Here is a 57,458-nt window from a genome sequence, read left to right as displayed (position 1 = left end):
GACGACGCCCCGGGAGGTCGTCGCGGAGCTGAACCCGCGCTGGGCCGACGAGGACGTGGACGTGGAGGTGGCGACCCTCGCGCTCTGGGACGAGGCCAGCGCGCACGGCCTGGCCGGCCTCGGGGGCCGCGACCTGCTGCCCGTGAAGCCGGTCGTGCCGTCGCTGGTGCAGCTCGCCGACCCGAGCATGATCATCGACGCGGCGCGGGCCGCGCTGCTGCGCGAGCGCGGCTTCGAGGTGCGCGTCGTGCCGGGCGCGGGTCACACCATTCAGCGCGACGACTTCGACGGCTTCATGGCCTCGCTGGATGGCTGGATCTAGTCCGTCGTCGCACCGGTGAACCGGACCGCGCTCCGGTCCGCTCGCGGCGGCCGGTTCCCCGCGACGGGGACCGGCCGCCGCGCCGTGCGGGCCTTCGCCGTGCGCACCGCGCTCACGGCCGCCCGCCCGCCAGCACCTTCCACACCCCGGGGTCCTCGAACCCCAGCGCCCACAGCCCCGTCCGGGTGATCCCGTGCTTGCGCAGCACCGGCAGGTGGGCGGCGACCCCGCGCGCGTCCTGGTACCAGACGGTGCGCCTGCGGCCCTGTTCCTCGTAGCTGAAGTGGGGCGACCCCGCGTCCGGGTCGAGGCGGTACGGCGCGCCGGTCCGTTCGCGCAGCGCCTCGGCCTCCTTCCAGGTCACGTGCCGGGTGGGGCCGCCGGGGGTCCAGTCCCAGCCGTAGGCGGGCAGCGCCGTCTCGATCTTGGCGCGGGGGATCACGGCGGTGGCGTGGGCGAGGATGCGGTCGTACCACCGCGGGGTCGACAGCGGGCCCGGCTTCCCGCCCTCCCAGTGCAGGTTGTACGCCATGATGCGCACCCGGTCGGCGGCCCTGCCGAGTGCGGGGTAGTCCCAGATGCGGCCGCTGCCCCCGGTCTGCGGGGTGACCGCGACGGCGCACGTCTTCCGCTTCGTGTGCAGCGCCGCACACAGGTCGGTGACCAGGGCCGCGTAGCCGGCGCGGACTTCCCGGTAGGCGGGGTCGGGGGTCGGCGCGATGGTCTCGTAGTCGAGTTCGAGCCCGTCGTAGTCACCGCGTTCCGCGACGGCGAGGAGGGTGCGCAGGTGGGTGGCGCGGCGCTTCGGGTCGGTGAGGATCGCGGCGAGGACGCCGGCCGGGAGGGTCTCCATCACCGTCGGCACGACCTTGATCCCCGCCTTGTGGAGTCCGTCGACGATGCGGGGGTCCTCGGCGCCGTCGTGCGGGTCGACGCGGTCGGCGGCCCTGACCCGGTACCAGAACGGGCTGACGGTGTGCAGTTGGTCCGCGTGCGCGAGGGCGTCCCGGTAGCCCGTCTCCTGGTCCCAGTACGGCAGCCAGGCGGAGGAGGTGCGCGCGGTCGGCGCCGCTTCGGGCGCGGCGGGCACCGCGCCGGGCGCGGGCGGCACGGCCGCGACCGCCCCGAGGGCGAGGAGCAGGGCGGGCAGGGTGGTGTTCATGGGAGGAGCCTGGGGGCGCCGCGCCCGGCACGCGCCGTGTGCTGGGCCGGTCGGCCGCATCCGCCGTCCGGGCCCGCTCACCCCCTACGCTGCACGCGTGACGACTTCACTGGACGACGAGACCGCGCACGGCGACCCGGAGCGGCGCACCGACCTTCCCGGCAGTCGCGGGCCGACCGCGACGGTGGAGGTCGAGCCGTACGACATCGGGCCGGTGCGCATGGAGTACGCGCCCGAGCCCGACGGGGACCCCGATCCCGGCGAAATCGTCTGGACGTTCGTGCCGTACGAGGAGAACGACGGGCGGGGCAAGGACCGGCCGGTGCTGGTGGTGGCCCGGGAGGACGCGGGCACCCTGCTGGCGGTGCGGCTCTCCAGCAAGCGGCACGACCACGACCGGGAGTGGCTGCCCATCGGTTCGGGGCCGTGGGACAGCGCGGGGCGCGCGTCGTGGGTGGACCTGGACCGGGTGCTGCGGGTGCACGAGGAGGGCATGCGGCGCGAGGCGTGCGCCCTGGACCGCGCGTCCTTCGACCGGGTGGCGGGGCGGCTGGGCGAGCGCTACGGCTGGAGCGGCTGAGGCCGCCGCGTCTCAGGCCGCGAAGGCGGCACGGAACGCGGTGAGTGCGGGGCCCCTGCCGGTGCGGTCGAGCACGGCGAGGGTCACCCGCTCGAAGTGGGCGGCGAACCGGCCCTCCCCCGTGAGGAGTTTGCGGAAGACTCCGGCGACGGCGGCGGGGTCGTTCTGGAAGACGCCGCAGCCCCAGGCGCCGAGCACGATCCGCCGGTAGCCGTGCGCGACGGCGACCTCCAGGACGCGTTCGGCCCGCCGGGCGAGCGCCCATGGGACGCGGTGCTCGCGGGCGGGGTCGGTGCGCCGGATCACCCCGGCGTTGGGGGCGGGCGAGGTGAGGAAGCCGACGCGGTACGGGTCGGACAGCAGCGTGCCGCGGTCGTCGCGGAAGACGGGGACGCCCGGGGCGTAGATCACGCGGTCGGTGTAGAACACGTCGCGTTCGGCGCGGTGGTGGGCGTAGAACTCCGGGGCGCGCAGCAGGCAGGTGTAGAGGGCGGAGGACCGGCAGAGCGCCTCTTCCTGGGCCTGCGCCCCGTTGAGGTAGCCGCCGCCGGGGTTGCGGGCGGAGGCGAAGCAGAGCACGGCGACCGGGTCGGCGGCCTCGCCGGTCAGGCGGCGGGCCGCCTCGGTGCTGCTCTCGGCGGTGACCTCGAAGGCGGTGGCGCGGTCGGCGGCGGGCTCGGCGGGCACCGGTCCGGGTCCGTGCACACGGGTGCCGGCGACGGCCTCGGCCACGTCGGCGGCGATGGATACCTCGCGGCCCCGGGGGCAGGTGTACCGACCGGCGGCGACGATGTCCTCGGTTTCTCGCGCGACTTGGCGCAGGCGTGCACTCACGCCGGTGATCGTGCGGGACGGCGGGCCGGCGGCGCAACGGGATTTGCCGGGTTGGGACGAGGCGGAGGGGGGTCGGAGGGGTGCCACGCGGTGGTGCGCGCGGCCAAAAGGTGCCTCTTGTGCGGGGCCCGGACAGTGGGTTGGGTGGACTGCTGCGTCCCGGCCCGGGGAACCGTGGCGGGCGGGGCCGTTGAGCGAACCGGAGGAGAACACGGGTGCCACGAAGGAGGAACTGTCCATGCTGACAGCCCAGTTGACCGGCGAGGGGCCGCCCATCACGGAGACGGAGGCGGCCGACCTGCTGCGCTGCATCTGCTTCAAGACGGGGCCGCCCCGGATGCTCGGCGCGGAACTCGAATGGCTCGTCCACGACGCCGGCGCACCGCAGCGGCCCGTCACGGGCGAGCGTCTCGCCGCCGCCCACGAAGCGGCCCGCAGACTGCCGTTGCGGTCGGGACTCACCGTCGAACCCGGCGGCCAGCTCGAGCTCAGCTCGCTGCCCGCCGTCTCCCTCACCGAATTGCTGGACTCCGTGTCCGCCGATCTGACCGCCGTGCGCGCCGCGCTGGGGGAGCTGGGGCTGGCGCTGGCCGGGTTCGGCCAGGACCCGTGGCAGCCGCCGCGCCGCTTCCTGCGGGAACCCCGGTACGACGCGATGGAGACCGCCCTGGACCGTGCGGGGCCGGCGGGCCGCACGATGATGTGCTCCTCGGCGTCGATCCAGGTGTGCGTGGACGCCGGGCACGAGGGCCCCGGCCCTCGGGGCCTGGCCCGGCGGTGGGAGCTGGCTCACCTGCTGGGGGCGGTCCTGGCCGCCTCCTTCGCCAACTCGCCCTACGCGCAGGGGAGCCGTACGGGCTGGCGGTCGCACCGGCAGGCCCTGTGGGGCGACATCGAGGCGGGCCGCTCACTGGCCCCGCCCGCCGGGTCCGAGCCCCGCGCGGCCTGGGCCCAACGCGCCCTGGACGCGCCGGTGTTGTGCGTACGCGCCGAGGAGGGCGAGCCCTGGGACGTTCCGGAGGGGCTGACGTTCCGCGAGTGGACCCGCAGCCGGGCCCCGCGCGCACCCGACCGGGCCGACCTGGAGTACCACCTGACGACGCTGTTCCCGCCGGTGCGTCCGCAGGGGCACCTGGAGCTGCGGATGATCGACGCGCAGCCCGGCGAGGACGGCTGGGTGGTGCCGCTGGCGGTGACGGCCGCGCTCTTCGACGACCCGCGGGCCGCGGAGCACGCCTGGCAGGCCGTCCGTCCGCTGGCGAAGCGCGCCGGTCCCGGTCCCGCGCCGCGCAATCCGCTCTGGGAGGCGGCCGCCCGCGACGGGCTGGCCGACCCCGAGCTGCGCGCCGCCGCCGTCACCTGCTTCGCCGCGGCCCGGGACGCCCTGCCCCGGCTGGGCGCGTCGGCGGCCGTGCTGGACGCGGTGGACGCGTACACCGGGCGCTACGTGGCCCGGGGCCGCTGTCCCGCCGACGACCTGCTGGACGCCGGGCTGTGCCCGGCCGACGGTGCGTCCGACAGCACGGCCGGCGGCCCGGACACTCCTTCCTGCCCCGACTCCGGTGAGGATTCCCCGCGATGACCGACACAGCCCAGCCCCTGGAGGCCGACTCCGAGGGGCTTCGCAGCCGCGCCCTTCAGGCGCTCGCCGACGCGCGCCGCCGCACCGAACTGCTCACCTCCTGCGTCGACGACGGCGAACTGACCGCCCAGCACTCGCCGTTGATGTCGCCGCTGGTGTGGGACCTGGCGCACATCGGCAACCAGGAGGAACAGTGGCTGCTGCGCACCGTCGGCGGCCGCGAGGCGCTGCGCCCGGAGATCGACTCGGTGTACGACGCCTTCGAGCACCCGCGGTCGGCCCGGCCCGCCCTGCCGCTGCTCCCGCCCGCCGAGGCCCGCGCCTACGCGGCCGAGGTGCGCGGCCGGGCCCTGGACGTACTGGAACGCAGCCCGCTGCGGGGTGCGCCCCTGGAGGACGCGGGGTTCGCGTTCGGGATGGTCGCCCAGCACGAACAGCAGCACGACGAAACCATGCTGATCACCCATCAACTGCGCCGGGGGCCGGCCGCCCTGACCGCTCCCCCGCCGCCCGCACCGGACACGGCCGAGCGGATCAGGAGCGAAGTACTGGTCCCCGGCGGTCCGTTCACCATGGGAACGTCCGTCGAGCCGTGGGCGCTGGACAACGAGCGCCCCGCCCACGCCACGTTCGTCCCGTCCTTCTTCCTTGACACGACCCCGGTGTCGTGCGGGGCGTACCTGGAGTTCATGACGGACGGCGGATACGCCGACGCCCGCTGGTGGCGGCCCGAGGGCTGGGCCGCGGTCCGCGAACACGGCCTGCGGGCACCGCTGTTCTGGCGGCGGGAAGGCGGCCAGTGGCTGCGCCGGCACTTCGGGGTGGTGGAACCCGTGCCGCTGGACGAGCCGGTCCTGCACGTGAGCTGGTACGAGGCCGACGCGTACGCGCGCTGGGCGGGGCGGCGGCTGCCGACGGAGGCGGAGTGGGAGAAGGCCGCCCGGCACGACCCGGCGACGGGCCGCTCCCTGCGCTATCCGTGGGGCGACGCCGACCCGACCCCCGAGCGCGCCAACCTGGGGCAGCGCCATCTGCGACCGGCACCGGTGGGCGGCTATCCGGCCGGTGCGTCGCCACTCGGGGTACGGCAGTTGATCGGCGACGTGTGGGAGTGGACGGCGAGCGACTTCCTGCCCTATCCGGGGTTCGCGGCCTTCCCGTACCGCGAGTACTCGGAGGTCTTCTTCGGACCCGGGCACAAGGTGCTGCGCGGGGGTTCCTTCGCGGTGGACCCGGTGGCCTGCCGGGGGACGTTCCGCAACTGGGACCTGCCGGTGCGGCGGCAGATCTTCGCCGGGTTCCGCACGGCGCGCGACGCCGGGGAGGGCCAGCTCTGATGTGCCGTCACCTCGCTTACCTGGGGCCGGACGTGCCCCTGGCCGAACTGATCACGAGCCCGAAACTGGGGCTGTACCGGCAGGCGTGGGCGCCGCTGCACCAGAAGCACGGCACGGTCAACGCGGACGGCTTCGGCGTCGGCTGGTACGCCGGGGACGACCCCGCCCCGGCCCGTTACCGGCGTACGGGCCCCCTGTGGGCCGACGCCAACTTCCCCGACCTCGCCCGCGTCATCCGCTCCGGGGCAGTGCTGGCCGCCGTGCGGGACGCCACCGAGGCGGGTGCCGACGGGGAGGCGGCCGCGGCGCCCTTCGCGGCCGGGCCGTGGCTGTTCAGCCACAACGGGGCGGTGCGCGGCTGGCCCGCCTCGCTGAGCGGACCGGCCGCCGGGCTGCCTCCCGAGGCGCTGCTCACCCTGGCGGCCCGCAGCGACTCGGCCCTGGTGTGGGCGCTCGCCCTGCACCGCCTGCGCGCGGGCGCCGAGCCGGGGCGGGCGCTCGCCGAAACGGTCCTGGAGGTGGCGGCCGCGGCCCCCGGATCCCGGCTGAACCTCCTGCTCACCGACGGCACGACCGTCACCGCGACCGCCTGGGGCGACACCCTCTGGTACCTGGCCGAGCCCGGCCGGTACACCGTCGTCGCCTCCGAGCCGTACGACGACGACCCGCACTGGACCGAGGTCCCCGACCGCACGCTGCTCGCCGCCACCCGCACGGACGTCCTGCTGACCCCGCTCAAGGAGCCCACCGCGTGAGCCCGTACTCCGTCACCCGTACCCTGCCCGTGCACGCCACCGCGGCCGACCTGCGCACCGACGTCCTCCAGGGGCTGGGCCGCTCCCCCAAGTCGCTGCCGCCGAAATGGTTCTACGACGCCCGCGGCAGCGAGCTCTTCGAGCAGATCACCGCGCTGCCCGAGTACTACCCCACCCGCGCCGAGCGGGAGATCCTGCGCGAGCGCGCCCGGGAGATCGCGTCCGTCACCGGGGCCCGGACGCTCGTCGAGCTGGGCTCGGGGTCCTCGGAGAAGACCCGTGTCCTCCTCGACGCCCTGCCCGGGTTGCACACCTACCTGCCGGTCGACGTGAGCGAGAGCGCGCTGACCGCCGCCGCCGAAGCGCTGCTCACCGAGCGCCCCGGGCTGTCCGTGCACGCGCTGATCGCCGACTTCACGCGCGGGCTGACCCTGCCGGGGACGCCCGGGCCCCGGCTGGTGGCGTTCCTGGGCGGCACGCTCGGCAATCTGCTCCCCGACGAGCGGGCGGTGTTCCTGAAGTCGCTGCGGGCGCTGCTGCGACCGGGGGACGCGCTGCTGCTCGGCACGGACCTGGTCAAGGACGAGCAGACCCTCGTGGCCGCGTACGACGACGCGGCGGGCGTGACCGCCGCGTTCAACAAGAACGTCCTGTCCGTCCTCAACCGGGAGCTGGACGCCGACTTCGACCCGGACGACTTCGCCCACGTGGCGCGCTGGAACACCGAGCACGAGTGGATCGAGATGCGGCTGCGGGCCAGGTCCGCGCTGACGGTCAAGATCCGCGAGCTGGGGACGGTGGTCGCCTTCGACAAGGGTGAGGAACTGCGGACGGAGGTCTCCGCGAAGTTCCGCGAGGAGGGCGTACGGGAGGAGCTGGCGGCGGCCGGTCTGGCACTGCGGCACTGGTGGACGGACCGCGAGGGCCGCTTCGCGCTGTCGCTGGCCGCACCGGAGTAGGACCTTGCGACTCGGCTGCGGCGGCCGGGGAGGGGTGTGCGGCTCCCCTTCCCCGGCCGCCGCGCCGCGCAGCGCACTCGTGCCCTACTCGCTGTACTTCTGCAGTGTCCTCGTGATGCTCTGCGAGGCCTGCCGCGCGGCGGTCTTCGGGTCGGCGCCGCGCAGCACCTTCGTCATGTACGGCTTGATCGGGTTCTCCGCCTCGACCTCGCCCCACTTGGGCGACGAGGGGGTGGCGCGGCCGTACTTGGCGCCCTCGGCCATGGTCCGCACGCCCTCCTCCGTGCCGACCGCGGACGCCAGCCTGGACTTGTTGGGCACGTAGTTCATGGCGCGCGCGAGCTCCACCTGCCACTTGTCGCCGGCCAGCGCCGACACCACCTTGATGGCGGACCTCCGCTGGTCGGTGGCGCGGGGGACCACCAGGTCCGAGCCGCCGGTGAACACCGTGCCCGGCCGCTTCGAGGTCTTGCCGGGTACGGGGAAGAAGCCGATCTTTCCGCGCAGTGCGGGGTTCTTGGCCTCGATGAGCTTGGCGGTGCCGGGGGTGGCGACGATCTGCGCGATGTTCCCCCGGGCGAACAGGTCGCGCTGCGGCGGGTGCTCCTCGTCGGCGTCCTCGGGACCCCGTCCCAGGGCCTGGAGCTTCTTGTAGAAGGCCATGCCGGCGAGCGCGGCCCTGCTGTCGAGGGCTCCGCTCCACTGCCCGCCGGTCTCGACGGCGAGTTCGCCGCCCTCGTCCCAGACGAACCCGGAGAGCGTGTACCAGTCCTGGCCCGCCAGGTAGATGCCCTGGTTCGGGCCGGTGTTGAGCGTGCGGGTGTCGCGTATCCACTCCTCGCGGTCGGCGGGCGGCTTCGTGATGCCCGCTGCCGCGAAGAGGTCCTTGTGGTAGACGACCACGCGGTTGGCCGCGTACCAGGGGATGCCGTACTGGGCCTCGCCGACGCTGCCCGGCTCGGCGAGTCCCGGGAGCCAGTCCTCGGAGCCGAGGTCGCGCACCGCCTCCAGGGTCAGGTTCTCCAGGCCGCCGCCGACGGCGTACTGGGCCACCTGGGTGTTGCCGACCTCGATGACGTCCGGCGGGTCGGTGCCCCGCAACGCCTTGGTGATCCTGGGGCCGATGCCGGCCCAGGCCTGGATCCGGATGTCCAGCTCGATGCCGGGGTTGTCCTTCTCGAAGCCCGCCGTGAACCGTTCGAGGAAGTCCGGGGACGCGCTGTTCTCCATCAGCCAGACCGTGACGGTGCGGGTCCCGCCGTCGGCGGACGAGGAGCTGCCGAGGACGCCGCAGCCGGTGAGCAGGGCGGCGGACAGGGCGGTGGCGAGACAGGCGGAGGTGACGCGCTGTGGCACAAGGTTCACGATTCAAGAAATTGGCATGGACCAATCGCCGGGTCAAGGGGTTGCCGATCACATCTTGTACTTCGGCCGCCCGGGTCCCGGCCGCCGTCCGTTCACCTCAGGTACGTCCCCGACGCTCCTGGGCGTCCTTCATGGCGGGCGAGGACGCCGCCCACTGGGCGCGTACGACGGTGAAACCCGCCCGCTCGGCCGCCTCGCACACCAGCAGGTCGTCGTCGACGAGGGCCCTCACCCCGCGCGTCCGGGCCGGCTTCTTGAGCAGTTCCAGCTCGGTCAGCCGCGCGGGGCGGCGGTCGCGGTCGGCTCGCGTCCGGAGCCGTCCCTCGGGCAGCCCGTGGGCGGCGAGCCAGGCGACGGTGTCGGCGCGGCACCTCTCGGGGCGGCCGGTGAGGCAGCCGACCTCGCTTTCCCGCGCGTGGCGCAGCGCGAGGGCGACGCCTTCGGCGAACGGCGGGTCGGCGGGGGCGGCGGCGAAGAAGGCGTCCCAGTCGCGGGGTCGGCGCTCCAGGAAGCGCTGCCGGTGGGAGCCGTCGGCGAGGGTGCCGTCGAGGTCGAAGACGGCGAGGGGGAGGCGGTGGTCGTTCATCGCTCCACCCTGGGCAGCGGCTCGCGCGTCCGTTCGGGAATCTTCCCGGCGTCCGTGTGTTGTCCCTGGTGTGAGCACAGTGATCTCCCGGACCCGCTTCTCCGTACTCGACCGTTCCCGCGTGCGCGAGGGCCACGACGGCCCCGGGGCGCTGCGTGACACGGTACGGCTCGCGCAGCAGCTCGAACCCCTCGGCTACCACCGCTTCTGGGTCTCCGAGCACCACAGCGTGCCGGGGGTGGCCGGTTCGGCGCCGACCGTGCTGGCGGCGGCGGTCGCGGCGGCCACGTCCACGATCCGGGTGGGCACGGGCGGCGTCATGCTTCCCAACCACCAACCCCTGGTCGTGGCAGAGCAGTTCGGCGTCCTGGAGTCGCTGTTCCCGGGGCGGATCGACATGGGTCTGGGCCGGTCGGTGGGCTTCACGGACGGCGTACGCAGGGCACTTGGCCGGGACAAGGGCGACGCGGAGGGTTTCGCGGGCCAACTCGACGCGCTGCTGGGCTGGTTCACCGGGTCGGGGCCGGTGCACGCCTATCCGGCGGAGGGGCTGCGGGTGCCGCCCTTCGTGCTGGCCCTCGGCGAGGGGGCGTCGATCGCGGCGGCGGCGGGACTGCCGGTGGTGGTCGGCGACCTGCGGGGCCGGGACGAACTCCGGGCGGCGGTGGACCGCTACCGCGCGGAGTTCCGCCCGTCGGTGTGGTCCGACCGCCCCTACGTGACGATCGCGGGGACGGTCGCGGTGGCGGACACCGAGGAGGAGGCCCGCCGTCTGCTGGTGCCGGAGGCGTGGTCGATGGCGCACTCCCGTACGCACGGGACGTTCCCGCCGCTGCCGCCGGCCGAACGCGTGGAGGCGCTGGTGCGGGCGGGGGGCCTGGGGCCGAAGGAACGCGGCTTCTACGAGGACGGCCTGCGCGGCCATGTGCACGGTACGCCTTCCCAGGTCGCGGCGGCGCTGGAGGAGGTCATCGCGTCGACCGGCGCGGACGAGGTCCTGGTCACCACGAGCACGCACGACCGGGCAGCGCTCCTCGCCTCCTACCACCACCTCTCCCGCCTCTTCACCGCCCCCTGAAGCCCCCTCCCCTCCCGCACGGCTCCACCCGGAGTGACGCCCCTCCAGGGGCGCGGGGAACTGCGCGACCAGCCACGACGCACCCGCAGTGAACCGGAGGCAGCCGCGCGGCGAGCGCTTTAGGGAAAGGATGGGGTCTCCCCTGCTCGAACGGAGTTGAGAGCTTGGGGAAGGGTCCGGGGCCTCTCCTGCCCGAGCCGGGCGGGGCTGAGCGTCCGGTACCGGGGCTGAGCTCACGGCCTTGGCGGGGTCGCGCGTCCGGTGCAGGCGCTTGCGCAGGGGGCGGCACCCGGATGGGCCGGGAGCGGGAGGGGCCGCCCCCTTGCCCGCCCGTCCCGCCCCCTTGGGGCGGCCCCGTCGCCCAAGGGAGCGGGGCGGAAGGAGGGGCTGCGAAGCCCAAGGGAGCGGGGGCGAAGGCAGGCTGCGGAGCCCAAGGAGGCGGAGGCGGCGGGAGGCCGCGGCGGTCAAGAGGGTGGGGTGGGGAGGGAGGGAGCGCCGGGGGTGCAGGGGGGAAGGGAGGTCTAGGATGGGGGCGTTTGCCCCAGTTCCCCCCCCCGCCCCCCGGAGCCCCCATGCACGACCCCCTCATCCACGTGCGCGGCGCCCGCGAGCACAACCTCCGCGACGTCGACGTCGACCTCCCCCGCGACTCCCTCGTCGTCTTCACCGGCGTCTCCGGCTCCGGCAAGTCCTCCCTCGCCTTCGGCACCCTGTACGCCGAGTCCCAGCGCCGCTACTTCGAGTCCGTGGCCCCCTACGCCCGCCGCCTCATCCACCAGGTCGGCGCGCCCCGGGTCGACGAGATCACCGGGCTGCCCCCGGCCGTCTCCCTGGAGCAGCGCCGCTCCGCCCCCTCCTCCCGCTCCTCGGTCGGCACCGTCACCACCCTCTCGAACTCGCTGCGCATGCTCTTCTCCCGCGCGGGCGACTACCCCGAGGGCGCCGAGCGCCTCGACTCCGACGCGTTCTCGCCGAACACCGCCGCCGGCGCCTGCCCCGAGTGCCACGGCCTGGGCCTGGTCCACCGCACCACCGAGGCCCTCCTGGTGCCCGACCCCTCCCTCTCCGTCCGCGAGGGCGCGATCGCCGCCTGGCCCGGCGCCTGGCAGGGCAAGAACCTCCGCGACGTCCTGGACACCCTCGGGTACGACGTCGACAAGCCGTGGCGCGACCTCCCCCAGCAGGACCGCGACTGGATCCTCTTCACCGACGAGCAGCCCGTCGTCACCGTGCACCCGGTCCGCGACGCGGGCCGCATCCAACGCCCTTACCAGGGCACGTACATGAGCGCCCGGCGCTACGTGCTGCACACGTTCGCCGACACCAAGAGCTCGTCGCTGCGCGCGAAGGCCGAACGCTTCCTCACCAGCGACCCGTGCCCGGCCTGCGCCGGCCGCCGGCTGCGCCCGGAGTCCCTGGCCGTCACCTTCGCGAGCCGTACGATCGCCGAGCTGGCCGCACTCCCCCTGTCCGAGCTGGACCGCGTCCTGCGAGCGGGGGTCACCGGCGAGACCGCCCGGGTCCTCACCGAGGACCTGCGCGCCCGCATCGCCGTCGTCACGGAGCTGGGCCTCGGCTACCTCGGCCTGGACCGCACCACCCCCACCCTCTCCGGCGGCGAGCTGCAACGGCTGCGGCTGGCGACGCAGTTGCGGTCCGGCCTGTTCGGCGTCGTGTACGTCCTGGACGAGCCGTCCGCCGGTCTGCACCCCGCCGACGCGGAGGCGCTCCTCGTCGTGCTCGACCGGCTGAAGGCCGCGGGCAACTCCGTCTTCGTCGTCGAGCACCACCTCGACGTCGTGCGGCGCGCGGACTGGCTGGTGGACGTGGGTCCGGCGGCGGGCGTGCACGGCGGCCGCGTCCTGTACAGCGGCCCGCCCGCCGGTCTCGCCGACGTGCCGGAGTCCGCGACCCGCCCCCATCTGTTCGCCCACGAGCCCCTGCCGGTACGGGAGGTCCGCACGCCGTCCGGCCTGCTCGGGCTGGGTCCGGTCACCCGGCACAACCTGCACGCCCTGGAGGCCGAACTCCCGCTGGGCGTCCTCACCGCCGTCACCGGCGTCTCGGGGTCCGGCAAGTCCACCCTCGCCGCCGCGATCACCGAGGAACTGCCCGGCGTGCAGCGGCTGGTGACGGTGGATCAGAAGCCGATCGGCCGGACACCGCGCTCCAACCTGGCGACGTACACCGGTCTCTTCGACGTGGTGCGCAAGCTGTTCACGGAGACGGAGGAGGCCAGGGCGCGCGGTTACCGGGCGGGCCGGTTCTCCTTCAACGTGGCAGGCGGGCGCTGCGAGACCTGCCAGGGCGAGGGCTTCGTCTCGGTGGAGCTGCTCTTCCTGCCCAGTACGTACTCGCCCTGCCCGGACTGCCACGGCGCGCGCTACAACCCGGAAACCCTCCAGGTCACCCACCGGGGCCTGAACATCGCCGAGGTGCTCGACCTCACCGTGGAGCGGGCGGCGGAGTTCTTCGCCGGCGCCCCCGCCGCCGCCCGCAGCCTGCGCGCCCTGCTGGAGGTCGGCCTCGGGTACCTGACGCTGGGCCGGCCGGCGACCGAGCTGTCCGGCGGCGAGGCGCAACGCATCAAGCTGGCCAGTGAGCTGCAGCGCGCCACCACCCGGCGAGGTCACACCGTGTACGTTCTGGACGAGCCGACGACGGGTCTGCACCCGGCGGACGTCGAGGTCCTGATGCGCCAGTTGCACGGGCTGGCCGACGCGGGCCACACGGTGGTCGTCGTCGAGCACGACATGTCCGTGGTCGCAGGCGCCGACTGGGTGATCGACCTGGGGCCCGGCGGCGGCGACGCGGGCGGCCGTGTCGTGGCGGCCGGCCCGCCGCGCGAGGTGGCCCAGGCGCCGGACAGCCGGACCGCCCCCTACCTGGCCAGGGAGTTCGCGGGCGGGGCGTAGCCGGCGGTGTGCCCGTCCGCGGGCCGGCGCGGGCTCACCGCTTCGCCTTCCGGTTGGCCCGCAGCCATTCCTTGTTCATGGCCGCGATCGACGGCAGCGGAATCCCCTTCGGGCAGGCGGTGGCGCACTCCCCGGCGAGGGTGCAGCCGCCGAAGCCCTCGGCGTCCATCTGCGCGACCATGTCGAGCACGCGGGTCTCGCGCTCGGGGGCGCCCTGCGGCAGGACGTTCAGGTGGTTGACCTTCGCCGAGGTGAAGAGCATCGCCGAGCCGTTGGGGCAGGCGGCGACGCAGGCCCCGCAGCCGATGCACTCGGCGTGTTCGAAGGCGAAGTCGGCGTCGGCCCTGGGCACCGGGGTGGCGTGCGCCTCGGGGGCGGCGCCGGTCGGCACGCTGACGTAACCGCCGGCCTGGATGATCCGGTCGAACGCCGACCGGTCCACGACGAGGTCCTTGACGACCGGGAAGGCGGCGGCCCGCCACGGTTCGACGTCGATGGTGTCGCCGTCGGAGAAGGACCGCATGTGGAGCTGGCAGGCGGTGGTGCGCTCGGGGCCGTGGGCGTCGCCGTTGATGACGAGCGAGCAGGCCCCGCAGATGCCCTCGCGGCAGTCGTGGTCGAAGGCGACGGGGTCCTCGCCGCGCAGGATGAGCTCTTCGTTGAGGGTGTCGAGCATCTCCAGGAAGGACATGTCGGCGGAGATGCCGTCGACGTCGTAGCGCGCCATCTCCCCGGGGGTGTCGGGGTTCTTCTGGCGCCAGACGCGCAGGGTGAGCCTCATGCGTAGCTCCGCTGGGTGGGGTGGACGTACTCGAAGACGAGGTCTTCCTTGTGCAGGACGGGGGCGTCGCCGGTGTGCTCCCAGGCGGCGGCGTACGCGAAGCGTCCGTCGTCGCGGGCGGCCTCGCCGTCCGGGGTCTGGGACTCCTCGCGGAAGTGGCCGCCGCAGGACTCCTCGCGGTGCAGGGCGTCGAGGCACATCAGCTCGGCCAGCTCCAGGTAGTCGACGATCCGGTTCGCCTTCTCCAGGGACTGGTTGAACTCCTCGCCCGTGCCCGGGACCTTGATCCGCCGCCAGAACTCCGCGCGGATCTGCGGGATGCGGCCGAGGGCCTTGCGCAGCCCTTCCTCGGTGCGGGCCATGCCGCAGAACTCCCACATCAGCTCGCCCAGTTCGCGGTGGAAGGAGTCGGGTGTGCGGTCGCCGTCGACGGCCAGGAGCCGCGCGATGCGCTCCTCGGTCTCGCGCACGGCCTCCGCGGCGGCCGGATGCGTGGCGTCGACCGGGTCCGGTGCGGCGTGCCGGGCGAGGTAGTCGTTGATGGTGGCCGGGAGGACGAAGTACCCGTCGGCCAGGCCCTGCATCAGCGCGGACGCGCCGAGGCGGTTGGCGCCGTGGTCGGAGAAGTTGGCCTCGCCGATGGCGAAGAGGCCGGGGACGGTGGTCTGGAGGTCGTAGTCGACCCACAGGCCGCCCATCGTGTAGTGCACGGCGGGGTAGATCCGCATCGGGGTCTCGTACGGGTCCTCGGCGGTGATCCGCGCGTACATGTCGAAGAGGTTGCCGTACTTGTCCTCGACGGCCTTGCGGCCCATCCGGGCGACGGCGTCCGCGAAGTCGAGGTAGACGCCCTGCCCGCCGGGGCCCACCCCCCTGCCCTCGTCGCAGACGTTCTTCGCGGCGCGGGACGCGATGTCGCGGGGGACGAGGTTGCCGAAGGAGGGGTAGATCCGCTCCAGGTAGTAGTCGCGCTCCTCCTCGGGGATCTCGCGGGCGGGGCGGGTGTCGCCCTTGGCCTTCGGCACCCAGATGCGGCCGTCGTTGCGCAGCGACTCGCTCATCAGCGTCAGCTTGGACTGGTGGTCGCCGGTGCGCGGGATGCAGGTGGGGTGGATCTGGGTGAAGCAGGGGTTGGCGAAGTAGGCCCCGCGCCGGTGGGCCCGCCAGATCGCGGTGGCGTTGGAGTTCATGGCGTTCGTCGACAGGTAGAAGACGTTGCCGTAGCCGCCCGACGCGAGGACGACGGCGTCCGCGAAGTGGCTGGAGATCTCCCCGGTGACCAGGTCGCGCGCCACGATGCCGCGCGCCTTGCCGTCCACCACGATCAGGTCCAGCATCTCGGTGCGCGGGTGCAGCTCGACGTTCCCGGCGGCGATCTGCCGCGACAGCGCCTGGTAGGCGCCGAGGAGGAGCTGCTGACCGGTCTGGCCGCGTGCGTAGAAGGTCCGGGAGACCTGGACGCCGCCGAAGGAACGGGTGTCGAGCAGGCCGCCGTACTCGCGGGCGAAGGGCACGCCCTGCGCCACGCACTGGTCGATGATCTCCACCGAGATCTGTGCCAGCCGGTGCACGTTCGACTCGCGCGCCCGGAAGTCGCCGCCCTTGACCGTGTCGTAGAAGAGGCGGTGGACGGAGTCGCCGTCGTTGCGGTAGTTCTTCGCCGCGTTGATGCCGCCCTGGGCGGCGATGGAGTGGGCGCGGCGCGGGGAGTCCTGGAAGCAGAACTGGACGACGTGGTAACCCTGTTCGGCGAGCGTCGCGCCCGCCGAGCCGCCCGCGAGGCCGGTCCCGACGACGATGACGGTGTGCTTGCGCCGGTTGGCCGGGTTGACCAGCTTCGCCTGGAAGCGGCGGGTGTCCCAGCGCTCGGCGACGGGCCCGGCGGGGGCCTTGGTGTCGGCGATCGGATCGCCCGTCGTGTAGTCGGCGTACGACGTGGTCATGTGTCAGCCCACCAATCCGGTCATGACCGCGACCGGCACGGAGAGGAAGCCCACGGTCAGTACCAGGGCGAGGAGGTCGGCCAGCGTCCTGAGCACGCGCTCGCGGGTCGCGCTGCCGACGCCGAGGGTCTGGGCGGCGCTCCAGAAGCCGTGCCGGACGTGCAGGCCGACGGCGAGCATGGCGACGACGTAGATCGCGTTGCCGTACCAGGTGGAGAAGGTCGCGACGACGTTCTCGTACGGCTTTCCGTGCTGCGCGTTCCCGTTGACGGTGAGCGTGGTCAGGTCGAGGAGGTGCCAGACGATGAACAGGGCGAGGATGACGCCGCCCCAGCGCATGGTGCGCGTCGCGTAGCTGGCGCGTCGGCGCCGGTGGACGTACTTCTGCGGCCTGGCCCCGAGGTCGCGCCGGCTGAGCTGGTACGCGGCCGCGCCGTGGCCGATGACGGCGGCGAGCAGCAGCACCCGCACGAGCCACAGCGCCCACTCGTAGTGCAGCACCGGGTCGCCCATGGTGCGCAGCCAGTGCGCGTACCCGTTGAACTCGTCGGTCCCGAAGAAGATCTTCAGGTTGCCGATCATGTGGGCCACGAGGTAGCCGAGCATGATCAGTCCGCTGACGGCCATGACGGTCTTCTTGCCGACGGTGGAGCCCCAGAAGCCGCGGAGTCCTGAGGCGTGCCGCACGGGCGGTTTTCGGGTGGGCGGGGTGTCCCGCCGCGTTGCCGGAGCCATGGTCCGAAACGCTAGGGCCGAAGGACCCCAGAGGTCCAAGACATGGTCCGGCTCATGTCCATAGCTTCAGCCTATCGGCGCACCTAGACTGGGATCATGCAGTTCCAGCAGCTCCGCTATTTCGTGGCCGTCGCCGAGTCCCGGCACTTCACCCGCGCCGCCGAGGAGCTGCACGTCGCGCAGCCCTCGCTGTCCCAGCAGATCCGCTCCCTGGAGCGCGAGCTGGGCGCGGACCTGTTCACCCGGGCCCGGGGCAACATCGCCCTCACCGACGCGGGCGAGGCCCTCCTGCCGCTGGCCCGGCGCATCCTCGCCGACACGGACACCGCCCGCCGCGAGGTGCAGGAGCTGGCCCGGTTGCGCCGGGGCCGGGTCCGGCTGGGTGCGACACCGAGCCTGTGCACGGGCCTGCTGCCGGACGTGCTGCGCACCTTCCACGACGCGCACCCGGGCATCCAGCTCCTCGTCGAGGAGGGCGGCTCGCACGACCTGGTCCGCGAACTGGCGCGCGGCGCGCTGGACCTGGCCCTCGTCGTGCTGCCGCTGCCCACCCCCTCACCCGCCCTCACCACGGTCGAACTCCTCCACGAGGACCTGGTGGTGGTCTCCTCCCCGGCGGAGCGCGCCCCGCGCCGCCCGGTGCGCATCGCTGATCTCCGCGACACCCCGATGGTGATGTTCCGGCACGGCTACGACCTGCGGGAACTGACCGTCGCCGCCTGTCGTTCGGCGGGCTTCGAGCCGGCGTTCACCGTCGAGGGCGGTGAGCTGGACGCGGTGCTGGGCTTCGTACGGGCGGGCCTCGGGGTGGCGGTCGTGCCGCGCATGGTGGCGGAGCGGGCGGCCACCGGCCTGCGGGTCACGGAGCTGGCCCGGCCGGGGCTGCGGCGCACGATCGCGCTGGCGCACCGCAGCGACGTGGCGCCTCCCCGGGCGGCACGGGAGCTGCAGCGGGTGCTGCTGGCGGCGCACGCGTAGGCGCGGCCGGTCCGCCGCACCGGCCGCGCCGCCCCGTGTCCCTCAGATCGCGTCGGTCAGCATCAGGGAGTGGATGCGGTCCGGGGCGCCCGGACGGGCGTAGTACCAGCCCTGCGCGGTGTCGCAGCCGAGTTCCCGCAACTGGTCGGCCTGCGCGCCGGTTTCGACGCCTTCGACGGTGACGGCCAGCTCCAGGCTGTGCGCGAGCGAGACGATGCCCTCGACGATCTTCAGGTCGACGGGGTCGGCGGGGGCGCGCTGCATGCTCTGGGTGAAGGAGCGGTCCAGCTTGAGGACGCTCACCGGCAGCCGGCGCAGGTTGGCGAGGTTGGAGTACCCCGTGCCGAAGTCGTCCAGGGCGATGTCGACGCCCATGTCGGCGAGTTGGCGCAGCGGCTTGAGCAGGCCCTCGTCGGCTCCTATCAGCGCGGACTCGGTGACCTCCAGGCACAGGGCGCCGGGCGAGAGTCCGGCCCGCTCCAGGACCTCCACCGTGTCGGCGACGAGGCCGGGGTGGTGGAGCTGGGTGGGCGAGAGGTTGACGTTGATGCGCAGCGGGCCGCCGTCGGCGTGCCGCTCCTGCCAGACGCGGGCCTGGGCGACGGACTCCTCCAGCACCCAGCGGCCCAACGGCACGATGAGGCCGGTGTGTTCGGCGAGCGGGATGAACCGGTCGGGGCCCAGCACGCCGTGCTGCGGGTGGCTCCAGCGGACCAGGGCCTCCGCGCCGTGCACGCTGCCGTCGCCGAGGTGGACGAGCGGCTGGTACTCGATGAAGAACTCGCCGCGTTCCAGGGCGGCGGGCAGCGCGTTGGTGAGACCGTGCCGGGTGATGGCGCGCTCGTCGGCCTCGCGGTCGGCGAACTCGAAGCGGTTGCCGCCGGCCGACTTGGCGCGGTACATGGTGATGTCGGCGCTGCGCAGCACGTCGGCCGGTCCGCGTTCGCCGGCCGGGCCCTCGACGATGCCGATGGAGCCGCGCACGGTGATCTCGCGGCCCTCCAGGTGGATCGGGGTGGCCAGCGCGGACAGTATCCGGGCGGCCAGGTCGTCCACGTCGCGGCGGGTGGTGGCGCCGGTGGTGAGCGCCACGAACTCGTCGCCGCCGAGCCGGGCGACCATCTCGCCGGGCGCGGTCGCGCAGGCCTGGAGGCGGTCGGCGACCTCCACCAGCAGGCGGTCGCCCGCGGAGTGGCCGAGGCTGTCGTTGACGGCCTTGAAGCCGTCGAGGTCCAGGTAGCACAGGCCGAAGCGGGCGTTCTCGCCGGCGGCGAGCGCCTTCTCCAGGCGTTCGAAGAACAGGGTGCGGTTGGGCAGCCCGGTGAGGGCGTCGTGGGTGGCCTCATAGCGCAGCCGCAGGTTGAGCAGCCGGCGCTCGGTGGTGTCCTCCATCAGGGCGAGCTGGTACTGGGGGCGGCCCTCGGCGTCGCGCAGCAGGGAGACGGTGAGGTTGGTCCACAGGACGGTGCCGTCGCCCCGGTAGAAGGCCTTCTCGCTGCGGTAGTGGTCGCGTTCGCCGCGCACCAGTTCCTCGTACATCCGCCAGACCTGGGCGGAGTCCTCGGGGTGCCCCCAGTCGGTGACCTTGCGGCCCTTGACCTGGGACTCCAGGCCGCCGAACATGCGGGTCAGCGTTTCGTTGACCTCCAGGATGGTGCCGTCCAGGGCGGCGATGCCGATGCCGACGGCGGCGCCCTCGAAGACCGCCCGGAAGCGTTCCTCGGTGGCGTGCAGGGCCTGTTGGGCCTCGCTGCGGGCGCTCAGCGCGGACCGGGCGATGGCCTCCTGCTCGCGCAGGGTGCGCTCGCGCAGGGCCTTGGCGAACCCGGCGGCGATGCCGTGCTGGAGCCGGGCGCAGCGGGCCCGGTTCTCCTCGGCGACCAGCGTGGTGCCCTCGGCGGAGGTGTCCGCGCAGTACAGGACGAGGTAGGAGTCGATGACGCCGAGGGTGCGGACGAGGGCGTCGGGGTCGGTGCAGTGCGCCGCGACGAGCGCTTCCCCGACCGCGTGCGCGGGGGCGGTGTCGAAGGGCCGCCCGTGCAGGGCGGTGCCGAGCCGCCGGGCGAGCGGCAGGAGGAGCTGCTCGAACTCGGGGCGGGTCAGGGAGGTGGCGGTGGCCGGGAAGATGGCCCGGCTCCAGATGGTCGCGAACCGGCGCAGCCTGTCCTCCGGGCTGCCGGGCGCGTCGTCGTCCGTGCCGACCGCGCCGACCGCGCCGAGCACGGAGGACGGGTCGGCTTCGCCGGGCGAGGGATCGGTACGGTCGGACGGGGCCGGGGGGCGGCCGCCGTCCGGGGTCTGCGCCTGCGCGCTCACGCCGTGCGCCCCACCCCTGCGAAACCCGAGAACGCGTACGGGTCCTCCTGCGCCACGGGGGTCTCCGGGCGCCACTCGGCCATCTTCACCAGGCCGGGTTCCACCATCTCGTACCCGTCGAAGAAGCGGGCGACCTCGTCGCGCGTGCGCATGATCAGCGGGTTCTTGATCTGCCGGTAGACGTCGACGGCGCCGCCGGCCGTCTCCTGGTCGGTCGGGATGCCGTCGTACGCGGCGTGCGTGACGATCAGCAGGCTGCCGGGCGCCAGCGCGTCGCGGAGCGTGGCGACGGCGGCCTGCGGGTCGTCGGCGTCCTCGATGAAGTGCAGGACGGCGACGAGCAGGAGCGCCACCGGTCTGTCCAGGTCGAGGAGGCCCGTGAGCTCCGGGGCGGTGAGGATGTCCTTGGGGGTGCGCAGGTCGGCGGCGACGACGGTGGCCAGCTCGTTGCCCGCCAGCACGGCCTGGCTGTGCGCGACGGCCACCGGGTCGTGGTCGACGTACACCACGCGGGCGCTCGGGTCGGCGCCCTGGGCGACCTCGTGGACGTTGCCGAAGGTGGGGATGCCGGAGCCGATGTCGAGGAACTGGGTGACGCCCTCGGAGAGCGCGTGGCGCACGGCGCGGCGCATGAACGCCCGGTTGGCCTGCATGACCTTGGGCAGCCCCGGCAGGAACTCCATCGCGCGGCGGGCGGCCTCCCGGTCGACCTCGAAGTTGTGCGAACCGCCCAGGTAGAAGTCGTAGATGCGGGACACGCTCGGCATCGAGAGGTCGATGCCGGGCGGGGCCCAGGCGGGACGCTCCATCAAGGTCTCCAACAAGTCGCCACGACGAGTGCGGGCACGGAAGGGACGTCCGTGCCCGGTGTTCGAGCCGAGGCTACTGATCCGCTGCCAGCAGGGCGAGCGAAAACGGAAATTGGCGGTCCGTTCTCGGTCACACCCGAAAGCAAATGCGCGGTTTCGCGGCAGCTCCGGGCGGATCTGCCGCACGCACTCGGCCCGTCGGACCCACGCGCGCGGGCCCGACGGGCCGAACTGTACGAGGAAGCGGGGCCTGGGGCCTACTTGAGGCTACCGGGGGGCGCCGACGAGCCCGCCCCGGGGAGACACGGCGTACCAAGTGCCGCCCACGCCCTGCCCGTTGGTGTCGCCGGCCTTCGTGTCACCCGAGAAGGTGTAGAGCGGCCAGCAGTCGACGGCCTGCTGCTTGACGCCGTCGGGGCGGTGGTGGACGACGTACCCCTTCTGCCGGATGCCGACGGTCTTCTCCTTCGGCACCGGCGGCACGGCCGGCCACGTGGTGAGGCAGGCGCCGGTGCAGGCGCTCTTCATGGGCCAGGCGGAGTCCTTCGTGAAGCGGTAGACGGTCCTGCCCCGGGAGTCCACGACGATCTCGCCCAGTTCGGGGTCCTTGCGGACGGACATGCCGGGGAGGGCGGCGGGAGCGCCGGACGCCGCGGGCCGTCGGGCGTCCCGCGCGCCGGGGGCCGCCTTCCCGCCGTCCGGCGCCGCGGCGAACCAGGTGCCGCCCACGCCCTGCCCCTTGACGTCCCCGGCCTCGGTGTCCCGGGCGAAGCGGTACAGGGGCCGGCCGCCGAGGGTGAGCTGCCGGCTGCCGTCGGCGCGGGTCACCGATCCGACGGCGGAGGGATCGGTTCCGGGCACCGCGGTGGCGGCGTCGGCGGGCACCGGGGGCCAGGTCTTCGCACAGTCGCCGTCGCAACGCGACGCCGGGGGTTTCGCGGTGTCCTTGTCGAACCGGTAGAGGGTCATGCCCGCGCTGTCGGTGACCACCTCGCCCAGTCCGGCGTCGTCGCGCGCGGCGAGCTGCCCGGCCCTCCGGGGGGCGGCGGCCTTGTCGTCGCCGTACCCATAGCCCTCGCCCCCGCCCCCGGCGGCTGCCGGGCCGCCCACGGACCGCGCGCCGGCGGGGCCGTCTCCGCTGTCCTGACCGCACGCCGTCGTCAGCGTCAGCACCGCCGCCGCCGTCACCGCGAGCGAGACATTCCGCCAGGTACCCATGTCGACTCCCGTTTCCCGAGCTTTCCCGAAGTGGGGGGCGACGCCGCTGTGCGCCGCTCTCGGGACGGGGTACGTGCGCGGGCGGCCCGCGCGTTCAACGCCCGGGGAAAAACTTCCCACCTCTCGAACGCACGCGCTTTCTCATCTCATATGCAAATTCGAAAAAGTCCCCACCATCGAGCGGATCGATTACCTCTGCCGGGTGCCGCTCGTTGAGCAGGCTCATGATGCCCCTCGTGTACGGATCACGCCGGAAGCCCGGTCCGCTCCTCGTACGTCTCCTGTCCTCGGCCGCCCTGTGCTGGCTGCTGGCGGGCTCCGTGCCCGCCTCCGCGGACAGTTGCGCCTACGCGTCCACCGACCAGGGGGTCGCGGTGTCGATCGCGGGCGGCGACAGCGCGGCCTGCTGGCCGCCGCCGGCACCACCGCCCCCACCGCCCCCTCCGCCGGAGCCCCCGCCTCCGCCTCCACCCCCTCCACCGCCTCCGCCGCCCCCGGACCCCAAGCCCCCGGCCCAGCCGCCGAAGCCCCCGCCGCCCGAACCGAAACCCGAACCCCCGGCGCCGCCCGCCCGGCCGAAGCCACCCGCCCCGCCCGAACCGCCCGTCCCGCCGGATCCGGTACGGGCCGCCCCCGCGCCCCCGGCGCCCGCCCCGACTCCGCCGCCCGCCCCGCGACCCCCCGCCCCGGTTCCCGCCCCACCCGCCGCCCAGGCTCCGCCCCCGCCGAAGGCGGTCGCCCTGCCCGCCTACCGCAAACCGGCCCGCCAGCAACCCCGGGGGCAGACCTCGATGCTGACCCTCGCCCTCATGATCACAGCGCCCGCGGTGTTCGCCGTCGCGGTCCTGCGCCCCCGCTCGTCCCGCTGAGCGGCCTCACCGAAGGAGGTTCCCCGTGTCGGAATGGCTTGTTCTGACCATCGCGATGGCCGCTGCCTGCGCCGTCGTCCTCACCATCGTCGTGATCAACAACCGCCGGATCGGCGAGGACGACGACCCGTCGGAAACGCCGGACGTCCTCGAGTACATGACGATGATGATCGGCGTGATCTACGCCATCGTCCTCGGCCTCGCCATCGCGGGCGTCTGGGAGGGCCGCGGCGCCGCCCAGGAGTCGGTGCGCCTGGAGGCCCAGGCCCTGCACGAGGTCAGCACCCGCGCCGAGGTCTACCCCGCCGAGGTCCGCACCCGGATCCGCAGCGACATCGACGCCTACGTCAGTCACGTCGTGCACACCGAGTGGCAGCACATGGTCGACCACAACGAGGTCACCGACCAGGGCGACGACCTCCTCGCGCGCGTCCGCCAGGACGTCACCCTCTACGCCCCGAAGACCGACCTGGAGGGCCAGGCCTACCAACCCCTGGTCGACCAGGTCGCCGCCGCCGACGACGCCCGCGACCAACGCGCCCAGAACACCGAGGCGACGATGCCGCCCATCGTCTGGTTCGGCCTGATCACCGGCGCACTGATCACGGTCGGCCTGATCTTCACCCTGCAAATCCGGCGCACCCCGCGGGAGTTGCTGCTCGCCGGGCTCTTCAGCGTGATGATCGCCTTCCTGCTCTTCCTCATCTGGGACCTCGACGCCCCCTTCGGCCACGGGATCGCCGCCACCCCGGACCCCTTCGTGAACAGGTTCCCGGGCGCCGCATAGCGCGGACACCGCCACGCGGCGCCCCACCCAGCCCCACCGGGCGGCTCCTGCCCGGTGGGGCTGGGTCAGGAGGGGGCGCCGGACGGCTCGCCCAGGGTGTGCAGGCAGTCCCGTACGGCATGCGCCTGCGACGGATCCGCGATCAGCGCGACGTGGTTGTCCGGGCGGACCAGGACCAGGGCGTCGCCCGTGATGCCGTACGCGGTCCTGGCGTGGTCCGCGGTGTCCGCGAGGTCGCTGCGCGGGCCCGCGTCCAGCGCGTACGCGTGGAGCCGGTCGCTCCGCCGGGGCAGGGCGCGGGCCGCTCGCGCGCCGAAGGCGAGCAGGGTGACGTGCGGGCCCGCGAAGACTTCGAACAGGCGCACGGGAGCTCCGGTCCGGGCGTCCGCGCACGGGGCGTCCGGGGCGCGGTCGCCCGGCCGGAGCGGGGTGTCGACGGTGGTGGGCGGGGCGAGGGAGCTCCAGCGGTAGCCGATGCCGAGGCCGCTCATGGCGTCCGTGATGCCCACGTCCAGGCCGCCGCCCGGCCGCTTGATCGCGGCCAGGACCACGTCGAGTCCGCGGGAGGTGAGGTCCAGGGTCCGGGCGGCCACCGGGAGGCGTTCCTCCTCGTAGGTGTCGAGGAGCGCTTCGTCGGCCCGGCCCGTCGCGACCGCCGCCAGCTTCCAGCCGAGGTTGTGCGCGTCCTGGATGCCGGTGTTCATGCCGAGTCCGCCCGCGATGGGGTGGACGTGCGCGGCGTCGCCCGCCAGCAGGACGCGGCCCGCGCGGAAGCGGTCGGCCATCCGGACGTTGACGCGGTACGTGGACAGGAGCGCGGCCTCGGTGAGGGTGACGCCGGGGAGGCGGGCGTGCCGGTCGAGGAGGCGCTGGAAGCCGTCGCGGGAGGGCGGTACGGGGGTGCCGTCCGCGGCGCGCTCGGGCCCGGCCTGGAACCACCAGTGCGCGGCGGTGCCGGGGATCGGGCAGAGCATGACCGCGCCGTCCTCGTCGAACCACTGGTGCCAGTGGTCCCGGCTCAGGCCGTCCGCACCGGTCAGGGCGACATCACCGGTGACCATCACCTGCTCCTCGCGGGTGTCGCCCTCGAAGGTGGCGCCCATGAGCTTGCGCACGCGGCTGCGCCCGCCGTCGCAGCCGACGAGGTACCGCGCCTCGATCGCCTGCCCTCCGGCGGTCCGCGCGAGAACGGCCGCCGTCGATTGCTCGTACGAGACGATCTCCATACCCAGTTCGACGCGCACCCCGTGGGCGGCGAGGCGGTCGCGCAGGATCTCCTCCAGCTTCCACTGGGCGAGCAGCCATCCCCGGTCGTACGGGACGTCGGGCGTCGGCCGCCGGCCCGCCCAGGGGTCGGCGTCGGCGACGGGGAGGCCGTCCCGGTACTTGCGCATGGGGACCGGCGCGCGTCCGCCGTCCAGCACCGCTCGGACGACGCCGAGGTCTTCGAGCACTTCCAGGGAGCGCTGGTTCGGACCCTTGGCCCGGGAACTGCGAGGGAATTCCGGGGACTTGTCGACCACCCGGACGGATACGCCGCGCCGGGCCAGGTCCAGCGCCAGGGTCAGCCCGGTCGGGCCGGAGCCCACGATCAGCACGCTCGTCGTCATCTCGGTTCCTCCGTCGCGAATGCGGTCGGCCACGGCTCCGTGCCCCGGGAAGAACACCACAACCGAGAATCAAATGCAACCGAGTAACGTTTTGCGACGTCACCTTTACCTGCGGCGGCGCCAGGGGCTCCGCCTCCCTGACCGCGTCGGGCGGTGCGGCGGTGCGCCGCCGGGCGGCGGGTGCCCGCCGCCACTGACGCGCCGCCGACGGTGCGCACGCCGATGGGCCCGAGTCCGGTACGGGGGCTCGGGCCCATCGGCGCAGGGGGCTCTCCGCGCGGCGGTCAGGTCCGGCCGCCCGGGGTGTCGCGGCGGCGGGCCACGAAGATCGCGCCGCCGAGCGCGGCGGAGGCCACCAGGCCCGCGCCGACGGCCACGTCCGTGTCGCTGGGTCCGCGTGAGCCGCCGAGGCCGCCGTGCGCTCCGCGTCCGGCGAGGACGGTGAAGCGGTGGGTGGCGACCATCGTGTCGTCGCTGCACTTGACGGTCAGGTCGTAGTGGCCGGGGGCGGCGTGGTCATGGATCCGGGCCGACGCGTACCCCTTGCTCCCGGCCGACAGGCCGACCTGCGAGAAGGCGTCGGACGTCACGGTCCCGCCATGGCCGCAGCCGGTCGCCGCGATCGAGATCGTCCCGCCCTGGTGCACGGAGTACGGGTTGACCGTGACACCGCCGGGCCCCTCGGCCGCCGGCGCCGCCGGAGCCGAGAGGGCGAGGGCCGTGCAGGCGAGCGCGGTCGCCGCGTAGGCACGTGAAGCACGCATCGTGGAACCTCCTGGGAAGACGCTCCGGGGCGGTGCTCCGGGAGATTCGACGAGGACGCCTTCCATGACGAACCATCACGTCGGCCCTCAGTGCCCGCACTCCGCACTGGGCCGGACCGGTGACGTAACGGCCCGATCCGGTGACAGGTACCTGACGCCCCCTCACCTGACAGCACGTCATCTCACGGTGCGTCAACTGGCGTGCCCGCCACCCGTTCGCCCCGCGCACCTCGCCGCCCCGGCAGGGCGCGCTTAGCGTCCGTACCAGAACAGCGGGACCGTGCACGGCGGGCCGGCCGGGCGCGACGAAGGGAGCGGCAGCATGGGGCACCACCGGCAGGAATGGCGCGGCGCGCACCCCCGGCGGCGTCCGCCGTGGGGAGTCCTGGCGCTGGCGATGCTCACCGGGCTCGCCCTGTTGCGCAACGGCAGCGAGATCGACTTCGGACCGCCCCAGCCCGCGGCGGCCGCCGCCCGGGACAGCGGCTCCGACGGGTCCGCGGCGCGGCCGGCGGCGCACGGGGCGGCCCCGCTCGCGTACGCGCCCGCCGCCCGCGTCCGCATTCCCGCGCTGCGGGTGGACGCGCCGACCGTGGACGTCGGGCTCGACCCGGAGGGCTGGATCGAGGCCCCTCCCCCGCAGGACGCCAACCTCGCGGGCTGGTACCAGAACGGCGTCTCCCCCGGCCAGAACGGGACGGCCGTCGTCGTCGGGCACGTCGACAACGCCACCGGCCCCGCGGTCTTCTTCGGCCTGGGAGCGGTCGGGAAGGGCCAGCGCGTCGAGGTGGACCGCTTCGACGGACGCACCGCGGTCTTCGAGGTGTACGGGGTGGAGGTGTACGCCAAGGAGGACTTCCCCGGCTCCCGGGTCTACGGCGGCACCGGACGCCCGGAGCTGCGGGTCATCACCTGCGGCGGGGGCTACGACCGGGACAGCGGCTACGCGGGGAACGTGGTGGTCTTCGCGCGGCTGGTGGCCACCCGGTAGCCCCGGGCGGCCACCGCACCCGCTAGGCGTCCTGCGGGACCGTGATCCGGTACCCCTGGTCCAGCAGTTCGGGCAGGTAGGTGCGCAGCGCCCGCACCGTGCCGCTCCGGTCGCCGCCCGCGTCGTGGGAGAGGACGACGACCCCCGGGCCGGCCCCGGCCCGCACCCGGCGGACGATCGCCTCGCTGCCCGGTTCGGTCCAGTCGAGGGTGTCCGTGGTCCAGCCGAGCGGCTCCATGCCGAGGTCCGCGCCGATCTCGAAGGAGGCCCGGTTCCAGGCCCCGTACGGCGCCCGGTACCAGCGGGGCGCCTCGCGGACCGCCTTCTCCACCACGTCGCTGGTGCGCGCCATCTGGGAGCGGATGCGCGAGCGGGGCAGCTTGGGCATCAACGGGTGCGACCAGGAGTGGTTGCCGATCACATGGCCGTCGTCGACCATCTCGCGCAGCAGGTCCTGGTGGTCGACGGCCATCTCGCCGCAGACGAAGAACATGGCGCGCGTCCCGTGCCGGCGCAGTGTCCTGAGGATGGCCGGGGTGTAGCGGGGGTCGGGTCCGTCGTCGAAGGTGAGGACCATGGTGCGCCCGGGGGCGTCCATCCGCAGGAACGGTCTGCGCCGCACCGGCGGCCGCGCGGGGCGCGTCCCCGGTGCGGCGTACGCGGTCATGGGGCGCAGCCGGTACGCGGAGGGCTTGAGCGGCGCGGCGGCCCGGGGCGGACCGGCGGCGGGCGGGGGTTCGGCCGGGGCCGGGGAGACGGGCGCGTCGCCCGGGTCGGCGGTCAGCACGTGCACGGTGGCCGCGGCTCCGACGCAGGCGGCGAGGCGCAGGACGCCGCGGCGGCCGAGGAAGGAACGCCCCCCGGCCTCGCCGTGGGCGCCGCCGCCGGCACCCTCGCCGGAAATCGACTGCTGATCTTCTTTCATGACTAATGCCTCGCACGCCGTGGCGTGCGAGGCATCGATCCACTCCGGGCGCGGGTCCCGATTGCACCCGTTGGAACCACGTCACCGAGTGCGGCGCCGGCCGCGTCCCCTGCCGGTCAGCGGCGCACCAGCGGGAACGGCAGCGTCTCGCGGATGGTGCGGCCGGTGAGGAACATGACCAGGCGGTCGACGCCGATGCCGAGCCCACCGGTGGGCGGCATCGCGTACTCCAGCGCGTCGAGGAAGTCCTCGTCGACCTCCATGGCCTCCGGGTCGCCGCCCGCCGCGAGCAGGGACTGGGCCGTCAGGCGGCGGCGCTGCTCGACGGGGTCGGTCAACTCCGAGTAGGCGGTGCCGAGTTCGGTGCCGAAGGCGACCAGGTCCCAGCGCTCGGCGAGGCGCGGGTCCGTGCGGTGCTGGCGGGTGAGCGGGGAGACGTCGGTGGGGAAGTCCTTGTAGAAGGTGGGCAGCGTGGTGCGCTCCTCCACGAGGCGTTCGTACATTTCCAGGACGAGGTCGCCGCGGGTGTTCTCCGGGGTGTGCGGAACGCCCGCGCTGTCGCACAGCCGCCGCAGTTCGGGCTCCTCGGTGTCGGCGTCGATCTCCTCGCCGAGGGCTTCGGAGACCGCGCCGTACAGCGTCTTGACCGGCCAGACGCCGGAGATGTCGTGCTCGACGACCTTGCCGTCGGCGTCGGTCCTGCGGGCGACGGGCGCGCCGAAGGCGGCGGTGGCGGCGCTCTGGACGAGCTCGCGGGTGAGGTCGAGCATCACGTCGTAGTCGGCGTACGCCTGGTAGGCCTCCAGCATCGTGAACTCGGGGTTGTGCTTGTAGGAGACGCCTTCGTTGCGGAAGGTGCGGCCCATCTCGAAGACCTTCTCCATGCCGCCGACGCACAGCCGCTTGAGGTAGAGCTCGGGGGCGATGCGCAGGTAGAGGTCGAGGTCGTAGGCGTTGATGTGGGTGGTGAAGGGGCGGGCGTTGGCGCCGCCGTGGATCTGCTGGAGCATCGGCGTCTCGACCTCCAGGTAGCCGCGCTCCAGCAGGCCCTGGCGCAGCCCCTGGACGACCGCCGAGCGGGAGCGCACCACCTCGCGGGCGTCGGGGCTGGCGACCAGGTCGACGTACCGCTTGCGCACCTTGGCCTCGGGGTCGGTGAGGCCGAGGCGCTTGTCGGGCAGCGGGCGCAGGCACTTGCCGGTGAGCTGCCAGGCGGTGACGAAGAGGGTCAGCTCGCCCTTCTCGGACGTGCCGATCTCACCGGTGACGGACACCAGGTCGCCGAAGTCGACGTCGGCGGTGAACCGGTCGAGGACGTCCTTGCCCGAGCCGTCGCGGGTGAAGGCGATCTGGAGGTCGCCGGACCAGTCGCGCAGGTCGGCGAAGACGACGCCGCCGAAGTCGCGGACGACCATGACGCGGCCCGAGACGGTGGCGCTCTCCGCGGTACGGGTCCCGGGCGCGGCCGTCGGGTGCGCGGCCCGGATCGCGGCGACGGTGTGGGTGGCGGCGGGCACGCCGACGGGGTAGGGGTCGGTGCCCTGGGCCCGCAGCCTGGTGAGCTTGCGGTGGCGGACGCGGATCTGCTCGGGCAGGTGGGCGACGGGGTCGGCGTTCGCGTCGGCGGCGGGGCCGGACAGGCCGAGCGCCTCGATGGGGGGCAGGCCCGCGGTGCTGGCCGGGTTGGTGAACGTACGGCGCGGGGAGTGGCCGCGGCCCCACATCTTGCGCAGGCTCGGCACCGCGACGAAGCCCTCGGCGATGCCGGAGGCCAGCGAGACCCGGGCGAGGGAGCCCGCGTCGCCGTAGCACAGGAAGCGCGGGTACCAGGCGGGCTGGTACTTCACGTTGGAGCGGTAGAGCGCTTCGAGCTGCCACCACTTGGAGAAGAACAGCAGCAGCCTGCGCCACAGCCGCAGGATGGGACCTGCGCCGATGCGCGCGCCCTCCTCGAAGGCGGAGCGGAAGACGGCGAAGTTGAGGGAGATCCGGCGGATGCCCAGCTTGGGCACCTGGGCGCAGATCTCGGCGACCATGAACTCCATGACGCCGTTGGGCGCCTGCCGGTCGCGGCGCATCAGGTCCAGCGAGATGCCGTCCTTGCCCCAGGGCACGAAGGACAGCAGGGCGATGAGCGTGCCGTCGGCGTCGAAGGCCTCCGCGAGGAGGCAGTCGCCGTCCTCGGGGTCGCCGAGCCGGTCCAGCGCCATGGAGAAGCCGCGCTCGGTCTCGGTGCCGCGCCAGGCGTCGGCGCGGTCGATGATCTGCTCCATCTCGGCGTCGGAGAGGGCGGAGTGGCGGCGGATGCGGGTGGTGGCCCCGGTGCGCCGGACCCGGTTGACGGCCTGCCGGGTGACGCGCATGTCGCGGCCGTCGAGGTCGAAGGAGGCGACGTCGAGAATGGCCTCGTCGCCGAGCTGCATGGCGCTGAGTCCGGCGCGGGCGAACGCGGTCGCGCCCTCCTCGGACGCGCCCATCACGGCGGGCGCCCAGGCGTACCGCTTGGCCATCTCCAGCCAGGCCTCGATCGCCTGCGGCCAAGCCGCCTTGTCGCCGACCGGGTCGCCGGAGGCCAGCGACACGCCGGCCTCCACGCGGTAGGTGACGGCGGCGCGCCCGTTGGGGGCGAAGACGACGGCCTTGTCGCGGCGGGTGGCGAAGTAGCCGAGGGAGTCCTGTTCGCCGTACGCGCCGAGGAGGGCCCGCAGGCGGGGCTCCTCGTCGCCGTGCAGGGCGGCCTCCATGCGCTGCGAGCGGAAGAGGGTGGCCGCGGACGCCAGCAGGGCGAGCGCGCCGAAGAGACCGAAGAGGAAGTAGAGGAAGCGGGGGCCGTGGCCCTCGAAGTCGCCGTACAGCACGCCGCCGAAGACGCGGACCAGCACCCAGGGCACCCGCTCGTCGCTCTTGAGGGTGCCGGGGAACAGGGAGATCAGGCCCCAGCCGACGAGCACGGCGGCGGCCAGCGACACCAGGAGGACGCCCAGCGCGCGCCGGACCGCGCCGTGCCGGGACGCCGCGTAGAACTCGCGGCGGGCCCGGATCAGCACCACCAGCGCGGCGACGGCCGCCACGGCGGACGCCAGGTGCGCCCGCCAGCCCTCGTCGATGACGAAGAGGATGTCGCCGACCAGCAGCAGCACCAGATAGGCGACCACCAGCCACCAGGCGATCTTCTTGCGCGAGCCGACGGCGGCGGCCAGCAGGAAGAAGAACACGGCGTACGCCAGGTTGGCGCTGACGGGGACGGTGATGTACTCCAGCAGTTCGGTGAAGGGCCGCACCAGTCTGCGCAGCGGCTGGCTGATCGCGAGCAGGGCGCAGTACAGACCGAGCAGACCGAAGAAGGTCGCGAATCCGTCGGGCACCCTGCTGAGGAAGCGGTTGCGGCTGGTGGGAGTCTCCTCCACGGTGACACTCATGGAGGGAACTCTAGGGATCGCCGGGACCCCACGCCTCCCGGGGTAGGGCGTTTCACCTGCGGGTGGGTCTCTTTTCGGCCCGTAAGACCGTGTGTGCGCCGCTCGTTCCGGACCGCGCGCCGTATCGGGATAACCTCCGCTCTGTGACCGAACAGCCCGAACAGCAGCGCCACTCCTTCGAACGCGGCACCGACGGCCCCAAGGTGATCGTCGCCGGAGTGGACGGCTCCCCGTCGTCGCTGCGCGCCGCCGCCTACGCGAGCGGGCTCGCCCGGCGGCAGAACGCGCTGCTCGCCCTCGTGTACGTGCAGCCGCTGGTTCCGGCGGGCGCGGCGCTCGGCGCGCCGGTCGCCGGGACCACCGAGGAGATCGCCGAGGAACTGATCGCGGAGATCCGGCAGGCGGCGGAACGCGTGAAGGGCATCTTCGAGGTGCGCTGGGAGTTCCACACCTTCCGCGGCGATCCGTACAACGGTCTGGTCACGGCCGCCGACGAGCTGACGGCGGACGCGGTGGTGGTGGGCGCGTCGGAGTCGGCCGGACACCGGTTCGTGGGGTCGGTGGCGGTACGGCTGGTGAAGGCGGGCCGCTGGCCGGTCACCGTCGTGCCCTGACCGGCCCCGTCGGCACGGCCCGTCCGGCCGGGGTCAGCGCCCCGCCGTGAGGCCGTGCCGTGCCGCTCCCCGGCTGAGCACGACCCGGTGGATGTGGGCGCGGACGTCGTCGTGACCGGAGCCGGGGGAGCCGAGGTTGAGGACCCGGTTGGAGTTCAGGTCGAAGTACTGGGGGACGAACTCCGCCCTGCTCACCTCCCAGCGCCTGCCCGGGGCCACGGGCGGGACGAAGGTGAAGCGGCCGATGCTGCTCATGTTGCCGCGGTCGTCCCGGGCGCCGGAGTGGTCGACCATCATCCCGGCGATCTGGTCGCCCATCCCGTAGACGACGTACGTCCCGTTGACCTTCTCGTACGCCTGCGGAACGTGCGCGTGCGTGCCCAGGATCAGGTCGATGTCCGGGCGTCCCGCGGTGGCCGACGCGGTGAGGGCGCGGCCGAGGGAGAGCTGGTCCTCGTCGGGCTCGTCCTGCCATTCGGTGCCCCAGTGCAGCGAGACGACGACCACGTCGGCTCCCGCCTTCCGGGCGGCGCGCGCGTCGGCGACGATCGTGTCGCGGTCGATGAGGTCGACCGCCCAGGGCCGGCCCTCGGGGAGCGGACGGCCGTTCGTGCCGTACGTGTAGGCCAGCTGGGCGACCCGGGCGGCGCCGGCCTTCAGCAGCGCCGGCCGGGCGGCTTCGGCCGCGGTGCGGGCCGAGCCCGCGTGGGCGATCCCGGCCTCGTCCAGCGCGTCCAGGGTGCGGCGGATTCCGGCGGGGCCGTCGTCCAGGGAGTGGTTGGAGGCGGTGGAGCAGGAGTCGTAACCGGTGGCGCGCAGCCCGGCGGCGACCTGGGGCGGGGAGACGAACGCCGGGTAGCCGCTGTAGGGGCCGTCGGCGTCGCCGTAGACCGTCTCCATGTGACAGATCGCCAGATCGGCCCGGGAGACGACGGACTTGACGCCCGCGAGCATCGGGGCGAAGTCGTAGCCGTCACCGCCCGCGTCGGCGCGGGCCTGCCGGATGATCGAGTCGTGCGGGAGCACGTCGCCCGAGGCGACCAGGGTGAAGCCGCGCTGCGGAGCGCCGGGCGGCCCGGCCGCGGGTGCCGATGTGGTGGCGGGGGCGGTGGTGCAGGCGGTGGCCCCGAGCGTCAGGGCGGCGATCGCGGCCACCGCGCACCGGCGTTTCGCCGGTCGTCGGGGCGGGGCGGAGGCCGACGGGGACGTCAACACCGTGCACTGCTTCATCGGACCGACTTCCCTCGGGTGGAAATGTCTCGAACATGCGCTGGACATGCGCAAGGAGAATCCATCCGGGGGCGTTCGTGAAGTCAAGGGACTCGACGGCCGGGCGCGGGCAAGAGCGCCCGAACAGCCCCGGAGCGGGCCTCCGCCCGCCCGGCGCGGGCCGTCGACCGTTCGTCGTACCACTCGTCGCACGGCTCGACCGTTCGTCGCACGCACCGGCCGCCTGCTCGCACGCCGCACACCGCCTGCCAGCACCGGCGCACACCGACGGTTATCTTCGCCCCTGAGCTCGGCCGGGCTGTGACCGCCGTCACCCCTTCCGGCCGCCCTCTCCACCCCGTCCTGTGCTTCCCGTTCTGTTTCCGGCGTCCCGCCCCTCCCGTCCCGCCCCTCTCCCCGCCCGCTCGCCCGAAGGAGCGTCAACGGTGACCACCTCCCCGCCTCTCGCCCGCCGCACCGACGAACGCGCCCTCGCCGCGCTCCAGCGCGAGCACGGCCCCGCGCTCTTCGGCTTCCTGCTCGGTCTCACCCACGGCGACCGGCAGCGCGCCGAGGACCTCGTCCAGGAGACGCTGGTGCGGGCCTGGCAGCACCCGGAGGCCCTCGCCAGCGACCACGACTCGATGCGGCCGTGGCTGTTCACGGTCGGGCGGCGGCTCGCGATCGACGCCCGGCGCGCCCGCCGGTCCCGGCCGAGCGAGGTCACGGCCGAGGTGCTGGACCACTCCCCCGTGCCGGTCGACCTCGCCGAGCGCTCGGCGACCGAACTCGACGTGCGCCGGGCGGTGCGGGCGCTGCGCACGGAGCACCGGGAGGTCCTGGTGCAGGTGTACTTCCGGGGGCGTTCGGTGGCGGAGGCGTCCACCGAACTGGGCATTCCGGAGGGAACCGTGAAATCCCGTACGCACTACGCACTCCGGGCACTGCGCACCGTGCTTCCGGGATACGGCGCGGGGGCCGACCGGCGCGCGGGCCGGGGGGCGGCCTGAGCCCGGCGCACCACTCCCCCGGGCCTCGGCCGAGAACACGTGCGTCACACGCGCACCGGCGGTACACCCCTTCCTCCCCCGCCACGGGCTCGGCACGACTATTTCGAAAGCACGGCGTCAAGTTCGGTAAAGACGCCCCGCCAAACCCCTCTCAGCGTGAAAGCTCTTCGCCGGGGCCCCCGTCCGGAGCCCCGGACACCGTAAGCACGACTGGAGAAGGTGGAATGCTGTGCTGCCCGAGAGCGCCAATGGCACCGGCGGAAGCGGCCTCGCCGTACCCATGGCATGGCTGTACGCCGAGTACATCGCCGACGAGCTGCTGCGCACCGGGCAGTTGATCCCGCCCGGCACGCTGGAGTTCCGCGCGGGGCGCGAGGCGCTCGCGCTGACCGTGTACCTGTCGGACTCCACGGACGAGCTGTCCGGGGTCGGGGTGATCTCCCAGCTCGACGAATGGCTGTCGCTCACCGCGTACGGCCACCCGTGGGAGCAGTGGGTACGGGAGTGCTTCGCGGCCCGCGCCGAGCGGGGTGACGGCGGCCCGGACCTGGAACTGGCCACGGCGTCCTGGCGGTGGCTGGAGTCCACGGAGCTCCTCGCCACGGACCTGGCCGGCACGGGCGTCGAGCCCGGCCCCGCGACCCGCGGCGAATCCCCCCTGGCCTGCGGGAACGGTGACGGCCCCGGACCCGGCCCGGCGGAACGCGCGGACCCGGTGGACGAGAACGCGCGGGTGTGGCTGCCCGCCTGGCAGCTCGGGCTGCCGCTGGGGCACCTCTCGGTGCACCTCTTCTGAGGAGGCCCGCCGAGAAGGTCCGCCACGTCCGCGTCAGTGGTCGGGCCGGGGTGAACTGTGCACACCGGCACGGTACTTGGGGATGCGGACCGTGATCTTCATGCCCGCGCCGACGGCCGTCTCGACGACGATGCCGTAGTCGTCGCCGTAGACCTGGCGCAGCCGCTCGTCCACGTTGGACAGGCCGATGCCCGCGGTGGCGGGCTCCTGTCCGGCGAGGATGCGGCGGAGCCGGGCGGGGTCCATGCCGACGCCGTCGTCCTCGATGGTGACGATCGCCTCCGCGCCCGCGTCCCGGGCGGCGAGGGTGATCCGGCAGTCCTCGCGGGAGTCCTCCAGGCCGTGCTTGACGGCGTTCTCCACGAGGGGCTGGAGGCAGAGGAAGGGCAGGGCGACGGGCAGCACCTCGGGAGCGATCTGGAGGGTGACCTCGAGGCGCTCGCCGAAGCGGGCCCCGGCGAGCGCCAGGTACTGCTCGATGCAGCGGAGTTCGTCGGCGAGCTGGGTGAAGTCGCCGTGCCTGCGGAAGGAGTAGCGGGTGAAGTCGGCGAACTCCAGAAGCAGTTCGCGGGCCCGCTCGGGGTCGGTGCGGACGAACGAGGCGATGGCGGCCAGGGAGTTGAAGATGAAGTGCGGGGAGATCTGCGCACGCAGCGCGCGTATCTCCGCCTCGACGATCCGGGTGCGGGAGCGGTCCAGCTCGGCCAGCTCCAGCTGTACGGAGACCCAGCGGGCGACCTCGGTGGCGGCCCGCACCAGAACGGCGGACTCCCGCGAGCCGTAGGCGACCAGCGCACCCAGCACGCCGTCCTCGCCGGTGAGGGGGGCGATGACGGCCCACCGGAGGGGGCAGGAGGGGTCGTCGCAGGCGGTGTGGACGCAGGTGCTGCGGCCGGAGTCGAGCATCTCGGCGACCTTGAGCATCACCTTCTCCTGGTGGTGCGCGGCGCCGGGGCCGTCCCAGGCCAGGACGGTGGTGCGGTCGGTGAGGCACAGGGTCTCGGTGCCGAGGAGGGAGCGCAGCCGGCGGGCGGCCTTGCGGGCGGTGTCCTCGGTGAGTCCGGCGCGCAGCGGGGGCGCGGCGAGGGACGCGGTGTGCAGGGTGAGGAAGGTGGCGCGCTCGACGGGGGTGCCGAGGTCGAGGTTCTTCTCGGCGCGCCGGGCGGAGAGCCGGCCGAGCGCGGTGCCCACGGCGAGGAGCAGCGCTCCGGCCGCGGCGAGAGCGGCGATCTCGATGGTGGTCACTGCGCTGCTCTCCGGGTGCGGTGTTCTGGGGGGTGAACGGCGGCCTGCTCTGTGAGCGCTGCTCTGGTCCGTGAGCGATGCTCTGCTGCATGAGCACTGCTCCGGGCGGCGAGCACCGCTCCGGCCCGTGAGCGCCGCTCCGGTCGGTGAGCGGCGGACCAGCACGTGAGCAGCAGAAGGGCCCGCGAGCACCGAACCGACCCGCGGGCCGGGGCCCGCGTCGCGAGCGGCGTCCCGCCCGGCGAGCCGCGCCCCACAACGCGAGCAGTGCTCTCGCCCCTGGTCACCGCTCCGCCTCCGGAGCACCGGTTCCGGTCGGTTTGGTGGTCAGCTCTTCCGGCAGGTGCAGCCGGGCCAGGATCGCGGCCGTGCCCGCCGGGACGCGGCTGCGTGTGGCGAGGGACACCAGCACCATGGTCAGGAAGCCCAGCGGGACGGACCACACCGCGGGCCAGGCGAGCAGGGAGTGCGACCAGCCGGAGGCCGGGATGCCCGCGCGGGTCGCCATGACCGCGGTGAGCGCCGCCCCGCCCCCGGTCACCAGCCCCGCCGCCGCCCCCGGCGGGGTGAGCCCCCGCCACCAGATGCCCAGCACCAGCAGCGGGCAGAACGACGACGCCGACACCGCGAACGCCAGCCCCACCGCGTCCGCCACCGGCACGTCCGCCGTCACCGCTCCCAGCCCCAGCGGCACCGCCATGGCCAGCACCGTCGCCAGCCGGAAGTACCGCACCCCGCGCGCGGGCAGCACGTCCTGGGTGAGCACCCCCGCCACCGACATCGCCAGCCCGGACGCGGTGGAGAGGAACGCGGCGAACGCCCCGCCCGCGAGCAGCGCCCCCAGCAGGTCGCCCCCCACACCCCCGATGAGCCGTTCCGGCAGGACGAGCACGGCGGCGTCGGCGTCCCCGGTCAGGGCGAGCTCGGGGGCGTAGATCCTCCCCAGGACCCCGTACACCGGCGGCAGCAGGTAGAACGCGCCGATCAGGGCGAGGACGACGAGGGTGGTGCGGCGGGCGGCGGTGCCGTTCGGGCTGGTGTAGAAGCGGACGGCGACGTGCGGCAGGCCCATGGTGCCGAGGAAGGTGGCGAGGATGAGCCCGTAGGTGGCGTAGAGCGGGTGTTCCTCGCGGCTGTCGGCGAGGGGCTCGGACCAGACGGCGGCGCCGGCGGCCCGGGTGTCGCGCTGTTCGGGGACCTCGGCCCCGGCGGGGAAGCGCAGGGTGGTGCCGGAGGAGACGCGGTGCGGGCCCTGGTCGAGGGTGACGCCGGCGTCGTCGTACGGGCGGTCGTCGACGGTGCCCGACACGGTGAGCGTGAGCGGCCGGTCGAGTTCGATGCGTACGGTCTCCTGGAAACGCACCGACGTGTGCTCGCGGAAGGTGGCGGGGGCGTCGAAGCGGGCCCGCGGGGTGTCGTCGCCGAACCAGGCCCCGGCCAGGAACAGGGCGGGCACCAGCAGCGCGGTCAGTTTCAGCCAGTACTGGAAGGCCTGCACGAAGGTGATGCTGCGCATGCCCCCGGCGGCGACCGCACCCGTCACGACGACAGCGACGACGAGCCCGCCGACCCACCCGGGCGCGCCGGTGAGGATCTCCAGGGTGAGCCCCGCGCCCTGGAGCTGGGGCAGCAGGTACAACCAGCCGATCCCCACCACGAAGAGGCTCGCCAGCCTTCTCACCTGCGGTGATTCCAGGCGGGCTTCGGCGAAGTCGGAGAGGGTGTACGCACCGGATCGGCGCAGCGGGGCGGCGACCAGCAGGAGCAGCACCAGGTATCCGGCGGTGTAGCCGACCGGGTACCAGAGCATTTCGGGGCCCTGGAGGAGGACCAGGCCCGCGATGCCGAGGAAGGAGGCGGCGGAGAGGTACTCGCCGCTGATCGCGGCGGCGTTGAGGCGGGGGCCCACGGTGCGCGAGGCGACGTAGAAGTCGGAGGTGGTGCGGGATATGCGCAGTCCGAGGGCGCCTATGAGGAGGGTGGCCAGGACGACGACGGTGACGGCCGTGACGGCGTACGCGTGGTTCATGAGGGGTGGGTCAGCGGCCTTCCACGAGGCCGCGGAAGTCCCGTTCGTTGCGCTCGGCCCGGCGGACGTACCAGCGGGCGATCAGCCACATCACCGGGTAGACGACGACGCCGAGCACCACCCACAGGTGGGGTCCTGGCGCGAGGGGCGTGCCGGTGAGGACGCGCGGGAGCTGGAGCAGCAGGGGCAGCGTGCCGACCAGCAGGGCGAGCGCGCCGAGGCCGAGGAGGGCGGTGCGGAGCTGACTGCGCATCAGGGAGCGGACGTAGGTGGCGCCCAGCGGTGTCTGCTCGCTGATCTCGGAGCGGGCGGGCGCGTGTCCCGGGGCCCGGCCGCCGGGCTTCCTGGCTGCCCGGGGCACGCCGGTCACGGTCTCGCGGCGGGGGCGCGGGGCTGCGGGCATGGGAGCGGGCTCCGGGGGTCGGCGGCGGTCCGGGGGCTGCTGGAGTCTACGCAGAGGCGCCGGTCAGGGGTAGGCCGAGGGGCCGGGAAGCCGGGGAGCCGGGGGCTCGGCGCAGGACCGGGGGGTCAGGAACGGCCGGAGGGGCGCCGGGAACGGCCCGGGGCTCAGGAGCGACCGGAATCGTCGAGGGCGATCTCCAGTTCCACGTACGACTCCTCCGCGCGCCGGAAGGCGACTTCCAGGGCGGCCGCGGTGCGCGGGGCGGCGTACGGCTGGGCGGACTCCTGGACCTCGTAGAGGACGTCGGCCCAGCGGGCGGCGGCGCGCTTGACGTGGCGGAGGAGGGCGTCGAGTTCGTCCGGGGCGCGGGGGCGGATCGCGGGCAGGGCGCGCAGTTCCGCGAGCAGCGCGTCGACTTCGGACATTTCGCCTTCGGACATCCGGCTCCCTCACCCTGTGGTCGAGGGTCAGGGTAGGTGCGCGGGGACGGGGCGCGGAGGGTGGTTCGTTCTGCGGTGGCACTGCGTCGGTGAACGGTGCGGGGCACGCGCCGGGCGGTCCGCCGGGCCGGTGTGTCACCGGCCGCCCCCGGCGCGGCGCGTCAGCAGGTCGCGCAGTTCGCGGGCGTGCCGGCGGCTGACGACGAGTTCGGCGTCGGCGACGCGGACGGTGGTGGTGCCGGAGTCGAGGCGCAGTTCCTCGATGCGGTGGAGGGCGACGAGGTGGCGCCGGTGTATGCGGACGAAGCCGCGGGACGCCCAGCGCTCCTCCAGGGTGGAGAGGGGGATGCGGACGAGGTGGCCGGTGCCGGGGCCGGCGGGGGTGGTGGTGTGCAGGCGGGCGTAGTCGCCGTGGGCCTCGACGTAGGCGATGTCGGCGATGGGCACGAAGCGGGTGACGCCGCCGAGTTCGACGGGGATCTGGTCCTGCGGGGCGGGTGCTTCCGTGGGAGGGCGGGGCGCGGGCGCGCTGGACACTCCGGCGGCGGCACGGCGCACGGCTTCGGCGAGACGCTCGCGGCGCACGGGTTTGAGCACGTAGTCGACGGCCTTGAGGTCGAAGGCCTGGACGGCGAAGCCCTCGTGGGCGGTGACGAACACGATGAGCGGCGGCCGGGCGAAGCCCGCGAGGAGGCGGGCCACGTCGAGGCCGGTCAGCCCGGCCATGTGGATGTCGAGGAAGACGACGTCGATGGCGTCGGCGCCGTCGGGCCCGGCGTCCAGGGCCCGGTTGATCCGCAGGAGGGCCTCGGTGGCGTCGGTGGCGCCCTCGGCGCTGGTGATGCGGGGGTCGGCGCGCAGGAGGTAGAGGAGTTCCTCCAGGGCGGGCTTTTCGTCGTCGACGGCGAGGGCGCGGAGCATGGGGACACGTTACGGGTCGGCCTGGCGGCACGGTACGGGGTGGCCGCCTCGGCCCACTGCGGGCGGCGGCGCGCACGGCGGGCAGGCCGTCGGAGGACCACGGAGCCCGCGGTCCGGGCACGGCGGAGCCCGCAGCGCCCATGGCCCGCGGCGCCCGCGGCCCGGGTGCGGCGAAGCCTCCGGTCCAGGCGCTGCGGCTCCCGCAGTCGAGCGCCCTCGCACACCGCGGCCAAGCACCCCCGTACGCGGACCGTCACCGCCCGCCCGGAGCCCTCAGGCCGGTCCGCCCCGCGCTCCCCCGCGCTGTCCGCCGCGCGCGGGCACGATGAACTCGCACCACAGCGCCTTGCCCTCGCCCCTGGGCTCCACGCCCCACACGTCCGCGAGCCGGTCCACGAGCAGCAGTCCGCGTCCGGACACCGCCGCGTCGCCCGCCTCCCGGCGGCGCGGCAGCGCGCTGGAGCCGTCGGCGACCTCGACGCGCAGCCTGCGCTCGGGGGCGTCGAGGATCCGTACGGTGAGGAGAGCGCCGCCCTCGGTGTGCATGAGGGCGTTCACCATCAGCTCGTCGGCGGCCAGTTCGACCTCGTCGCCGACGCTCTCGGCGCCCCAGGCGCGCACGGCGGCCCGGATCAGGTGCCGGGCGGAGGCCAGCGACTCGGGGTCGCCCACGGCGACGTGCTGCTGGAGGCGGCCGCCTCCGCGGGGCGCGTCGGAGGTACGGCGGCGCAGCAGGAGCAGGGCGACGTCGTCTCCGCCGTCGCGTTCCTCGACGGACGCGCAGAGCCGGTCGGCGAGGTGCTGGAGGTCGCGGGGGCCGTCATGGACGAGGTCGGCGAGGGCCTGGAGCCCGTCGTCGAGGTCCGACCCGGGCTGCTCCACAAGCCCGTCCGTGTAGAGGATCAGCGTCTGCCCCGGGTCCAGCTCCCGTGTGCTGACGGGGTATTCGAGCTGGCCGAACTCGGCGGAGAGCCCCAGCGGCAGCCCGCCCAGGACGGGGACGCGGCGGCAGGACCCGTCGGCGAGGCGCAGCAGCGGGTCCATGTGGCCGGCGCGGACCAGTTGGACGACGCCGGTGCTGAGGTCGATCTCGGCGTACGTGCAGGTGGCGAAGCGGTCGGTGTCGAGTTCGTGCAGGAACCCGGAGGCGCGGGCCATCACGGTGGCGGGGGTGTGCCCCTCGGTGGCGTACGCCCGCAGCACGATGCGCAGTTGGCCCATGACGGCGGCGGCGTGGGTGTCGTGCCCCTGCACGTCGCCGATGACCGCGCCGACCCGGCCGCCGGGCAGCGGGATGACGTCGTACCAGTCGCCGCCGACGTCCTGCCCGTCACGGGCCGAACGGTAGCGGACGGCGATGTTCGCACCGGGGACGGAGGGCACCCGCCGGGGCAGCATGGCCTGCTGGAGGTTCTCGGCGAGGTCCTTCTCCTGCTCGTACAGCATGGCGCGTTTCAGGCTCTGCGCGACGCTGGAGCCGAGGGCGATCAGCAGGTTCCGCTCGTCGGCGCTGAAGCCGCACTTGCCGCTGTAGAGCAGCCCGAGCGCGCCGACGGGGCGGGCCTGCGCGATCAGCGGGAGGTAGGCGGCCGAGCTCACCCCGAACTTCGAGACGTGCTCCCACAGCCGGGGGTAGGCGGCGGCGAAGGCCTCGCCCGACTCGATGAAGCGGGGCGCCAGGCTGCGCACCACGTCGCCCATCGGGTACGCGGGGTCGTCGATGCGGGTGTAGCGGGTGCCGGGCATGTATTCCGGCCCTTCGGCGACCAGCCGGATGCGGCCCGCCTCGACGAGCCCCATGACCAGCGACGACGACTGGAACCTGCCCAGCTCGTGGGCGTCCTTGAGCACGTCGATCACGTCGCGGACGCTGCGGGCGTGCGCGAGCGCCGCCGTGGTCTCGGCGACCACTCCGGTGCCGCCGTGCCGGCCGGTGTCCCGCTCGGTGCGGGCGGCGAACTCGTCGAGCTCGCGGGTGGCGTCGCGCACGACGCCGATGATCCGGTACGGGCGGCCGTCGGCGTCCCGGCGGATCACCCCCTGGGTGTGCCCCCAGCGGAGCGAGCCGTCGCGCAGCCGGACCCGGAAGTACGCACCGTACGACGGGGCGCCGCTCTTCAGGGCCTGCGAGACCACGGCGTCCATGCGCTCGCTCTCGCCCGCTGCGACGGTGGCGAACAGGGCCGACGGGGTGCCGTCGAACTCGCCCGGGCGCAGGTCGAAGACCGCGAGGGCGGAGTCGTCGAGGTCCAGGTGGGACTGGTCGAGGTCCCAGTCGAAGATGCCCATGTGGTTGAGGGCGAGGGCGGCCCCGGCGGGGACGGGCCGGTCGGAACGCGGTTCGTCCCCCGTCGGCGCGGGGCCGGACGGCCCGCCCGGGCCGCGCTCCGCGGGCGGGTCGGTCCGCCGGTCGGGCGAGCGGTCAGCCACCGTCCGGTCCGGACTCGGTCCCGGTGTCCCGCTCCGGGGCGGTGCCGGGGGCCGACGGCGGCCGGAGCGCCGGGTGGTCGCCGGGCACGGGGCAGCCGGAGGGCACGGACGCGCGCGGGGTGCGGGCGGGGCGGGGGGCGGGGGGCGGCGCGACGGGCGGGCCGCTGTCGCCGGTGGTTTCCGAGCGAGGGTTCGCGGGGGTGCCGGACGTGCGGAAGCCGGGTGCCGCCGGGGTGTCGGCGCGCGGCACGACCGGGGCCGGACCCCGCGGGAAGCGGGGGACGGCGTCGGCGCCGACGCGACCGGCCCCGGCGAACGCCCGCGCCTTCGCCGGATCGGCGCCGGGCCCGGTCAGGCGGTGGATCCGCTGCTCGGCGTCGCAGGTGGAGACCGGCCGGGCGCCGCCGTGGAGCCCGGGCGTCCTGCCGGAAACCCGCCGGACGCCGCGCGCGGACGGGGAGGCGCTCTCCGTGTGCGTGGGGGCGGGATCGTCCGTGGTGGGCAGCGGTGCGGTCGCCTTCGCGGTCGACCGCGTGAACGGATCGGGTCCGGGTGCGGCAACCGGCTGAAGCAGTACGCCGTGGCCGTCGGCTTCCGTGGCGTCACCGGGGCCGGAGTCGCCGCTTCCGCACCGGGCCGCCGGCAGTGCCGGGGGCACGGCCGACACCGCTGTCACCACGGTGCGGCGACGCCTGGATGAGTGCACGCGGCTCTCCCGTCCTCTTCCTCGCCCAGCCCGTTCGTCCGTTCGCACCCCTGCGCGGAACGTACGATTACTCACTTATCTCCCTCTATGTCTGCCGCACTTCCGGGCCCCTCGCAAGTGGACGGAGCCCGCCCCGCCGCCCGCGCACCTGTCGGCTCTCGACGCCCGCGCCCCCGCCGGGCACAGTGGCCCGCATGACTGACGCCTCCGCTTCCGCCGCCGTCCTTCCGCCCCTGGGCACCGCATCCGAGATCGCCGCCGCCGTCCGCGGGAAGCGGCTCGCTCCGCGCGAGGCGGTCGCCGCGTCGCTCGCCCGCATCGAGGCCCTGGACGCCCGGGTGGGCGCGTTCCGCTTCGTGCGCACCGCACGGGCGCTCGCCGAGGCGGACGCCCTCCTCGACCGCCCCGACCTGGACCGGCTGCCGTTGGCCGGGGTGCCGGTCGCGATCAAGGACAACCTCCCGGTACGGGGCGAGTCGACCCGTACCGGATCCGCGGCCACCTCACCCGTGCCCGCCGGGGAGGACCACGAGACGGTGGCCCGGCTGCGCGCGGCGGGCGCGGTCGTCGTCGGCCTCACCCACGTCCCGGAGCTGTGCGTGTTCGGCACCACGGACGGCGTGCACGGCATCTCGCGCAACCCCTGGGACCTCACCCGCACGGCGGGCGGCTCGTCCGGCGGCAGCGCGGCGGCCGTCGCGGCCGGAATGGTGCCGATCGCGCTCGGCAACGACGGCATGGGCTCGCTGCGCATACCCGCCGCGAACTGCGGGGTGATCGGCCTCAAGCCGGGTCTCGGGCGGGTGCCCGCCGGGATCGGCGACGGCGACTGGTACGGCATGTCCGAGAACGGCCCGCTCGCCACGACCGCCGAGGACGCCCGCCTGATGTTCGCGGTACTCGCGGGCGACAGGGCAACCGGGTCCATCGGCACAGGGGCCACCGGACGCACCGGCACAGCGGTCACCGGGCGGACGCGCGCAGAAGGCATCGGGCTCACCGGCACCGCGGCCACCGGAGCCACCGACCTCCCCGACACCACCTCCCTGCGCCTGGCCGCCTCCACCCGCAGCCCCCTGGCCGGCACCCCCGTCACCCGCCCGTACGCCGACGCGGTCCGCGCCGCCGTCCGTCTGCTGGTCGACGCGGGGCACACCGTCCGCCACGACGACCCGCCCTACCCGCTCTCCCTCTCCATCACCGCCCTGGCCCGCTGGACCGGCGGCACCGCCAAGGACGCCGCGGGCCTGGACCCGCGCCTGCTGGCGCCCCGCACCCGCCGCCACGCCGCCGCCGGACGCCTCTTCGCCCGTACGCCGCTGCTGCGCACCGACCACCGGGAGCGCCTGCGCGAACGGCTCACCCCGTTCTTCACGGAGTACGACGTCCTGCTGATGCCCGCGCTGGCCCGCCGCGCTCCCGAGGCCGCCCCCTGGCACGAGCGCGGCTGGCTGCGCAACGTCCTGGTCAACACGGCGTACGCACCCACCACCCCGCCCTGGAACCTGGCCGGCTGGCCCGCGCTCACCCTCCCGCTGGGCACCCTGCCCGGCACGGCCGCGCCCTGCGCCGTGCAGTTGGTGACGCGGCCCGGCGGAGAGGAACGGCTCCTCGCGCTGGCGGCGCGCATCGAGTCGCTCAAGCCGTGGGCGCGGACTGCCGCACACCACCTGGCCGGCTGACGCCGCTTCGCGCGGTTCCACCGGCCCGACCACCACGGCCCCCCGGAGCGACCCGGGCGCGCGGGAGCCGTGGTGGTCGGGCGGGACGCAAACGCCCCGGTTCACCCCTGCGCTACAGCAGCGCGGGGCGCACCCACTCCTCGCCCTTCACCTTCTCGTCGAAGAAGTTCAGCACCGTCTCGTACCAGACCACCGCGTGGTTCGGCTTGAGCACCCAGTGGTTCTCGTCCGGGAAGTACAGGAACTTCGCCGGCACCTCGAACCGCTGGAGGTCCTGGAACAGGGCCATCCCCTGCCCCACCGGCACCCGGTAGTCCCGTGCCCCGTGGATCACCAGCATCGGCGTGGTGATCCGCTCCGCCCCCAGCACCGGCGAGTTCGCCTCGTGCCGCTGCGGCTGGGTCTCCGAGTGGCCGAAGATCCGGCGGAAGAACCACGACGCGTCGGAGTCGCTCTGGAAGGCCGCCGTGTCCCAGATCCCGGCGTGCGACATGATCCCCCGGAAGCGGCCCGTGTTGGTCGCCACCCGGTTCGCCATGTACCCGCCGTACGAGCCGCCCGCGAGCCCGGTGCGCGTCTCGTCGATGTCCTCGCGCGCCTCCGTGGCGTCGGTGAGCGCCATCAGGTCGCGGTAGGGCTGCCCGCCCCACTGGCCCCAGCCACGCTCGTGCATCTTCTGTCCGTAGCCGGTCGACAGCGCCGGGTCCGGCAGCAGCACCGCATAGCCGCGGGCCACGAACACCCACGGGTTCCAGCGCCACGTCCACGCGTTCCACGACCCCTGCGGCCCGCCGTGCACGAACACCAACAGGGGCGCGGGCGTGTCCGCAGACGCGCCTTCCGGCACCGCGAGCCAGGCCCGCAGCGGGAAGCCGTCGTCGCCCGTGGTCTCGACCTCGGTGAGCGTGCCCGGCAGTTCGGGCAGCGAGCCGGGGGCCTTCAGCGCGACCGGGCTCTGGTCCTCGCCGACCGCCGCGAGCCGTACTGGGACCGGCGCCTCGTCGAGGTTCGTCCGCAGCGCGTACAGGGTCGCCCCGTCCGGGGACACCTGGAGCGAGCCGTACGCCCCGGAGGCCGTCAGCCGGGTGACCGTGCCGTCCGCGTCGCGCCGGAAGACCGGGAGGCGGCCCAGCTCGTCGGCGGTGAACCACAGCGTGCCGTCGCCCTCGACCGGCGAGACGCGGACGCCGCCCGGCCAGTTGTCGAAGCCGGGCAGCAGGTCGGTCTCCTCGCCGGTCGCCAGGTCCACCCGTACGAGAGTGACGTCGTACGGCGTCTCGTACGTCTCCTGGAGTTCCCGCTCCAGCACCACGGCCGTGCCGTCGTTCGTGAAGACGGCGCCGCCGTACTGGAAGCCGGGCCGGTCCACGACACGCAGTTCCTCGCCGGTCGCGGCGTCCGCGACGACGACGCACGACCGGTTCTCGCTCGGGACGCGGCCGTTCACGAACCTGCCGTACGCGACCCGGCTGCCGTCCGGCGACAGCGCGACGCCGCCCTCGTCCACGGCGCCCTGCCCGCCCGCGTCGACGGGTGCCGCGTCCTCGGCGAGAGGGCGCACGAAGGCGTGGAGTTCGCCGGGGCCCAGGTCGTGGTCCCAGAACCGGGTGGGTCCGCCCTCGTAGAGGATCGCGGTGACCTTGGCGTCCTCGCGGTCCTTGGTCAGCTTGGCGTGCGCCTCGGCGTCGGCCGCGCCGGGCAGCAGACTGCCGGAGTAGACGAGTGCGTCGGCGCGGGCCGCGAGGGCGAAGCCGGCGATGCCGCCCGGGTGGCGGGCGATCCTGCGGGCCTCGCCGCGCTCGGGCAGCGCCCACAGCGTCGCGCCGTCCTCGCCGTCCGCCTTCTCGGCGGTCGCGTCGGTGTCCTCCCGGCCGGACAGGAAGTGCAGGGTGCCGTCGGCGGCGAACGCCGGGGCCGACTCGCCCTTGACGGACCGGGTCAGGCGCAGCGGTTCCCGCACGCCCTGCGGGTCGACGTCCCAGAGCCCGGAGACGTACCCGGTGCCCTCCGCGTTGCGGAACTGCACGGCGGCCACGAGCCGGGTGCCGTCCGGCGAGAGGGCGAGGGCCCCCACGCGTGGGGTGGAGAAGAAGGCGGACACATCGTGAAAGGCGGTTTTGCCGCTGGATGTCGCAGACATGACCGTCATCCTCGTGCCCACCTCGGTGCCCGCACCAGGGAATTCGCTCTGGGCTCAGCGAAGGGCGCCCGGGTGACCGGGACGATCGCCGCGGTGCGGCCGTCCGCCCCGCTGCGGGTCGCGTACGTGCGGGCAGCGCCCGGCGCGGTACCGCGCAGCGAGTCACGGAGCGCGGTCGTGCGGTTTGGCCGGTTCTGGTCGCCGGGGGGCGGGAGTGCTGGAGCCGGCCACCGGCACGTAGCGGGCCACGCCCGAGGACTGGGCGTTCTTCCCGCTGGTGATGTCGCAGGCCACGGGCCGGGCCCCCTGCCCTGTGGCGGGGGGCCCGGCCCATCCGGTGCCAGGGGGGCCGTGGGGACGCGGCCCGTCGTGCCGGGCCGGTCAGTCGACGCCGGGCAGGATGTGCGGCTCCGCGAGGTCGTCCTCGTACCCGGCGAGCCGGATCGGTGCCGACCTGGCCCACACTTCCAGGTTGCCGAGCTTCTCCGGCTTGGCCGCCCGGCCGCCCGCTCCGGCCCTGGGGGTCCGGTTCGTCGACCGTTCGGACCTTCGCTGGTCCTGGTGAGTCGTCTTTGGTGTCACCGCGCACTCCTTTGTGTCGCGCAACCCGTCGGACGTGTCCGCGCGGTCCTCATGCCGAAACCGCCGAACTCGCCCAAAGGGGCAAGAGGGAAAGGGCTCTTCCGTCGCGGTGGCGCCGGTCTCACTCGTGCGGGAGACGCCGTGGTGGTGGGCGTTTCCCGGATACGGGCCGAGGGTGTCGCTCCGTCCGTGACGAACAGAGTACCCATATGAGCGCCCCCGCGCTCGATGGATTCCGTCGACTTTCGGCCCACGCCTCCGACGGAGGGCTCACTGTCCGCCGTCACCCCGGTGGACGGATGCCCCTCCGGTCCGTCCCGGCACAGGGGCGACCGCACGCACAAGGCCCCCTTCCGTCGTCCTGGTCCTCGGACGGCGGAAGGGGGCCCTGGCCTGCCGGTGGGTTACCAGCCCGCCGGCGCGTAGTCCTTGAGGAAGACGCCGTAGAGGTCCTCGCCCGCCTCGCCGCGCACGACCGGGTCGTACACGCGGGCGGCGCCGTCGACCAGGTCGAGGGGGGCGTGGAAGCCCTCCTCGGCCAGCCGCAGCTTGTCAAAGTGCGGGCGCTCGTCGGTGATCCAGCCGGTGTCGACGGAGGTCATCAGGATGCCGTCGGTCTGGAACATCTCCTGCGCGCTGGTGCGGGTCACCATGTTCATGGCGGCCTTGGCGGCGTTCGTGTTGGGGTGGCCCGCGCCCTTGTAGCCGCGGCCGAAGACGCCCTCCATGGCGGAGACGTTGACGATGTGGGCGCGGCCGCTCTGCGCCTTCTTCGCGGCCTCGGCCATCGCCGGCCGGAGCCGGCTGATCAGGATGAACGGCGAGGTGTAGTTGCACAGCTGGGTTTCGAGCAGCTCCACCGGAGAGATCTGCTCGATGGTCTGCACCCAGGTGTTGGTGTCGACGACGTCCGGGACGAGACCGCCCGCGTCGATGGCGCTGCCGTCGCGGTGCCGCTCGATGCTGGCGTTGCCCGCGACCAGGGCCAGCTCGGCGACCTGCTGGGCGTCCAGGCCGCTCACGCCGAGCGGCAGGGCGGCCAGGCCGTCGACGGCGCCGGAGTTGAACGCGCCGATCACCTGGTGGGCGGGCAGCTCGCCCGGGGGCAGCGGCGCGTTCTCGCCGTCGACCAGGGCGGCGTACGCCGAAGGGAGGCGGCGGACGGTCTGCGTGGCGTTGTTGATCAGGATGTCGAGGGGACCGGCCTCGGTGACCCGTCCGGCCAGCTCGACCGCCTGGGCGGGGTCGCGCAGGTCGATGCCGACGACCTCCAGGCGGTGCATCCAGTCCGCGGAGTCCTCCATCGCCTTGAAGCGGCGGATGGCGTCCTTGGGGAAGCGGGTGGTGATGGTGGTGTGCGCGCCGTCGCGCAGCAGCCGCAGCGCGATGTACATGCCGATCTTGGCGCGGCCGCCGGTGAGCAGGGCGCGCTTGCCGGTGAGGTCGGCGCGGGCGTCGCGCTTGGCCCGGTTCAGGGCGGCGCACGGCTGGCAGAGCTGGTGGTAGAAGTAGTCGACCTCGACGTAGCGGGTCTTGCAGACGTAGCAGGAGCGCGGCCGCTGGAGTACGCCAGCGATCCGGCCCTCCTCGGTGGCCGACTTCGGCAGCAGCCCCTCGGTCTCGTCGTCGATGCGCTCGGCGGAGCCGGTGGCGGTCGCCTCGGTGACGGCCTTGTCGTTGGCGGTCTTGGCGGCCCGGCGCTCCTGGCGGCGGCGCTGCTTGACCGTGCGGTAGACGCCCGCGGTGGCGCGGCGGATCGTGATGGCGTCCGGGTGGTCCACGTCGAGCTCGTCGAGCTCCGCGAGGACGCTCAGGACCAGGGCCATGCGCTCCGGGTCGATGCCGGGGCCGTACTCGACCGGCTCACCGGACTCACCGGGCTGACCGGGCTTGTCCTCTGTCACCGTCATCGCCGCTGCCGTCTCTCGTTCCTGCCGCACATGTCGCACGTGCGGTGAGTGCTCAAAAGGAGAATCGTACGGAGGCGGAGGCGAGTGCGACAAACCACGAGGTGCGCGGTCACGCAGTGTCACAGGACCTGTTGGCCCTTGCCCAGGGCGATCACCCCGTTCCGGGACACGGTGTACAACTCGGCGTCACGCTCCGGATTGACGCCGATCGTCGCTCCCGGCGGGACGTCGACGTTCTTGTCGAGGATGGCGTTCCTGACCACCGCTCCGCGTCCGATGCGTACGTTGTCGTGCAGGACGGAGCCCTGGACGACCGCGCCCGGCTCGACGACGACGCCCGGCGAGAGCACCGATCCGGTGACCTGCCCGCTGATCACGCAGCCGGGGCCGACGATGGACTCGCTGGCGATGCCCGCCGAGCGGAAGCGGGCGGGCGGCAGCTGCCCGAAGTGGGTGTAGATGGGCCAGCGCTTGTTGTAGAGGTTGAACTCGGGCTCTTCGGCGACGAGGTCCATGTGGGCGTCGTAGTACGTGTCGAGGGTGCCGACGTCGCGCCAGTAGCCGTGGTCGCGGGCGGTCTCGCCGGGGACGTGGTTGTCGGTGAAGTCGTAGACCTGGGCGGTGCCGCGCTCGGTGAGCTGGGGCAGGATGCTGCCGCCCATGTCGTGCACCGAGTCCTCGTCCTCCGCGTCCCGCAGCAGGGCGTCCACCAGGACCTTCGTGGTGAAGATGTAGTTGCCCATGGAGGCGAAGACGTGGCGCGGGTCGCCGGGCAGGCCGGGCGGGTCGGTGGGCTTCTCCAGGAACTGCTCGATGCGGGCCCCGTCGGAGGCCGGGGTGATGATCCCGAACGCCGAGGCGTCCTTGCGCGGCACCCGTATCCCGGCGACGGTCACGCCCGCGCCGCTCTCGACGTGCTGCTCGAGCATCTGACGGGGGTCCATGCGGTAGACGTGGTCGGCGCCGAAGACGGCGATGAAGTCCGGCTGCTCGTCGTGCACCAGGTTGAGCGACTGGAGGATCGCGTCGGCGCTCCCCAAGTACCAACGCGGGCCCAGGCGTTGCTGGGCCGGGACGGGGGTGACGTAGTTGCCGAGCAGGCTGGACATCCGCCAGGTGGTGGTGATGTGCCGGTCCAGCGAGTGCGACTTGTACTGCGTGAGGACGCAGTTGCGCGTGATGTCGCCGTTGACGAGGTTGGACAGGACGAAGTCGACGAGGCGGTACGTCCCTCCGAAGACCACCGCCGGTTTGGCCCGGTCGGTGGTGAGCGGCATCAGCCGCTTGCCCTCCCCGCCCGCCAGCACGATCCCGAGCACCGAAGGTCCACCGCGCATCGCCGCCCCCAAGGGTCAACCAGCAAAGGTCACTTGACCAACTCCGCGTACATCTCGGCGGTCTGCCGGGCCACGGCGTCCCAACCGAACTCACTCACTGCGCGTACCCTCCCTGCGGCTCCCATGCGCGCGGCGGCCTCCGGGTCGTCGAGCACCCGGTTCAGGGCCTCGGTGAGGGCGTTCTCGAACTCCTCGGGGTGCCGGGCCGCGCGCTTCTTCTCGTACGGTACGAGCAGTCCCGTGCGCCCGTCGTCGACGACCTCCGGGATGCCGCCGACCGCGGAGGCCACGACGGCCGTGCCGCAGGCCATGGCCTCCAGGTTGACGATGCCGAGCGGTTCGTACACCGAGGGGCAGACGAACACGGCGGCGTGGGTGAGGAGCTGGACGACGTCGGGGCGCGGCAGCATCTCCGGGATCCAGAACACCCCGTCGCGCACCCGCTCCAGTTCCCCGACGAGTTCGCGGAACTCGGCGCCGATCTCGGGGGTGTCCGGGGCTCCGGCACACAGGACGAGCTGGGCTTCGGGGTCCAGGGCGCGGGCGGCGCGCAGCAGGTGCGGGACGCCCTTCTGGCGGGTGATGCGGCCGACGAACAGGACGTAGGGCCGTGCGGGGTCGATGCCGACGCGCGTCAGCACGTCCGTGTCCTGGACGGGTCGGTAGAGGTCGGTGTCGATGCCGTTGTGCACGACGCGGACCTTGGCCGGATCGAGGTCGGGGTAGCAGGCGAGGACGTCCTCGCGCATGCCCCGGGACACCGCCACGACCGCGTCCGCCGCCTCGACTGCGGTCCGCTCGGCCCAACTGGAGAGCGCGTAGCCGCCGCCGAGCTGCTCGGCCTTCCAGGGGCGCAGCGGCTCCAGGGAGTGACAGGTCATCACGTGCGGTATGCCGTACAGGAGTTTGGCGAAGTGTCCGGCGAGGTTCGCGTACCAGGTGTGCGAGTGGACGAGGTCGCGGCCTTCGAGGGCGGCGGTCATGGCGAGGTCGACGGAGAAGGTGCGCAGCGCGTCGTTCGCGTCCCGCAGCCCGGCCGCGGGCCGGTGGCGTCTCACCGCAGCGTCACCGCCCTCCGCGGTGTTCCCCCAGCAGTGCACCTGGAGGTCGACCAGGGATCGCAACTCCCTGGCCAGGAACTCCACATGGACGCCGGCGCCTCCGTAGACGTCCGGCGGATACTCGCGCGTGACCAGCCCCACCTTCACCCCATGATGGTCACTCAGATCCGGGCTGCGGGGAAGACCGCCGCGGGGCCCGGTCGAAAACACAGTCGCCGCAGAGCCCGCCGGCGGGGCAGCGGTAGTACAGGCAGCAACTGTTGCGGCGGAAGGCCCCGGCCCTGAGGGAGCCGGTGGAGTTCAGGTCGGGGTGGGCGAAGAGCTCGTGGGCGATCACGGCGGCCCGCCTGGCGACCTCCGGGCGCTCCTTCTCCCGTGCCCAGCGCCTGAGTTGGGTGACCGCGGCGGCGAGGGCCGACCCCGCGTTGCCCCACAGGAGCTGCGGCGAGATGTTGCCGTCACGGCGCAGGGCCTCCGCCAGCGGCAGCAGGTGGCCGTACTGGACGCCGTCGCGCAGGGTGTCGGCGGTGGCGGGCAGGGCCCGTACGTCCGTGAGCAGCAGGTCGTCGGGCGACTGCCCGTCGGCGTCCCAGTGCAGGCGGTCCGCCGAGAGGTCGGGCACCTCGTCGTAGAGGGCGGCCGATCCGAGGGCGACCGACCAGAGCCGGGCGACGATTCCGAGGTGGGCTATCGAGGCGGCGACCCGGCGTTCGGGGGCGTCGAGCCGGGCGGCGACCTTGTCGACGCGCCGTGCCAGGGGCGCCGCGTCTCCGGTGTCCCCCGCGTACACCCGGGAGAGCGGGACGTGACCGCTGCCGGGCTCCCCCGTGCGCAGCGCGAAGAACCCGTTCACCGAACCCAGCTCCGCGAAGTCCACCGGGTCCCCCTTCCATCCCGCCGGAACCGATTGCCCGGTCACCGTATCCGTGACCGGGTGCCGCTCCGGCGCTCGGGGGGCGTACGGCAGCGGCCGGGGCGCTGTTCGGTGCTGCTACGGGGCCTGGGACGCGCTCCTCGCCAGGGCAGCGGTGCTGCTCCCGGCGGCGGGCCCCCTGCTGCTCGCCTCGGACCGCGCGAGGGACGACGGCGCGGACGGAAGGGGAGGAGCTCCCCGTGGAGCTCCTCCCCGGCGCGCCCGGGCAATGGGCGAAACGTCCGGTGGCCGCGGGACCGGGCCCTGCGGCCGCCGGTCCGTCACACCCGGACGCCACCTGCTCTCAGGTACGCGACGGGGTCGACGTCCGATCCGAAGCCCGGACCGGTGCGCACCTCGAAGTGCAGGTGGGGCCCGGTGCTGTTGCCGGTCGACCCGGACCGCCCGATGCGCTGCCCGGCGTCGACCTTTTGGCCCTCGCGGACGGTGAGCGCGGACAGGTGCGCGTACTGGGTGTACTTGCCGTCCGGGTGCTTGAGCACCACCTGGTAGCCGTACGAACCCGCGTATCCGGCCGATACCACGCTGCCCGACCCGACGGCCTTGACGGTCGTGCCGGTGGGCACCGGGAAGTCGACACCGGTGTGGTACCCCTTCGACCAGGACCCGCCGGCCGCCCGGTAGGGAGTACTGGCCCCGGCGTCCACGGGCGCGCTGAGCCCGCCCTTGCGGGAGGAGGCGGCGCGGGAGGAGGCCTGGTCGGCCCGGGTGGGCTGGTTCTTCTTCTCGGCCTTGGCCTTTGCGGCTTTCTCCTTCTCGGCCTTCTCGGCCGCCTGCTTCTTCGCCTCGGCCTGCTTCCTGGCCTCGGCCAGCCGCTTCGTCTCGGCCTGCCGCTTCGCCTCGGCTGCCTGCCGCGCCTGGTCACCCCGGCCGTCGGCGCCGGTCGCCCGCTCGGGGGCGGGTCCGCGTGCCGTGTCACCCTGCGGCGTCGGGGCGGGGGCAGGCTTGGACGGAGCGCTGATGCGCACGAGGAGGCGCTGCCCGGGGCGGATGACGTCGGGGTCGCCGCCGATGACCTGACGGTTGGCCTGGTAGAGCCGCTGCCAGCCGCCGGTGACCTTCTCCGACTCAGCGATCTGGGACAGCGTGTCGCCCTGAGCCACCGTGTACGCACCGGCCGTCGGACCGCCGGGGACGGGACGCGTCGGCCCGGGGTCGGTCTTCGGCGGCGGGGTCCGGCCGGCCGGGGGTTGGGGCGCGGGACGCTCGGCAGCGGGGGGCTCGGTCTTCTTCTGCCCCTCGCCCCTGTCGGGCGTGCTGTCCTTGGCCTTGTCCTTCTGCGGGCCCTTGCCCTGCTGCGGGCTCTTGTCCTTGGCCGGGCTCTTGTCCTCCACATGGGAGACGCTGATGTCCGGTGCGGGACCGCCGCGTACGAGCCCCGCCTTGACCGAGCACACGGGCCAGGCGGTCGGCCCCTGGCCCTTCAGCACCCGTTCGGCGACGGCGATCTGCTCGCCCTTGCTCGCCAGGTCGGCGCGCGGCGCGTAGGCCTGGCCGCCGTAGGCGTTCCAGGTGGCCTGCCGGAACTGTAATCCGCCGTAGTAGCCGTTCCCGGTGTTGATCTTCCAGTTGTTGGTCGACTCGCACGCGGCGACCTTGTCCCACACGTCCACCGGAGCCGCCCCGGCGCTGCCGGAGGCCATGAGCGGCAGCGCCATGCCCACGCCCCCCGCCGCGGCAAGCGAGGCGCTGTTGATACGGCTGGGCTGATACCGCCGATGACGTCCGGTAGGGGCCATGTCCCTCGTCCTCCGCTCACACTGCCGACACATCGCAGTCGCAAAAGTAAGGGCTCCGTAGGGACCATGACAAGACCGGCAACTCTCGTACCTCTGTGTCCAGTTGAAACGGAATCAGTCCCTCCCCGCGCCTTTCCCACCGTTCCCGCCCACCTCGGCGACCGGTTCCGGTCCGGCCGTCGTCCGCCACACCCGGCGCCCCGCGCCCGCGCTGACCAGCGCGGCCGCCACCAGCGCCGCGCTCACCCACAGCGGCGCCCGGAACCCGAACCCTGCCGCGAGCGCGAGTCCTCCGGCCCACGGCCCGAACGCCGCGCCGACGTTGAACGCCGCGGTGGCGAAGGCGCCGGCGAGGGTCGGGGCGCCCTCGGCCGCGTACAGGACCTGGGAGATGAGGGTGGAGCCGACCGCGAACGACAGCGCTCCCTGGAGGAAGACGAGCACGAGGGCCGCCACCGGCTGCCCGGCGGCGAGCGCGAACAGCGCCCACCCGCCGGCGAGCACCGCTCCCCCGCCGACCAGCAACGGCACGGGCCGGACGTCGGCGACGCGCCCGCCCACCACGACCCCGGCGAACGACCCCGCCCCGAAGAGCGCGAGCACCACGGGCACCCGCCCCTCGCCGAGACCGCTGACGTGGGTGACCAGGGGCGCGAGGTAGGTGAAGGTGCAGAAGGTCGCCCCGTTCACGAGCGCGCCCAGCAGCAGCGTCAGCCGGAGCCGCGCGCCGCGCAGCGCCCCGGCCTCCCGCCGCACTCCGACCCGTACGGCAGTTGTGTCCCGGTCCGCGGGAACGGCGTACAGGATGCCGACGACAGCCGGTACGCACAGCAGCGCGACGGCCCAGAACGCGGCCCGCCAGCCGAGGAGTTGGCCCAGCCACGCCCCGGCGGGCACTCCTGCCACGCAGGCCAGGGTGACCCCGCCGAGCAGCACGGAGGTGGCCCGCCCCTTGGCGTGCGGCGCGACCATCGCGGCGGCGGCCGTCAGCGCGACGGCGAGGAACCCCGCGTTCGCGAGCGCCCCGAGGACCCGCAGGACCAGGAGCACCCCGAAGCTGGACGTGAGCGCGCCCGCCACGTGCACGGCGAGGAAGACCCCGAGGAACAGCAACAGCGCCGGCCGCCGCGCCCAGCGCATCGACAGGGCGGCGCACACCGGCGCCCCGACGACCATTCCGACGGCGAACGCCGAGGTGAGCGCCCCGGCGGCGGACAGGGACACACCCAGGTCCCGGGCGATGTCCGGGCCGAGCCCGGACAGCATGAATTCAGAGGTGCCCTGGGCGAAGACGGCGAGCCCGAGCAGATGAAGAGCGAACGGCACAGCAGAACCCCACAACGACGTCGTGTTTCGACACAGCCTTGGTCGACGCCGGTGGTCCGGAGGCATGGCGCAGGGGTCGCCGGAGAGCCCGCGCGCGGGAGAGCGGCGGTACGGACGGCACTGCTGCGCGACGAGGCCACCGGACGACCGGTGGCTAGAGTCTTGACGCCTCGGGACTGGACACGGACGTCAGGTTACGAAGACGGGCGTGCGGGGTCCAGCCGTTTTCCTCGGCGGAGCGCGGCAGGAAAGGCAGAGTCCGGGGGCCAGGGAAGGAAGGGCGCGGAATACGCCGGAAGGGGCCGGACGGGTTCGTCTCCCGTCCGGCCCCTTCCTCTCAGTCCGTGCTCAGCTCATCGGACCCGGCGACGGCTCGGGAGCCGGGTCGGGGCCGGGCCCCGGCGGTACGGGGTCGGGCAGTGGCCCCGGCGGGACCGGGTCCGGCGACGGCGTCGGCGGCACGGGCGAGGGCCCCGGCAGGGGGCCGGGCAGCGGCCCCGGGTCGGGTCCGGTCGGCCCCGGCGGAGGCGTCGGCGCGGGCGGTACGGGATCGGGGTGCGGCTGGGTCATGCCTGATCGACCTCCAGAGGATCGGAGTCTTTCTCGAAGTGCGGATCAACCCCACTCTCTCCCGATGCGGCTGCCCCCGCCTGCCCGGTCCACACGTCAGCCGACGACGGCAGCCTGCGGATTCCGCCTCTGGTCGGCAGCTCCGGGCACGGGTTCGGCGAGGTCGGCCCCGGTCTGGACGATCCGGTTGCCGGCGTCGACGTGCACGATGCGGGGGACGAAATTCCGCGCCTCGCGATCGTCGATCTGGGCGTAACTGATGAGGATCACGAGGTCACCGGGGTGCACGAGGTGGGCGGCCGCCCCATTGATGCCGATGACCCCCGACCCGCGCTCGCCCTCGATGACGTACGTCTCCAGCCTGGCCCCGTTGGTGATGTCCACGATGTGCACGAGCTCGCCCGGCAGGAGGTCGGCGGCTTCCATGAGGTCGGCGTCGACGGTGACGGACCCGACGTAGTGCAGGTCGGCCTGGGTCACGATGGCTCGGTGGATCTTGGACTTGAACATGGTTCGCAGCATCGGACAACTCCCAAAGTCTCTGCTCCCTGCCCGCTGAGCGCGGGTCAAGGGCGGTCGGCCGCAGCCTACAACGGGACGTGCCACAACGCAGAAAAGCCCCGTACCGGTTTTCCCGGTACGGGGCTTTTCCACAATGATTGTTCGGCGGCGTCCTACTCTCCCACAGGGTCCCCCCTGCAGTACCATCGGCGCTGAAAGGCTTAGCTTCCGGGTTCGGAATGTAACCGGGCGT

The 57,458-nt window shown here is 73.8% G+C and carries 47 protein-coding genes and 1 rRNA gene (1 of these 48 running past the window's edge); 16 read left to right on the top strand and 32 right to left on the bottom strand.

Annotated features, from left to right (window positions below; all coding sequences use genetic code 11):
• On the top strand, positions 1-322 hold the final stretch of the coding sequence (locus ACIP93_RS23585) for an alpha/beta fold hydrolase (protein ID WP_401761469.1). Its footprint begins 374 nt before the window's first position; only the last 322 of its 696 coding nucleotides appear in the window; the start codon falls outside the window, past its left edge; it ends in the stop codon at positions 320-322.
• A 112-nt stretch (positions 323-434) separates the two neighbouring features.
• Here ACIP93_RS23585 and ACIP93_RS23580 read toward each other — a convergent pair whose 3' ends face one another.
• Positions 435-1,484: a glycosyl hydrolase family 18 protein gene (locus ACIP93_RS23580; protein WP_401761467.1), complete on the bottom strand. Its 1,050-nt coding sequence runs from the start codon at positions 1,482-1,484 to the stop codon at positions 435-437.
• 97 nt (positions 1,485-1,581) lie between these two features.
• On the opposite strand from ACIP93_RS23580, the gene ACIP93_RS23575 reads away from it, so the two are divergent.
• The gene (locus tag ACIP93_RS23575; protein WP_345225872.1) at positions 1,582-2,064 is read left to right on the top strand and encodes a type II toxin-antitoxin system PemK/MazF family toxin; all 483 of its coding nucleotides are present in this window, start codon (positions 1,582-1,584) and stop codon (positions 2,062-2,064) included.
• Positions 2,065-2,076: 12 nt separating this feature from the next.
• Here the strand turns inward: ACIP93_RS23575 and ACIP93_RS23570 are convergent, their stop codons facing one another.
• A complete protein-coding gene (locus ACIP93_RS23570; RefSeq protein WP_401761465.1) occupies positions 2,077-2,898 on the bottom strand; it encodes a TIGR02452 family protein in 822 nt (273 codons plus the stop codon).
• 238 nt (positions 2,899-3,136) lie between these two features.
• Here ACIP93_RS23570 and egtA point away from each other — a divergent pair, with 238 nt between their 5' ends.
• Genes egtA through egtD form a run of 4 tightly spaced genes read left to right on the top strand, consistent with a single transcriptional unit; the run spans position 3,137 to position 7,531 of the window.
• On the top strand, positions 3,137-4,480 hold the full coding sequence (gene egtA / locus ACIP93_RS23565; RefSeq protein WP_401761463.1) for an ergothioneine biosynthesis glutamate--cysteine ligase EgtA: 1,344 nt from the start codon (positions 3,137-3,139) through the stop codon (positions 4,478-4,480).
• Positions 4,477-5,817, top strand: a complete 1,341-nt coding sequence (egtB, locus tag ACIP93_RS23560; RefSeq protein WP_401761461.1) for an ergothioneine biosynthesis protein EgtB — start codon at positions 4,477-4,479, stop codon at positions 5,815-5,817. The genes egtA and egtB overlap by 4 nt, the downstream gene beginning before the upstream one ends.
• The gene (gene egtC, locus ACIP93_RS23555) at positions 5,817-6,572 is read left to right on the top strand and encodes an ergothioneine biosynthesis protein EgtC (RefSeq protein WP_345225868.1); all 756 of its coding nucleotides are present in this window, start codon (positions 5,817-5,819) and stop codon (positions 6,570-6,572) included. The genes egtB and egtC overlap by 1 nt, the downstream gene beginning before the upstream one ends.
• Entirely contained in the window at positions 6,569-7,531 is a 963-nt protein-coding gene (gene egtD / locus ACIP93_RS23550; protein ID WP_401761459.1) for an L-histidine N(alpha)-methyltransferase, read from the top strand. Before egtC ends, egtD begins: the two co-directional genes overlap by 4 nt.
• An 84-nt stretch (positions 7,532-7,615) precedes the next feature.
• On the opposite strand, the gene ACIP93_RS23545 is transcribed toward egtD, so the two are convergent.
• Entirely contained in the window at positions 7,616-8,887 is a 1,272-nt protein-coding gene (locus ACIP93_RS23545) for an extracellular solute-binding protein (RefSeq protein WP_401761734.1), read from the bottom strand.
• 106 nt (positions 8,888-8,993) lie between these two features.
• Positions 8,994-9,482: a hypothetical protein gene (locus ACIP93_RS23540; RefSeq protein WP_401761458.1), complete on the bottom strand. Its 489-nt coding sequence runs from the start codon at positions 9,480-9,482 to the stop codon at positions 8,994-8,996.
• 70 nt (positions 9,483-9,552) lie between these two features.
• On the opposite strand from ACIP93_RS23540, the gene ACIP93_RS23535 reads away from it, so the two are divergent.
• Entirely contained in the window at positions 9,553-10,560 is a 1,008-nt protein-coding gene (locus tag ACIP93_RS23535) for an LLM class flavin-dependent oxidoreductase (RefSeq protein WP_401761456.1), read from the top strand.
• 572 nt (positions 10,561-11,132) lie between these two features.
• Positions 11,133-13,475 carry an ATP-binding cassette domain-containing protein gene (locus tag ACIP93_RS23530; protein WP_401761454.1) on the top strand — a complete coding sequence of 781 codons (2,343 nt, stop codon included), beginning with the start codon at positions 11,133-11,135 and terminating at the stop codon, positions 13,473-13,475.
• Between the two features lie 34 nt (positions 13,476-13,509).
• Here the strand turns inward: ACIP93_RS23530 and ACIP93_RS23525 are convergent, their stop codons facing one another.
• From ACIP93_RS23525 to ACIP93_RS23515, 3 genes are read right to left on the bottom strand one after another with little or no spacing between them, the layout of a single operon-like run.
• Positions 13,510-14,256: a succinate dehydrogenase/fumarate reductase iron-sulfur subunit gene (locus tag ACIP93_RS23525; RefSeq protein ID WP_401761452.1), complete on the bottom strand. Its 747-nt coding sequence runs from the start codon at positions 14,254-14,256 to the stop codon at positions 13,510-13,512.
• Positions 14,253-16,199, bottom strand: a complete 1,947-nt coding sequence (locus ACIP93_RS23520; protein ID WP_401761450.1) for a fumarate reductase/succinate dehydrogenase flavoprotein subunit — start codon at positions 16,197-16,199, stop codon at positions 14,253-14,255. Before ACIP93_RS23520 ends, ACIP93_RS23525 begins: the two co-directional genes overlap by 4 nt.
• Positions 16,200-16,202: 3 nt before the next feature.
• Positions 16,203-16,934, bottom strand: coding sequence for a succinate dehydrogenase cytochrome b subunit (locus tag ACIP93_RS23515; RefSeq protein ID WP_401761448.1), 732 nt, complete (start codon positions 16,932-16,934; stop codon positions 16,203-16,205).
• Between the two features lie 96 nt (positions 16,935-17,030).
• On the opposite strand from ACIP93_RS23515, the gene ACIP93_RS23510 reads away from it, so the two are divergent.
• Positions 17,031-17,912, top strand: a complete 882-nt coding sequence (locus tag ACIP93_RS23510) for a LysR substrate-binding domain-containing protein (protein ID WP_345225849.1) — start codon at positions 17,031-17,033, stop codon at positions 17,910-17,912.
• A gap of 42 nt (positions 17,913-17,954) precedes the next feature.
• Here the strand turns inward: ACIP93_RS23510 and ACIP93_RS23505 are convergent, their stop codons facing one another.
• The 3 genes from ACIP93_RS23505 to ACIP93_RS23495 form a co-directional block, all read right to left on the bottom strand.
• Positions 17,955-20,135 (bottom strand): putative bifunctional diguanylate cyclase/phosphodiesterase, encoded by a 2,181-nt coding sequence (locus tag ACIP93_RS23505; protein ID WP_401761733.1) that lies wholly within the window; start codon positions 20,133-20,135, stop codon positions 17,955-17,957.
• Between the two features lie 89 nt (positions 20,136-20,224).
• Complete coding sequence (locus ACIP93_RS23500) at positions 20,225-21,037, bottom strand: SAM-dependent methyltransferase (RefSeq protein WP_345225847.1); 813 nt, start codon at positions 21,035-21,037, stop codon at positions 20,225-20,227.
• Between the two features lie 267 nt (positions 21,038-21,304).
• Positions 21,305-22,255: an SCO0930 family lipoprotein gene (locus ACIP93_RS23495; protein WP_401761446.1), complete on the bottom strand. Its 951-nt coding sequence runs from the start codon at positions 22,253-22,255 to the stop codon at positions 21,305-21,307.
• Between the two features lie 227 nt (positions 22,256-22,482).
• On the opposite strand from ACIP93_RS23495, the gene ACIP93_RS23490 reads away from it, so the two are divergent.
• Entirely contained in the window at positions 22,483-23,124 is a 642-nt protein-coding gene (locus tag ACIP93_RS23490) for a hypothetical protein (protein ID WP_345226729.1), read from the top strand.
• A gap of 25 nt (positions 23,125-23,149) precedes the next feature.
• On the top strand, positions 23,150-23,911 hold the full coding sequence (locus ACIP93_RS23485) for a DUF4239 domain-containing protein (RefSeq protein WP_345225842.1): 762 nt from the start codon (positions 23,150-23,152) through the stop codon (positions 23,909-23,911).
• Positions 23,912-23,976: 65 nt separating this feature from the next.
• On the opposite strand, the gene ACIP93_RS23480 is transcribed toward ACIP93_RS23485, so the two are convergent.
• Both ACIP93_RS23480 and ACIP93_RS23475 read right to left on the bottom strand, forming a co-directional pair.
• Positions 23,977-25,521 (bottom strand): FAD-dependent oxidoreductase, encoded by a 1,545-nt coding sequence (locus ACIP93_RS23480; protein ID WP_401761444.1) that lies wholly within the window; start codon positions 25,519-25,521, stop codon positions 23,977-23,979.
• A gap of 284 nt (positions 25,522-25,805) precedes the next feature.
• Positions 25,806-26,285 carry a hypothetical protein gene (locus tag ACIP93_RS23475; RefSeq protein ID WP_401761442.1) on the bottom strand — a complete coding sequence of 160 codons (480 nt, stop codon included), beginning with the start codon at positions 26,283-26,285 and terminating at the stop codon, positions 25,806-25,808.
• 322 nt (positions 26,286-26,607) lie between these two features.
• Here ACIP93_RS23475 and ACIP93_RS23470 point away from each other — a divergent pair, with 322 nt between their 5' ends.
• Positions 26,608-27,276 (top strand): class F sortase, encoded by a 669-nt coding sequence (locus tag ACIP93_RS23470; protein WP_401761440.1) that lies wholly within the window; start codon positions 26,608-26,610, stop codon positions 27,274-27,276.
• Between the two features lie 22 nt (positions 27,277-27,298).
• Here ACIP93_RS23470 and ACIP93_RS23465 read toward each other — a convergent pair whose 3' ends face one another.
• Complete coding sequence (locus ACIP93_RS23465; RefSeq protein ID WP_401761438.1) at positions 27,299-28,201, bottom strand: polysaccharide deacetylase family protein; 903 nt, start codon at positions 28,199-28,201, stop codon at positions 27,299-27,301.
• Positions 28,202-28,317: 116 nt separating this feature from the next.
• Complete coding sequence (lysX, locus tag ACIP93_RS23460) at positions 28,318-31,620, bottom strand: bifunctional lysylphosphatidylglycerol synthetase/lysine--tRNA ligase LysX (protein WP_401761437.1); 3,303 nt, start codon at positions 31,618-31,620, stop codon at positions 28,318-28,320.
• 143 nt (positions 31,621-31,763) lie between these two features.
• Here lysX and ACIP93_RS23455 point away from each other — a divergent pair, with 143 nt between their 5' ends.
• Complete coding sequence (locus tag ACIP93_RS23455; RefSeq protein ID WP_345225827.1) at positions 31,764-32,234, top strand: universal stress protein; 471 nt, start codon at positions 31,764-31,766, stop codon at positions 32,232-32,234.
• Between the two features lie 33 nt (positions 32,235-32,267).
• Here the strand turns inward: ACIP93_RS23455 and ACIP93_RS23450 are convergent, their stop codons facing one another.
• Entirely contained in the window at positions 32,268-33,464 is a 1,197-nt protein-coding gene (locus ACIP93_RS23450; RefSeq protein ID WP_401761435.1) for a CapA family protein, read from the bottom strand.
• A 425-nt stretch (positions 33,465-33,889) separates the two neighbouring features.
• On the opposite strand from ACIP93_RS23450, the gene ACIP93_RS23445 reads away from it, so the two are divergent.
• Together ACIP93_RS23445 and ACIP93_RS23440 are read left to right on the top strand one after the other, a co-directional pair.
• Positions 33,890-34,453, top strand: coding sequence for a sigma-70 family RNA polymerase sigma factor (locus ACIP93_RS23445; protein WP_401761434.1), 564 nt, complete (start codon positions 33,890-33,892; stop codon positions 34,451-34,453).
• A 280-nt stretch (positions 34,454-34,733) separates the two neighbouring features.
• Positions 34,734-35,249 carry a hypothetical protein gene (locus ACIP93_RS23440; RefSeq protein ID WP_401761730.1) on the top strand — a complete coding sequence of 172 codons (516 nt, stop codon included), beginning with the start codon at positions 34,734-34,736 and terminating at the stop codon, positions 35,247-35,249.
• 33 nt (positions 35,250-35,282) lie between these two features.
• Here ACIP93_RS23440 and ACIP93_RS23435 read toward each other — a convergent pair whose 3' ends face one another.
• The 7 genes from ACIP93_RS23435 to ACIP93_RS23405 form a co-directional block, all read right to left on the bottom strand.
• Positions 35,283-36,494 (bottom strand): sensor histidine kinase, encoded by a 1,212-nt coding sequence (locus tag ACIP93_RS23435; RefSeq protein WP_380837505.1) that lies wholly within the window; start codon positions 36,492-36,494, stop codon positions 35,283-35,285.
• Between the two features lie 283 nt (positions 36,495-36,777).
• Positions 36,778-38,523: a cation acetate symporter gene (locus ACIP93_RS23430; RefSeq protein WP_401761433.1), complete on the bottom strand. Its 1,746-nt coding sequence runs from the start codon at positions 38,521-38,523 to the stop codon at positions 36,778-36,780.
• A 10-nt stretch (positions 38,524-38,533) separates the two neighbouring features.
• The gene (locus tag ACIP93_RS23425; RefSeq protein ID WP_345225818.1) at positions 38,534-38,926 is read right to left on the bottom strand and encodes a hypothetical protein; all 393 of its coding nucleotides are present in this window, start codon (positions 38,924-38,926) and stop codon (positions 38,534-38,536) included.
• Between the two features lie 164 nt (positions 38,927-39,090).
• Entirely contained in the window at positions 39,091-39,366 is a 276-nt protein-coding gene (locus ACIP93_RS23420; protein ID WP_345225816.1) for a hypothetical protein, read from the bottom strand.
• Positions 39,367-39,501: 135 nt separating this feature from the next.
• Complete coding sequence (locus ACIP93_RS23415) at positions 39,502-40,287, bottom strand: LytTR family DNA-binding domain-containing protein (RefSeq protein ID WP_345225814.1); 786 nt, start codon at positions 40,285-40,287, stop codon at positions 39,502-39,504.
• A 273-nt stretch (positions 40,288-40,560) separates the two neighbouring features.
• A complete protein-coding gene (locus ACIP93_RS23410; protein WP_401761729.1) occupies positions 40,561-42,576 on the bottom strand; it encodes a SpoIIE family protein phosphatase in 2,016 nt (671 codons plus the stop codon).
• Positions 42,577-42,709: 133 nt separating this feature from the next.
• Positions 42,710-43,423, bottom strand: a complete 714-nt coding sequence (locus ACIP93_RS23405) for a DUF6777 domain-containing protein (RefSeq protein ID WP_401761432.1) — start codon at positions 43,421-43,423, stop codon at positions 42,710-42,712.
• A gap of 194 nt (positions 43,424-43,617) precedes the next feature.
• Here ACIP93_RS23405 and ACIP93_RS23400 point away from each other — a divergent pair, with 194 nt between their 5' ends.
• Positions 43,618-45,105: an amidase gene (locus ACIP93_RS23400; protein WP_401761431.1), complete on the top strand. Its 1,488-nt coding sequence runs from the start codon at positions 43,618-43,620 to the stop codon at positions 45,103-45,105.
• A gap of 112 nt (positions 45,106-45,217) precedes the next feature.
• Here the strand turns inward: ACIP93_RS23400 and ACIP93_RS23395 are convergent, their stop codons facing one another.
• The 10 genes from ACIP93_RS23395 to rrf all read right to left on the bottom strand — a co-directional run.
• Positions 45,218-47,245 carry a S9 family peptidase gene (locus ACIP93_RS23395; protein ID WP_401761430.1) on the bottom strand — a complete coding sequence of 676 codons (2,028 nt, stop codon included), beginning with the start codon at positions 47,243-47,245 and terminating at the stop codon, positions 45,218-45,220.
• Between the two features lie 381 nt (positions 47,246-47,626).
• Positions 47,627-47,827, bottom strand: coding sequence for a hypothetical protein (locus tag ACIP93_RS23390; RefSeq protein WP_401761429.1), 201 nt, complete (start codon positions 47,825-47,827; stop codon positions 47,627-47,629).
• Positions 47,828-48,231: 404 nt separating this feature from the next.
• Positions 48,232-49,737 (bottom strand): SDR family NAD(P)-dependent oxidoreductase, encoded by a 1,506-nt coding sequence (locus ACIP93_RS23385; protein ID WP_401761428.1) that lies wholly within the window; start codon positions 49,735-49,737, stop codon positions 48,232-48,234.
• Positions 49,738-49,856: 119 nt separating this feature from the next.
• Positions 49,857-51,074, bottom strand: coding sequence for a glucose-1-phosphate adenylyltransferase (gene glgC / locus ACIP93_RS23380; RefSeq protein WP_401761427.1), 1,218 nt, complete (start codon positions 51,072-51,074; stop codon positions 49,857-49,859).
• Positions 51,075-51,103: 29 nt separating this feature from the next.
• A complete protein-coding gene (gene glgA / locus ACIP93_RS23375; RefSeq protein WP_401761425.1) occupies positions 51,104-52,282 on the bottom strand; it encodes a glycogen synthase in 1,179 nt (392 codons plus the stop codon).
• Positions 52,283-52,292: 10 nt separating this feature from the next.
• The gene (locus ACIP93_RS23370) at positions 52,293-53,012 is read right to left on the bottom strand and encodes a (2Fe-2S)-binding protein (protein WP_401761424.1); all 720 of its coding nucleotides are present in this window, start codon (positions 53,010-53,012) and stop codon (positions 52,293-52,295) included.
• Positions 53,013-53,329: 317 nt separating this feature from the next.
• The gene (locus tag ACIP93_RS23365; protein ID WP_401761422.1) at positions 53,330-54,808 is read right to left on the bottom strand and encodes a transglycosylase family protein; all 1,479 of its coding nucleotides are present in this window, start codon (positions 54,806-54,808) and stop codon (positions 53,330-53,332) included.
• Positions 54,809-54,922: 114 nt separating this feature from the next.
• Positions 54,923-56,134 (bottom strand): Cmx/CmrA family chloramphenicol efflux MFS transporter, encoded by a 1,212-nt coding sequence (locus tag ACIP93_RS23360; protein WP_401761420.1) that lies wholly within the window; start codon positions 56,132-56,134, stop codon positions 54,923-54,925.
• A gap of 666 nt (positions 56,135-56,800) precedes the next feature.
• Positions 56,801-57,226, bottom strand: a complete 426-nt coding sequence (gene panD, locus ACIP93_RS23355; RefSeq protein WP_401761418.1) for an aspartate 1-decarboxylase — start codon at positions 57,224-57,226, stop codon at positions 56,801-56,803.
• Positions 57,227-57,365: 139 nt separating this feature from the next.
• Positions 57,366-57,458 (bottom strand): 5S ribosomal RNA (gene rrf / locus ACIP93_RS23350); the annotation flags it as partial.

This window comes from Streptomyces sp. NPDC088745 (assembly GCF_044751045.1).
GTDB classification, from domain to species: domain Bacteria; phylum Actinomycetota; class Actinomycetes; order Streptomycetales; family Streptomycetaceae; genus Streptomyces; species Streptomyces cremeus.
This window is presented reverse-complemented; position numbering and strand designations above follow the sequence as displayed.

Coding starts and splice junctions, on each gene's coding strand:
- ACIP93_RS23580 (WP_401761467.1), bottom strand. CDS start 1,484: ATGAACACCACCCTGCCCGCCCTGCTCCTCGCCCTCGGGGCGGTCGCG.
- egtA (WP_401761463.1), top strand. CDS start 3,137: ATGCTGACAGCCCAGTTGACCGGCGAGGGGCCGCCCATCACGGAGACG.
- egtB (WP_401761461.1), top strand. CDS start 4,477: ATGACCGACACAGCCCAGCCCCTGGAGGCCGACTCCGAGGGGCTTCGC.
- egtC (WP_345225868.1), top strand. CDS start 5,817: ATGTGCCGTCACCTCGCTTACCTGGGGCCGGACGTGCCCCTGGCCGAA.
- ACIP93_RS23540 (WP_401761458.1), bottom strand. CDS start 9,482: ATGAACGACCACCGCCTCCCCCTCGCCGTCTTCGACCTCGACGGCACC.
- ACIP93_RS23530 (WP_401761454.1), top strand. CDS start 11,133: ATGCACGACCCCCTCATCCACGTGCGCGGCGCCCGCGAGCACAACCTC.
- ACIP93_RS23525 (WP_401761452.1), bottom strand. CDS start 14,256: ATGAGGCTCACCCTGCGCGTCTGGCGCCAGAAGAACCCCGACACCCCC.
- ACIP93_RS23520 (WP_401761450.1), bottom strand. CDS start 16,199: ATGACCACGTCGTACGCCGACTACACGACGGGCGATCCGATCGCCGAC.
- ACIP93_RS23515 (WP_401761448.1), bottom strand. CDS start 16,934: ATGGCTCCGGCAACGCGGCGGGACACCCCGCCCACCCGAAAACCGCCC.
- ACIP93_RS23510 (WP_345225849.1), top strand. CDS start 17,031: ATGCAGTTCCAGCAGCTCCGCTATTTCGTGGCCGTCGCCGAGTCCCGG.
- ACIP93_RS23500 (WP_345225847.1), bottom strand. CDS start 21,037: ATGGAGCGTCCCGCCTGGGCCCCGCCCGGCATCGACCTCTCGATGCCG.
- ACIP93_RS23495 (WP_401761446.1), bottom strand. CDS start 22,255: ATGGGTACCTGGCGGAATGTCTCGCTCGCGGTGACGGCGGCGGCGGTG.
- ACIP93_RS23490 (WP_345226729.1), top strand. CDS start 22,483: ATGCCCCTCGTGTACGGATCACGCCGGAAGCCCGGTCCGCTCCTCGTA.
- ACIP93_RS23480 (WP_401761444.1), bottom strand. CDS start 25,521: ATGACGACGAGCGTGCTGATCGTGGGCTCCGGCCCGACCGGGCTGACC.
- ACIP93_RS23475 (WP_401761442.1), bottom strand. CDS start 26,285: ATGCGTGCTTCACGTGCCTACGCGGCGACCGCGCTCGCCTGCACGGCC.
- ACIP93_RS23470 (WP_401761440.1), top strand. CDS start 26,608: ATGGGGCACCACCGGCAGGAATGGCGCGGCGCGCACCCCCGGCGGCGT.
- ACIP93_RS23465 (WP_401761438.1), bottom strand. CDS start 28,201: ATGAAAGAAGATCAGCAGTCGATTTCCGGCGAGGGTGCCGGCGGCGGC.
- lysX (WP_401761437.1), bottom strand. CDS start 31,620: ATGAGTGTCACCGTGGAGGAGACTCCCACCAGCCGCAACCGCTTCCTC.
- ACIP93_RS23450 (WP_401761435.1), bottom strand. CDS start 33,464: ATGAAGCAGTGCACGGTGTTGACGTCCCCGTCGGCCTCCGCCCCGCCC.
- ACIP93_RS23440 (WP_401761730.1), top strand. CDS start 34,734: ATGGCATGGCTGTACGCCGAGTACATCGCCGACGAGCTGCTGCGCACC.
- ACIP93_RS23430 (WP_401761433.1), bottom strand. CDS start 38,523: ATGAACCACGCGTACGCCGTCACGGCCGTCACCGTCGTCGTCCTGGCC.
- ACIP93_RS23425 (WP_345225818.1), bottom strand. CDS start 38,926: ATGCCCGCAGCCCCGCGCCCCCGCCGCGAGACCGTGACCGGCGTGCCC.
- ACIP93_RS23420 (WP_345225816.1), bottom strand. CDS start 39,366: ATGTCCGAAGGCGAAATGTCCGAAGTCGACGCGCTGCTCGCGGAACTG.
- ACIP93_RS23415 (WP_345225814.1), bottom strand. CDS start 40,287: ATGCTCCGCGCCCTCGCCGTCGACGACGAAAAGCCCGCCCTGGAGGAA.
- ACIP93_RS23410 (WP_401761729.1), bottom strand. CDS start 42,576: ATGGGCATCTTCGACTGGGACCTCGACCAGTCCCACCTGGACCTCGAC.
- ACIP93_RS23400 (WP_401761431.1), top strand. CDS start 43,618: ATGACTGACGCCTCCGCTTCCGCCGCCGTCCTTCCGCCCCTGGGCACC.
- ACIP93_RS23395 (WP_401761430.1), bottom strand. CDS start 47,245: ATGTCTGCGACATCCAGCGGCAAAACCGCCTTTCACGATGTGTCCGCC.
- ACIP93_RS23385 (WP_401761428.1), bottom strand. CDS start 49,737: ATGACGGTGACAGAGGACAAGCCCGGTCAGCCCGGTGAGTCCGGTGAG.
- glgC (WP_401761427.1), bottom strand. CDS start 51,074: ATGCGCGGTGGACCTTCGGTGCTCGGGATCGTGCTGGCGGGCGGGGAG.
- ACIP93_RS23365 (WP_401761422.1), bottom strand. CDS start 54,808: ATGGCCCCTACCGGACGTCATCGGCGGTATCAGCCCAGCCGTATCAAC.
- panD (WP_401761418.1), bottom strand. CDS start 57,226: ATGCTGCGAACCATGTTCAAGTCCAAGATCCACCGAGCCATCGTGACC.